Below are 56,900 nucleotides of genomic sequence, written 5' to 3' on the forward strand. Positions count from 1 at the left end.
GAGCGAGGAACGGAATCGTTCGAGACGGCGAAGCCGTCTCGTGATGACGAGCGAACCGGCACGCGGATTTGAATCAGGGAGTGGCGCGAAGCGACCGTGGTTCAAATCCCGTCGCGCCCGCTCGTCCGGTGAAGCGACGCCCTTTTGCACTCTGACTGAATAGTCAGTTATGATGAGTGCGGACACCGACCGCAGCGAGACGGAGGCCGAAATCATGGAGGCGACGTACCGGGCGCTGTGTGAACACGGGTATGCCGACCTCACGATTCAGACGATTGCCGACGAGTTCGACAAGAGCAAATCACTCTTGTACTATCATTACGACACGAAAGACGAAATCCTCATCGCCTTCCTCGACTATCTGCTCGACCAGTTCACCGTCGAGGACGCGGTCGAGGGGGGCGATAGCCCGGACGAGCAGTTGCGCGCGCTCGTCGAACAGTTCCTACCCCTGTCACCGTCCGACGAACAGCGGGAGTTCCAGCTCGCGCTGTTCGAGCTGCGCTCGCGGGCGCTCTCGAAGCCAGCCTACCGCGAGCAGTTCACTCGCGTCGACCGTCTCATCCACGACGCCTTCGTCGACGTGCTCGCGGCCGGTATCGAGGATGGGACCTTCCATGCGGTCGATGTCGACGAGACGGCTGCGCTGCTGGTCTCGACGGTCACTGGTGCGATGTTGCGCCGCGTGACCGCCGACAGGGACGTCACCACCCCCACCCGTGCGGCCGTCGCTACGTTCCTCGATTCGTTGGTGGTCGATACCGAGGAAGACTGACGGGATCTGTCGCTCACTCGGGTGACCGTTCGCAGTGCGGTCGTCCGATACCCTCAAACCACAGCCCCACCGGTGTCCGGTATGGAGTTCCACGAGGCGGCAAACTTCCTCTTCGGGCTGCGTCGGTATCCGCCACGACCGGGACTGGACGCGACGGCGGATCTCCTTTCGTATCTCGACGACCCACACGACGGGGTGACGTTCGTTCAGATCGCCGGCTCGAACGGCAAGGGAAGCACCGCGAGACTGCTCGAATCGGTGCTTCGGGAGGCGGGTCTCGACGTCGGTCTCTACACCTCGCCACATCTCGACTCCGTCCGCGAACGCGTCCGCGTCAACGACCGCATGTTGTCCGAGAGCGCACTCACCGAGTACGTCGAGACCGTCAGACCATACGTCCTCGACCGGGCGGCCGCCGGCGAGTCGCCCACCTTCTTCGAGGTTGTCACCGGGATGGCACTGTGGGAGTTCCAGCGGCAGTCGGTCGACGTCGCCGTGCTCGAAGTCGGTCTCGGCGGGCGCTACGACGCGACCAGCGTCGTCGAGCCGGTGGCGAGTGCCGTCACCAGCGTCGCGCTCGAACACACCGACACCCTCGGCGACACAGTAGCGGAGATCGGGCGCGATATGGCCACCGTCGCACCCCGGCGGAACGAACTCGTGACCGCCGCGACCGGCGACGCGCGCGCGGCAATCACAGAAAGTGTCGACGACGCACTGACAGTCGGCCCGGACGGTGACATAGCAGTGCACTACGACGGACGGGTGGATATCGAGAGCGCCATCGGGCTTTCGGGCAATGACTGGCGTCTCGAAACACGGCTCTCGTTGCTGGGTGCGCATCAGGCGAACAACGCCGGCGTCGCGACGGCACTTGCCCGACAGGTCGCCGACGAGTTCGCCATCGACCTCGATGAGGAGACCCTCGCCGCCGGGCTGCGTGGGGCGTACTGGCCCGGCCGTTTCGAGGTGCTCGAACGCGATCCATTGGTGGTGCTCGACGGTGCACACAACCCCGGCGCGTGCGAGCGCCTCGCCGACACCTTGGGCGAGTTCGACTTCGAGGACCTCCATCTGGTCTTCGGCGCGCTCGCCGACAAGGACCATCGGAGAATGGCCGACGCGCTCCCCACGCCCGAGCACGTCGTCGCCTGCCGGCCGGACGTCCCGCGCGCCGAGGACAACGCGGTTCTCGCGGACGTCTTCGAGGAGAGTCACGTCGAGACCCGCAGCGACGTCACGGATGCGCTCCGAGCCGCGATGAAGGAAGCCAGTTCCGACGACTGCGTGCTCGTCTGTGGCTCGCTCTATACGGTGCGCGAGGCGCGAACGCGCTGGAGCCGCCTCGACGTGCCCAAAGCAATCGACGGACTCGACGATGCGCGCCGCGCGCTCGAAAACACCCACGTCACCGACGCGGGGACCTACCGGATGCGCGGCAAAGCCGTCCATCGGGCGCTGAAGACCCGCGTGCGCCCGCGACAGGCCCAATATCTCAAGGAGGAACTCCTCTCGCTCGGCGGCGAGTGCGCTCTTTCAGGACTCAACGACCAAGACGAGGAGTATCTCGACGTGCTCATGCTGGGGACGCTCGCGCAGTTCAAACGCCTCTCCGAGAAACTCGCCGCCCAGCCCTATGGACTGGAGCCGCTCGCCGACGGGGTTCGGGAGGCGCTCTCGATAGGCGTCGAGTCCGACTCCCGTGGCTACCCGTGGGAGGAGGGGACGGCGGTGATGGGTATCCTCAACGTGACGCCCGACAGCTTCCACGACGGCGGCGAGTTCAACAGTATCGAGACTGCGGTCCGGCGGGCCGAGGCGATGGTCGAGGAAGGGGTGGACATCATCGACGTGGGCGGTGAGAGCACCCGTCCCGGCGCGGAACCGGTCTCGGCCGACGAAGAGCGCGAGCGCGTGGTGCCCGTCATCGAGCGCATCAGCGAGTTCGATGCCCTGATTGCGGTCGACACCCGGAAGGCGGCGGTCGCGCGCGCAGCACTCGACGCCGGTGCAGACATCGTGAACGACGTTTCCGGATTGGCGGACCCCGAGATGCGCTTCGTCGCCGCCGAGTACGACTGCCCGCTGGTCGTGATGCACAGCATCGATACGCCCGTGGACCCCGATTCGACCCCCGAATACGACGACGTGGTCGAGGATACCATCCGCGAGCTACGCGAGCGCGTGCTGCTCGCCGAGAAGGCGGGTCTCGATAGGAGAAAAATCATCGTCGACCCCGGTATCGGCTTCGGAAAGGACAGGAAAGAGAACTTCGCAATCCTCGGTCGGCTGGGCGAGTTCGACGCGCTCGACTGCCCGATTCTGTTCGGCCACTCGCACAAGTCGATGTTCGACCTCGTCGGCAGCGAGGACGAGCGCCTACCAGCGACGGTGGCCGCGAGCGCGCTGGCCGCCGAGCGCGGTGCGGACATCGTGCGCGTTCACGACGTGGCCGAAAACGTCGCCGCCGTGGGCGTCAGCGAGGCGGCAACGGCCCCGAACGAGTTCGACAGCTCGGACGATTAGGTCGCTGTGGTGGTTGTTGACTCCGCCGTCGCAGTCGTCGTCACGGTTTCGGTTGCAGTGTCCGTTGCCGTGGTCGTTGCGGCTGCGATGACGGTCGAGGTATCGGTTGCGGTGGGCGATTGCGTCGCGGTTGCTGTCGGCTCCGGCGTAACCGTTGTCATCGGCTGACGCTCCGTCGATAGCCCCGTTGACGGTTCCGTTTCAGCGGTCGTCGGCGACTCGGTTGGCGTGTCCGTCGCGGTCTCGATGGCTGTTGGCGTCGGCGTCTCCGTGGCCGTCACTGGTGTCGTCGTGGTCGTCGAAGAACTCGTCGCGGTTGTCGTCTCGGATTCCGTCGTCGATTCATCGCTCGGCGGTGCGGTGGTCGTCTCCGTCGTACTCTGTGTGTCCGTCTCCGAGGGTGGCGGCGTATCGGTCGGCGTTGGCGTGGCGGTCGGTGTCGGCGTTTCGGTCTCGGTAGGCGTTCGCGTGGGTGTCTCGGTCGGCGTTTCGGTTTCTTCCGGCGTAGCAGTCGGCGTTGGCGTTGCGGTGTCCGCCGGTTCTGCAGTGTCGGTTTCGGTTGCCGTCGGCGTCGCGGTCGCCGTTTCGGTTGGCGTTTGCGTGTCGGTCTCGGTCGACGTATCGGTTGACGTTTCGGTCGCCGTAGCCGTCGGCATTGCTGTGGCGGTCGGTGTTGCTGTCGCAGTCGGCGTCGGCGTTTCGGTCGCCGTCGAAGTCGACTGGGCGGTCGTCGCGGTGGCGTTTGCGGTGGTCGGGATGGCCGTCGTGTTGTTCGCCGGGGCGGCCCCCACGCCGGAGCGGTCGGCGTCGGCCGGACCGTTCGGGCTGCCCCCGAGATAGTCAGTGACGAGAAACCCCACACCGGCGAGCAAGACGAGCACGACCACGACGCCGACGGCCGGTGCTAGCCACTTCTCGACGTTCGAGAGGCCCTCGCGGTCGAGCAGCCCCGAATCCGATTCCGGCCCCGGTTCGATCACGGTCGCCGTCGATAGGAGCCGTTGCCTTATCTGTCTTGTCCGTTCGTTTACTGGTAATGTGGTGACGCTTTCGCGGTGAGAATAGATCTGGTTATCTCATCCGAAGGGATCTGTCCCCGACAGCGGTGGCGAGGTCGAACAGGTCGTCGCGCGTCGGCGAACAGGTCGTCCCCGTCGAGACCTGAGTTTCGACGGCGAGGGCCACGGCATCGTCAAGCGCGACGACCCCATTGCAGCTACACCGCAATCACCGAATCCCCGACGAACACGTCCGAGTGGGCCGCCAAATCGGGATGAAATCGGGCAAAACGGCGTGAAACGAGTTCACACGAGGCTGAACGAACCTCCGGCTTTATTGTGAGTCGATACCGTGTGGAGATATGGACGACGCCGAACGGTCAGAACAGTGGGTGACGAACCAGCTCGACCGGCTGGAGGACACCTATGGCTCAGCACCGGTCCACCAGCTCGGTTGGACCGTGCCTGCGGGGCGCTACGAGCGGGCGGCCGACGCCGAGGAGACCGAGCGAGCGGCAGCGGGCGTACACGTGACGAACGATGCCGAGGAGGTGTTGCTGGTTCGCGACCGCGGTGGCGAGTGGGCCTGTCCGCGCGGGCCGGTCGAGACCGGCGAATCGCTCGAAGCGGGAGCCAAACGCAACGTGCGCGAGGCGACCGGCATCGCCTGTACCATCGAATCCGTCGAGCGGGTCACCATCGTCGGCATCGGCGACGAGACCGACCGCGAGCGCCCACAGATATACTGTCTCGTCGTGCGCTTCGTCGGCTCGTGCGGTCCCGACGAGCGCGTCGAGTGTACCGAAAGTCCCGTACGGTGGCGCAGTAGCCGCCCGACCGACCGCCTCGATGCGGGCGTGCTGGCCATCTGAATCGAGAGACAGATACATGGCCACCGGGAGCCTATCGGCGGCGAATGGTTCGTTCGCTGCTGCGGGGGGTCGGATGGCTGCTTTCGGTCCTCGTTCGCGTCGCGTTCGTGCTCGCGGTCGTCGCTTTCGCCGCCAGCTTCGCCCTCGGCGGTCTGCCAGCCGATACGGGAGTGGACGAGGTGCTCGGCGACCTCGGTGTCTCCTCCGATGTCGGTGATATCGACGCGCTCGGCGATGCCGGCGGTGGAGGCATTGGTGGTATCTCCGATGTGGGCATACAGAACGATACCGACGCGAGCGACGCGCCGACCGTTCCGGCGTCGAGCACGGCCGAACTCAACGGAACGGAACTCGAATATCTCGTCCATCGGTATGTCAACGCCGAGCGCGCCGAGCGCGGAAAATCCAATTTGACCTTCGACACCGACCTCCGGGCGGTCGCACGCTATCACAGCGCCGACATGGCGAATCGGAGCTACTTCTCGCATGTGGGTCCCGACGGCGAGACGCTCGCTGACCGCTACCGCCGGTTCGACTACCAGTGTCGCGTCAAAACCGGAACCTTCCAGTACGCGACCGGCGGCGAGAACATCCTCTACACCTACTACGACGCGCCGGTTGCGATGGGCAATCGGACAGTCGAGTACGATTCACCCGAGGAACTCGCTCGCGGCATCGTCAACGGCTGGATGAATTCGACGAGCCACCGGAAGAACCTGCTCAAACCCTACTGGGAGCGCGAGGCCATCGGCATCCACATCGAACGGGTCGACGGCCGGACCCGGGTGTACGCAACCCAGAACTTCTGTTGAACCGACCACAAACGGTATGTGGTCCGTCCTCGCAGTCCGCGCATGGTCAGTCGTTCGACGTGGTTGATACTCGTCGGTGTCGTCCTGCTCTTCCTACCCGTCCCACCCATTCTGAGCGCCGTTGCCGGTGTGGGTGTCATCATCGCGGGCGTGGCGCTCCGGTTCGTCGGCGACGACAACTGAGGGTTCAGTCGGGCCGCGCGTGACCGTCCCAGAACCCACTCAACTGGGAATCGAGAAACATCGGCGTCATCGTGCGCCACTCGTCGCGTTCGGCGGGCGGAAGGTACTCGTACACCGACCGGGGTGCGTCGGGCGTGTAGCGCTCGTCGATGAGGGCGCGCACTCCGACCTCTTCGGGACCCCTGATGACCCGTCCGATGGCCTGTCGCGCGCGGCGCACGGCGGGCACCGTGAGCGCGTACTCGAAGGCGCGCTCCTCGCCGAAGGCCGCACCGTAGGCCCGCCGCACCGCTCGAATCCGCGGTGAGGCGACGTTCACGAGTGGGACGCCGACGACCGCACACGCGCTGAGTTTTTCGCCGTCGTAATCGACGCCCTCGGTGAGCGTCCCGCGTGTGGAGGTGACGAGGACCTTCCCGTTGCCGGCGAAAAACTCCCGTTTGAGTTTCTCCGTCTGTTCGTCGCTCGATGGCTCGTCGCGGAGGACGGGTTTCGCCACCGCATCGGCGAGCCGGTCGTGCGCCCACGCGGCCTCGCGGTAGCTCGGCATACAGACCAGTACGTTGCCCGGGCTGCGGACGAGTTCCCGGAGCGCGTAGGCGTAGGTCTCGCGGACCTCGCTCTCGCCGTCGGGCGGTCCGCGATTGCGTGCGGTGAAGGCTGGTGCGTCGACGATCCAACTCGCACGGTTGTCTTCGGGATAGGTGAGGTCATAGGTCCGTGTGGCGATGGGTCGCTCCTCTTCGCCTTCGTCGCCGTTCTCGACGAGGCGGTCGAGACCCACACACTCTCGGAGAACGTCCATCGGTTCGAGCGTGGCGCTCATCAACACGCCCCCGCCGAGGTCGCCGAATCGCTCGCGGAGGTCTTCGGCCGGAAGACAGTCGTAGCAGACCAGTCCTGCGGTGTATTCGCTCTCCCAGCCATCGACGTGCTCGCGGTCGGTCCGCGAGAGGGTGATTTCCCGGAAGTAGCTCGCGTGGTCGCGCGTCCACCATCGGGTCACGAGTCGGCCGACGTCGCCACAGACTGTCGAGCGTTCGGGGCTGAGCGTGTCGAGGGCGTCCGCGACGGCCGCACCCACAGTATGGAGGGATTTACAGAACGCGGGCGAATACTGCTCGTTCGCCCATTCTGAGAATTCGTCACTTTCGTCGGTTTCGGGGTCTCGAAGCGGGATTTCGATGTCGTCGGGCAGTCGCCCCTGTTCGGCTGCACGGTCGAGGTCGCCGTATTCATCCCCGAGATACCGCTCGACGCGGCGGTCGAGCCAGTCGATGGTGTCGTCGAAGAACGCGCTCGCTCGTTGGAGGTCCTCAGTCGAAACCTCGTAGGTGGCGAGCTGTGTGGCGACCTCCTCGCGGTGGTCGCGCGATTGGCCCGCGAGCGTGCGGAGATGGGAAATATCGTTTCGCGCGCGCCGGAGCGACTGGATGCCCATGCGGTCGCTCAGGAGGTCCCGGACGCGCCCTTCGAGTCTGTGGGCCTCGTCGACGATGACGAACGTGCGCTCGTCCACCACGCCGTCGGTGAGCGCGCGCGTTCGGGGGTCGAACAGATGGTTGTAGTTGCCCACCACCACGTCGGCATCGTCGAGCAGCGTCCCCATCGCGCGGTGTGGGCAGGTTCCCGCCGGAACGGCACCGGCGAGCAGTTCGTCGGTGGTGACGACGTGGTGTTCGTCGTCGGCGAAGTCAACAGGTGAAGATTTCTCGCGGGCGTACCAGTCGGCCTCGAACGGACAGTAGGGCTGGTCACCCTCGTTGAGCGAGTCCGGGGCAGTCGGCCGTGCAGTGGGGTAGGGTGCCGTCTGGTCGGCCGTTGCGAGGTTGTCGTCGAGCGTGCGCCACGAGTCGGCATCGGTGCGAGCCTCGGCGACGAGTTCGCCCGCACGGGCGCTGTCCCACCAGACGTCACCACCGCCGTCGTGGGCGACCAGTCCGGCGGTGTTCTCCCGGAGGTCCTCGCAGGCGTCCTGTGTGCCCCGGTCGAACGCGCCGGCGCGCTCGTAGGGACAGAGGTCGGGTTTACCGACGAGAGCGAGTCCGGCAAACGGGTCCTCACGGTCGGCGTTGATGGTCCGCAGGTCCTCGATGAACTGCCGGCGCTGCTGTTTGACCGGCGTCACGACGAGGACGTTGTCGTAGCGGTCGCTCTCCCGCAGCAGCGTCCCGGCGGCGGTGAGCGCGGCCATCGTCTTGCCCGTGCCACAGGCTCCCTCCATGACGAGATAGCCGCCCTCGGCCCCCGTCTCGATGGCCGTCTCGATGGCGTCGGCTTGGCTGTCGTAAGGCTGCTCGTAGCCGAACAGCGTGCGCCAACTCGACTCCCCCCCGTGGGTGGCTGCGGCGGATTCCTTACCGCTCATCGGTCATGGTCGGAGTTGTGCGCCATTCGTTATAGGACTTCGCTCGCGGTAGCGTGGCGGCAGCGGTGCGGCTGCGGCGGCGATGCGGCCGCCGTGCGGGTGCGGTTCCTCGGTGGATGAAGGGCGAGACTGCTTCGCGCGGCTCGCGGGTCGTACCTCCCCGCTCGCCCGTTTCGAGGCGCTTTGCGCCTCGCTGCCGAGGGCTTCGGTGGTGCTGTGCGGTAGTTCGGAAGGTGTCCGCGCGAACGGAGTGAGCGCGGTTCGCCGCGAGTGAGCCGCAGGCGAGTGAGCGGAAGTTTTTGGTCCAGATTTTTCAAGGAGTGGTGGGCGAGCGAGTGAAACGAGCGAGCGCACCCGACGAGTAAAAAGGTGGGTTCCTAGTCGTCGGTCGGCGTCGCCTCCACATCCCTCCCTTCCTCGACGGCGGTGGTGAGCGAGACGTTGAGCACGACCATCGAGGCGAGACCGCCGACGACGGTGACGATGTTCTTCACCGCGTGGTCGACGATGGCCGCGCCGAGGGCGACGGGCGTGGCGACCGACGTCAGGCCGACGACGAGCAGGCTGAACGCGCCTTCGTAGAGACCGAGACCGCCCGGCGAGAGCGGGAGCACCTTGGCGAGGTTGCCGACGCTCACGGCGAAAAAGCCGACGGCGACGAGCGTCGTGAGCGGGAGCGCCACGTCGAAAGCGGCGAAGACGAGGAGTGCGGTGATGACGTCGAGCGTCCAGATGGCGACGCTGCTCGCGCCGATGCGGGCGAACGCGCCGCGGTCGCCCGCAACGGTTTGGACGTCGCCGACGAAGCGCTCGATGACGCCCGCGACGCGGTCGGCGTAGGCGTCGGAACTCACTTTTCGGACCCCGTGACGGACGAGATTGCGTTCGGAGCGCGCGCTGGCGACGATGGCTCCGACGAGCACGATGGCAGCCAATCCGACCGTGCTGGCGACCAGCAGGGCGACGCGACCGCTCCGATTGCCCTCGGTGACGGCTGCACCCAGTCCCGCGAGGCTCGTGATGCCGGTCGCCGCAAGTCCGACGAGGACGACGCCAGCGAGCAGCGTGATGGTGAGCAGGTCGAAGACCCGCTCGACGGCCAGCGAGGCGAATCCAGTGGGATAGGGCACACGCCGGCGCGTCTTGACGACGTAGGCTCGGACGGCGTCGCCCGCCCGCGCTGGGAAGACCAGATTCCCCGTCTGGGAGATGAACACCGCGCCCGTGAGGAAGCCCAGTCCTTCGGTGTATCCCAACTCGTCGAGGATGTCCCGATAGCGCGCGCCGCGAATCGGCCACGAGAGCACGTAGACGAGCGCCGCCGCGAGGACGAGCGCGGGATTGGCGGTTTGGATCTCGGCGAGCATCCGCGAGACATCGATGTACTGTGGCATCAGCGCGATGGCGAACAGCGTGAGTAGCGTGCCGGCCGCGAGCGTGACACGCCGGGTGATTCGCGGCGCGACGGCGAGTTGCCACCACGTGCGCAACACGCCGCTGCCCATGCCGAGCACGTCACGGACGAAATCCACGGTCGTGTCGCCCTTCGGCGTCCACTCGACGGGAAATTCGTGAACGCGATAGCCCGCGCGCTGGGCGCGCACGAGGAGTTCGGTGTCCCAGAACCAGTGGTCGTCCTCGACATCGGCGAGCAGCGATTCCAGCACTGTGCGGTCGAAGGCCTTGAATCCACATTGGTGGTCGCGGACCGACGAGCGCAGGAACAGTCGGACGAGCCCGTTATAGGTGCGACTCGGCACGTCGCGGTTGGCTGGTCGGTCGGCATCGCTCGCCGCGAGCAGGCGCGAGCCGGTGGCGATGTCGCACTCGCCCGAATGCACACTCGTGACGAGTTCTTCGAGGTGGCGCATGTCCGTCGCGAGGTCGGTGTCGAAATACGCGAACGTCTCGCCGCGGGCCGCTCGAAAGGCACGTTCGAGCGCGCCGCCGCGGCCCAGTCGCTCGTCGCTGTGGACATGTCGCACGCGCTCGTCTTCGCGGGCGAGGCGGGCGGCGATATCGGGCGTGTCGTCGGTGCAGCCGTCCTCGGCGACCAGGACCTCAAAGGTTCCCTCAGGAAGGAACGATTCGAGGGTGTCGAGCGTGGTTTCGACGGTCGCGGCCAGCGTCGCCTCCTCATCGTAGGCAGGCAGGACGACACTCACCTCGACCGTACTCATTGGTTCGAGTGAATCAGCCACCGACAAAGCCCTTCTGGCTTCAGCACGGAATCAGTCCGCGCTCTCGGGTGCTCGGGCCGTCGCAAAGCCCGGTAGCTCGACGCCGAGTGCGTCGCTGGCCTCGGCAGTCGAGTCGTAGGGCCGATTCACCACGAGTGTGCCAGCGCGCTGGCTGCCGAGACCGGGCAGCGCCGCGAGTTCGTCCATCGAGGCACGATTGAGGTCGAGCGGCGCGGGCACGCCCGAAACCGACCGATAGCCGTGGTCGGTCACGGCCACGTCGACCGTTCTCCCGAGGTCATGTTCGCCCGGAATCGCCACCAGCAGGGGATAGGTCCCGAGCTGTCGGCCGAAGGTCTTGCCGTCCTGGTGGTATTCGAGATGCACGTCCGGCAGCAGGGTGCCGGCGGGGGCGACCCGTTGCAGCATCGGGTTGTCGATCTCCTCGCGGACTTCCGTTTTGTACTGCTTGAACTGCTTCTTGTGGTCGTCGGCGATTTGGGTGCCGGTCTCGCTCATCTCGGTCCCATCGAAGGCCATCACCTGCCGGATGTTGACGCGGCGGAGCGACAGACCGGCGTCGTAGACCCGGTGGAGGAACTGCTTGTTCAACTCGAAGGTCTTCTCGCGCTCGCCCTGCAATCCGTGCAGGAGGTTGATGCCGGGCAGCAGTTTCGGCAAGCGATTGTCGTCCGGTCGCCAGCCCGCCTCCTCGTTGACGATTTCGATGGCGCGAAAGCACTCGTCGGCGGTCACATTGAGTTCGTTCTGTTCCTGCACGACCGGGTCGGCGCTTTCGAGACCGAAGGCGGCCGTGTCGCCGGGCGTGTTGTGTTCGGCGATGATACTAAGCCCCTCTCTGGACTGTTCGGGCCAGCGCACGATGGTGACGGGGTTGATGTTGTCGAGATGCAGCGTTTCGAGGCCCGGCACAACGTCGCGGATTCCCGCATAGAGTTCCCGCAGCGCGTCGGGGTTCGGGGCCTCGCCATCACCGCCGTAGGCGAGCAGGTCGGCCTGCCGTCCGAGCCGGAAGTGTTTCACGCCCCGGTCGGCAAGCGCATCGACCTCTCCGACAACGGAGTCGGGCGGACGGAAGGCCGGGTTGCCATACAGGGGTTCGGTACAGAACGAACACCGGTAGGCACAGCCCCGCGAGGTTTCGAGTTCGCAGATGAGGTACTCGGGATGGTTCGGGTGCTGTTCGACGACGAACGCGCCCTCTCGTGCCCACCGCGTGACCTCATCGACGTCACGCATCCGGTTGCCGAACTCCTCCAAGCCATTCGTGACGAGGTCGTGGGCGGCAGCCTCGACGTCGCCTTTGGCGACGAACTCGAAATCCAAGTCTTTCCGCTCGGTTTCCTGTCCGCCAGCGTTCTCCTCGCCGACGCCGAATCGGACTGGGCCGCCCATCAGGCTCGTTCCTTCGGCGACCCATGCGAGTTCGCGGACCTCGTCGGGTTCGGCGGGCGTCCCACCCACATACTTGCCCGGAACGGTCATTCCTCCCAGATATATCATCAGGTCGGCGTCGGCCACGTCGCGCCAGTTTTCCCGCTCGTCGCGCAGTTCGTCGATGGTGTGGTAGGTGATGCGCTCTTCGGAAACGCCCGCATCGACGAGCGCGCCGGCGGTGAATCTGGGATACGTCGAGATGTACGGCGGCACACCGAAGTGGGCGGGTTCGTCGACGTATCCATCGATGAGGGTGACGTCGAGCGTGGCTGGGTCGGTCATGGAGGGACAAGAGCGTCGCGACCTAAAACTCCCACTCTCACGACCCGTGGGGTTGATAGGCCGCGCGGGACTACGGGAGGTATGCCCGCAACGCTCGAAGTGGTCTGTGAAAACGACGACTGCGAACTCGACATGTTCGAAATGCACTACACCTACGACATGCCCGACGACGTGGGTGTTAGCGACTTCCAGTGTCCGTACTGCACCGCAACCGACACACTCCGGGAGGTCGAACTGTGACCAGCGTCGGTGAGTCGCTGCGCAACACTGTGCTCGACGGCGTCGGTCGCTTCGCGGGCCGCGCCCAGGAGCGCCGCCCGCTGCCGACGGACCTCCTCGAAAGCGACGACGCCTATCTCGTCGTCTTCGACGCGCCCGACGCGAGTGCCGCCGACGTACAGGTCCGGTTCTCCGACGGTTCGGTCCACGTCCGCATCGACCGCAGCCGCGAACACCGCGAGGGCTTCGAGATGCGCTTTCCTGGGCGCGGCCTCTCGCTCGATGGAAGCGTGCGACTTCCCGCCGAGGCGACAGTGGACCCCGACGCAGCCACCGCGACGCTCACCGCCGAGGGGACGCTCGAAGTCGAACTGCCGAAAGTCGAGGGAACTGAGGACGGACCGATACGGATTTCGGCCGACGAAGGGAGCGAAACAGACGTCATCGACGAGCGGAGCGACGAGGACGCCAGCGGTTCGAAGTGAGACACTCGCGCGACCAGTCTTCGATCACGAACATCCGAAGTCGAGTCGACCCGGTATACCACGGTCGCCGTGTATCCGACCGCAGTCGAACCGTTCGAGCTTCTATACTGTCGGACAGATCCGTCTCGGAAACGCAGCTCGAATATCCAGTTGCTGTCCGGCGTCTTCGGCCGGTCGATATTCACCCACTTCTGTACAATAGTATATATAATCTATGCCAAAGGAAACCGCTATTGCCCTTCGGTCTCGTACGAAAGCGCGACAACGCGACCGTCGCCGTAGATCGTATATAGCTCCGCTGCCCGGTCGTCGTCCGTGTTCGCAATCGTCGGATGGACGTATACCGGCACGTTTCGCTCGTAGGTGGCGCGCACGTTCCCTGTGCCAGGGTCAACCACCGAGACGATGCCGTTGTTCGTTACCGCCACCACCTCGGGGTCGCCATCACCGTCGATATCGCCCATGCTCGGTGGTGGCGTCATCGGCACGTCCTCGGTGGTGAGTTGAGTCGTCCACTCGACGGTACCATCGCTCGCGTTGATACTCCTGAGTTTGCCGTCCTTGGCGGTCGCATAGACCTCGGCAGCTCCGTCTTCATCACCGTCACCAAATGCATGTACCGCCGCCAATTCACCGAGGTCCTTTCGCCACTGCACCGCCCCGCGTTCGCCGTCGAGCGCGACCACCCGTCCGCCGAACGTCGCAGCGACGATCTCGACCGCTTCGTCGCCATCGGCCTGCCCGGTCGTCATCCACGTGATCGACGTCTCGAACGGTGTCGTTCGGTTCCATCTGACCGTTCCGTTCTCGTCCAACAGGACGACTTTCTGGCCGGTCCCGACGGCTATCTCATTGTCGTTGTCGCCAGTGAAATCGGCGACCGCGGGTTGGGCTTCGGTCTGCGAGTCGAGTTTCCGGGTCCAGACCGCGGTTCCATTGGGTCGAAGCACGAAGGCCGTCCCGCGGAAGTCGACGACGACGATTTCGTCGGTAGCGTTGCCGGTCACGTCCGCGACGAGGGGTTGGGTGTAGCCGTAGTCGGTGAGGTTGTACGTGAACTCCTGTCTCCCGGTTTTGGGGTCAAGAGCGGTGACGATGTCTTCGGTCGTAGTGGCGACGACCTCTTTCGTCCCGTCATTGTCGAAATCGGCGAGCGTCGGGTCGGCGACCGAGTGAATCGTACAGTTCGCCGGCGGGACCGTATACCGCCACTGTGGCGTGGCGCTGTCGGCGGTCATCGCCACGAGCCGGCAGCTACTGGTGTCTCCACCCCCGCTGACCGGCGCGAACACCATCCCTTTGCCGTCGACCTTTCCGGCTGCGGGCGCATGATGGTTCCCGAGGATATCAGTGGACGTGTTGCTCACCCATCGTTCGTCAAGCGTGCCGCTGGAACTGCTGAGGCTGCTGTACCCGACGACCGCGGTTCCAGCGAGCACTGAAATGAGGAGCACCACCGCCACGACGGTCCGCGCCTGCATGCGCTCGCGTATCGCCCGGTTGCGAATAAGGTCTCGTGTTGAACCGACCGATTCGAGAACCGTACTACTCACTGGCTGGTTCGGTCGTTGCTATGATTGGTCGATATTGTGAGCTGTGGACGGTGGGCTGGTCGGGGTATTTCGGTTCTACAAGTGCTGTATTCGGCTACGCGGCGTACGAAAGCGCAACGACACGAGCATCGCCGTAGATGACGAAGATTTCCTCCCGACCGTCGTTGTCGAAATCAGCGACTCGGGGGAACGTATTGATCGGGACATCGCGTTTGTACGAATCGACTATCTCGCCGGTTTCCGGGTCGACGACTGCAATGAGACCCGTGCCAGTCACGGCGACGAGTTCGGGGTCACCGTTTCCATCAAGGTCGCCCATGCTCGGCGGTGCCATAACGTACACACCCTCTTCGGTCGTGAGTGTCGTTTTCCATTCGACGCTTCCATTTGATGCGGTGAAGCTTCTGAGCGTCCCGTCTCTTGCGGCAGCATAGACCTCCGGGTCACCATCGCTATCGCCATCACCGAATGCCTTGACGGTCGCCCCTCTGGCGCTGACGTTCCGTTGCCATTCAACTGAGCTATTTTCGCCATCGAGCATCGTCACTTCACCGAAAAAGCTTGCAAACACCAACTCAGTCGCTGCGTCGCTGTCGGCCTGTCCAGTCGTCATCCATTTCGTCGTCGTTGCGTTCGGGAGGTTCCGCTGCCACGCGACGCTGCCGTTACGTTCGAGCACGGTTGCTTTCCCGCTCAACTGGCCAATCGCTATCTCTGGGTCGTTGTCGGCGTCAAAATCAGCAACTGCTGGCTGACGAACCTGTGCGTCGGCAAACTTTTCTCGCCACGCGAGGGTCCCGTTCTGCCGGAAGGCAAACACTCCGCCGAGGAGATCGGCGACGATGGTTTCGTTACCATCTGCCGGGAGGATGTCGGCGATGAGCGGCTTCGAGTAGCCATACGAGGTGAGTCGGTGTCGGAACTCTTCGCGTCCAGTCTGGAGATCGTAGGCAACGAGGTCTTTCGTGCTGGTTGCGGCGATCACCTCGTGGTCGCCGTCGCCGTCGAAGTCGGCGATTGTCGGGTCCGATACCGAATGGATCGTACAGGCTTCCGAGGCGATGGATTGCTGCCAGCGTTGTTCGCCGCTTCCGTTAAGCACCGTGAGCAGACACGTCTCACCTTGTCGGCTGTTGATGGGCACGGCAACGAACGATTCCCCATCGATGGCGGCGACGGCCGGCGTATGGTGATTGGATTCGAGCATCGCCGGCGGGTCACTCACCCATAGTTCGGTAAGCGTTCCATTGTCGACGCTGTTACCCCCAGTGTCACTCGGACCAACCACTCCGAACGCTGCGGCACCGGCTAGTCCTGCGAAAACAACGAGTGCCGCCATCACGGTCCGCAAGCGCATTGGCACTCACGTATGACCCGGGTGGGATAAGACTATCCGTGAGATGAGCGAATTCGAGAATCGAACCAATGGGGCGTATCAACGGTCTCTTTGCTGTTCCAACGCGAGCAAGGGCATGGACAAGCGCCGGACCGTATTCATCGTGCTGGTCGCACTCACGGCGTTTGTCGGCGTCACGAGTGCCCATCAGATTCAGAGTTCACGCTTCACCGCACCGATCCCGCTTTCTTTGCTGTTCGGCGGTGCAGGAGTCACGGTCGCCGCCACGGCGGCATGGCTTGCGATAACGGGTGAGCGCTCGACGGTGGTGCGGACGCAGCCCGTGTTCGTAATTCCGACGAACCTCGCAACGCTCGTACGATACGGGGCACGAGCGGTCTTCTTCGGCGGATTTCTCGTCGTTATCGTTCGCGGCTTCTTCGGTCCGCAGATCGCTGCCGAGAACTTCGCAACGGTGTTCGTCTGGGCAGTGTGGTTCAAAGGCGTCGGCCTGCTTGCGATTCTCGTCGGGAGCCCGTGGCGCGTACTCTCGCCGTGGCGGACGCTCTACGACGGGCTGGTGCGAATCGAGGGAAGCGACATCGCGCTGTTCGATGCGTATCCGTCGTGGCTCGGCTATTGGCCCGCATTCGGGGGATTCGTCGTCGGCATCGGTATCTTCGAGAACCTCACGGTCGTTCCACGTTCACCGGCGGCGACGGCGGTCGTCATCGCCGGGTATGCCGCGGCGATGGTTCTCGGTGCGGTCGCCTTCGGTCGGGAGTGGTTTCGCCATGCCGATGCGCTATCGGTGCTCTATCGACTGTTCGGGCGGGTTGCTCCAGTGGAGTTCGTCGCGGCGGATGACGGCTACCGGGTCGTGTTTCGGCCGCCGTGGACCGGCTGTACGCGTCCCATCGAGCGGTTCGGCCTCGTCGCGTTCGTCGTCGCCACGGTCTACACGGTGAGCTTCGATGGCTTTACGAACACGCCGGAGTTCCAGAGTCTCCTGTTCGGTCTCCGGGACCTGCTCGCGACCGGTCCCGGAACGAGCGTGCTCGTGTACGTCCTCGGATTGGCTGGATTCATCGCGGCGTTCGTCGGCGTCAGCATGGCGATGGAGACCGTCAGTGGGAGTGGTGGATGGCGGGGGACGGCCGTCGCGTTCGCACCGACGATACTACCGATTGCCGCGGCCTACGAGGTCGCCCACAACTATCCGTTCGTCGTCGAGCGGCTCGGGCGGCTCGCGGCCGTCGCGTGGTCGCTCGCCGTCTCTCCGATGGAACCGATCAGTCTGCTCTGGTGGCTGTCTGTCCCGGTGTTCTGGGGGTCACAGGTGCTGCTCATCGTCGCCGGACATATCATCGCCGTCGTGGCCGCTCACTCTGTGGCGGTCGAGCGCTACGAGACGCTCTCCCGAGCCAGACGGGCACACCTCCCGCTCGTGGCACTGATGGTGGGCTATACGGTGCTCTCGCTGTGGATCATCTCGCGGCCGGTCGTCTCGTGACAGCTCGTGATTCGACTCGCACACCAGAATGGTTATTCGCGCGACCACCCAATCGTGGGCAATGGAACGGCGGAGTCGTCACCTTCAGGACGCCCTTGTTGCTGGGTCCGGTACGGGTGCGCTCGCTTGCGTGAAGTGGGAGGTGACGTTCTGAGATGAAACTACTAAACATCGTTCTGCATTTGGGAGTGAACCGAGGCTCCGCACTACTCGGCGAGGTTGCACTGCCGACCGTCCTCGTCATCACGGGAATCGTCTCGTTGGCCGTTCTCGGACTCGGTGTCGTTGCGTTGGCACAGCGACGCTCGCGGTCGTATCTGTTGATCACGATGGCGCTCGGAACGTTGGTGGGACGCACGCTGGTCGGCGGGCTGGCCGTGGATGGAACGGTTGCGATGGAGTTCCACCACCTCATCGAACACGCGCTCGACGGCGTGATGGCCGCCTTGTTGCTCGCCGCAGTGTATTACGCCCGCATGACCGAGCGTCCGAAACTGACTACCAATGAACAAGACTCGTAAGCGAATCGCTCGGCGCATCCACACGGCTCCCGGCATTCACTTCAACGAACTCGTACGGGTGCTCGACCTCGCACCCGGACAGGTCCAATACCATCTGAAGCAGCTGTGTTCGTCGGGAGCGGTAACCGACGAGCAGCGATACGGTCGGACCCACTACTACCCGCCCGAGTGCAACGAGTGGCGACGCGGCGCGCTCTCGCTGTTGCGCCGCGAGACCGCTGGCGATATCGTCGCACTGCTCTGTGACCGCGGACCAACACGGCCACAGACGATAGCCGATGACCTCGATATCGCTCGCAGCACGCTCGAATGGCATGCTGACCATCTCACCGAACAGGACGTCGTCCGCAAAGAGCGCGACGAGCGCAATCACGTCACGCTCGCGCTCGTTCGGCCCGCCGAGACGGCGCGGTTGCTGCGAGAGGTCACCCCGTCGTCGCCGGCGCTGATGGTTGATCGCTTCATCCGCTTGACCGACCGATTGTTAGAGGATGCGACTGACGGGTAGCCGGTCATCTACTATCGGGCCTTCGAAGAACGAGAAATGGCCGAAGAACGTTGTCTGAGTTAGTGATCCGCTATAAACTGTTGAGCAATTGGGAGAAATTGGTCCATCGAGCGAGCAGAATTGAATGCATCGGGTGCGGGTCGCTGAAGATGTAGCAGCTGGAAATAGGTCTGGTGATTGGCTTCCACGCTGTGGATGCTGAGTGCGGCCTCCAAGACCTCCGTATCGTCGATCATGGGCGCAACGCCGGCGTAGGCTGACACACCCACAGCCTCGATGCGGTCGCTGAGCGCAACAAATTCCTCGATGCCATCATACGGGAATTCATACTTGGCCGGTTCGACGGGGTTGCCGCCGAGTTTCTCGATGGTATTGGTGAGTTTCTCGACGTGGGCTTCCTCGTGGTCGCGTACATCCTGAATCTGCTGGTAGGTCGAATACTGGAGCGTCGGCCGCGCGAAGTAGTTCGCGACCTCCGAACGCTCGACTTCGCTTTCGGAGTAGCTGTCGAGGAAATCGTTGTAATACGCCGCTTCTAAGTGTTCGAGCGTGAGTGCGTAGTTCAGGATATCGATATCGCTGACCTCCATATCGTCCGGGAGATGAATGGTATCCGTCCCATGGAACCCGTGATGGTGCGTTTCCGGTCGCTCCCAGTAGAGCGTTCCTCTGGATTCGTCGCCGGTGAACCCTGTTCCATCGAGCGGGAATTGAAGAACGAGGTCGTCCTTGCCGTCGCCGTTAACATCTCTGACCTCGCCGTCATCAATCGGACGGGCACCGCCGCCCTGTCCAAGGAGTTCCTGCGTCCCGAAGCGGTATCGCACCGGACGTTCGGTTGGGTCGAACGTTATCTCCGTTCCGGGTTTTTTGAGAATTCCCTCCTCATCCACGAAGGTGCTCTGGAGTATGGCTACCGAAACCCGGTCGTCCGTCTCGGGATCAATCTCGTTCTCGTTGCTTCCCGGTGCAATATTGATACGGAGTGCGTCAGGAAAGTGTGCGGACGCAATCGTGCTCACTGCTGGAATCGCGGCAGCAGTCGCCGCCGCACCAATGGCAGTCTTGAGGAACGTTCGCCGTTCAGTACTCCCGACCAGTGCGCGTGAGATCTCTGTTGGTTTCATCGTCTTTGTTTGATACCCCTTCCGGGTCAGGGCACCCAAATCAAGAGTTCATCCGGCACTGGATAGTAGCTTCTGGTGCATATCTCGAAATCAATTTTCAAAAAATAGTATTGTACCAACGCTACTTGTCAGTTTGATATGGACTGTAGCTAGCACACCACGCTGTCGGCTGGATATAGCCTTCGACGACACTACATGCGCCAAGTCCGTCACCATTCTTATCGGGGATATAAAACATACAGCCCGAACACTGTCGGCCGTTCTTCGGTTGCGTTTGGTACTGGACAGCGCTTTTCGATTGGAGAGCATCCGAACTCCGTTTCGACCCACCTTGACTCGTCGCTGTCTAATAGACATCTGGAACGGAACCGCTCAACGCGGGCGTGCCGCTGTTGGTAGCTTTCGTATCGGTACCTTCAGTTGCCGTATCGTCACGATCAGTTCCAGCGGCCGCTCCGGGTGTGGTTTCAGGCTCACCTGTCGTGGCGCGGCCGCCACTATCGGAATCTGTTCCGCTCTCGATAGCTTTAGTAGTTGCTGCACCTTGCTCCTCTGCCCCGTTGTTGCTGGCACACCCGGCGAGACCAACAATCGCCGCACTACCGGCCAGTTGGAGGACAGTGCGTCGTGATTTCCGAGTGCTCCGATTCATCCGTTGGCTCCTTACTCTCGTTCGAAAGATGGTCGTTGTGGTCCAATAGTCGAAACCCGTCTGTCGGTCACTAGTTCTAACCCATGCTACCGGATCCACCAAGCGGTTGATAGTAGGGGATATCGGGCAGTGGAAGCATGATACCGAAACGCATGAAACCCATCGCCAGCAGTACGTAGCCGAGACCGATGAACAGTACGCCGAGACCGTAGTGGACGACCTGTCGCTGGCGCGCGCTCACCGACTGGATGACCGTACCATATAGGAAGACGCTCGGAATGGTACCGAGACCGAGCGCGCCGAGCGCGAGAAATCCATGAAGGGGCGATCCCTGTGCGAACGCGTAGAGGAAGGCAGGATAGAGCAGCATGCAGGGGAGGAGACCGTGCAGCGCCCCCAGACCCATGATACCGACGCCGTTGACCCAGCGGTCGATGCGCGTCGAGATGGCCGTATAACTGCGCGCGAACAGCGAGCCGATCCCCGTACCGGCGACGATGCCCTCGACCGTCCCCTGCCGGTAGCCCGCCACCCGAGTAACCCCCATGAGGACGATTCCGCCACCGATGAAGATACCAATCGCGCCCTGCATCGGTCCGAGCACGCCCGCGAGTTCGACAGTTCCATAGAGCGCCGCGCCGACAAGACCGAAGATGCCGCCGATGAGTGCATAGCTAACCGTGCGTCCGAGGTTGAACAGCGCGTGCTGGCGTACCTCGTAGAGCGTGAGCGCGCCCGACCAGCGGTCATCGGTCTCCATGCGCTCGGCGTAGGTCGCCACCAGCGGCCCGCACATCCCGATGCAGTGTGCGCCGCCGAACAGGCCAATCAGAAAGAACACCGCCAGCCCGTAGCCGCCCGTGGCTAGTCCCGATAGTTGACCGAGGATTACTATCCCAACGGGTGCGAGCGAGCTAGCAAGCATCATTGCCGTGTGGTTCCTCTGCCGACCGTGAGCGTTTTCGATGGCATATCGAGAAACGCGGTCTCGTAGCCCTCGTGACGAGCGACCTGTGGCGGCGCATCGACGGCAAGCGTGATGGTATCACCGGCTTCGATGCTCTCCACTGCCGCCCCGTAGTGATAGTTGAGTTTCGGGTCGAGCGTCGCCTGCAACGGCCCGTCGAAGACCGTCTTCGTGCCGCGTTTCACTTGCGCCGACAGCGACATCGCCGGCAGGATGTATCGGTTGTATGGCGTTCGGGCCGACACGGCGAGATATGTCTTCTCAGCCGCACCGAAGCGTGAAGCGTCATCGAGCACCGTCATAACGAATACACCATCGCCGGTTCGTGTCGTCCCGAGCAACTGTCCGGGAAGCGCGCTCTTTTTCGGCGCAAGCGCAAGCGGCATCTTCTTCATTTCCATCGGATCGACCGCTCCACGCGTGCCGGCCCTCTCTTCGAGTTTCTTGAACATGATATTGCTCATCTTCTGCGGGTCATACGTGAGTTCGAATTCGAAGGATTGCTGGCTACTGAATCGTCCCTCGAACGCACCAGTCCGCCGTGCGGACGTCGGCGGAACATCGACCGTGACCGAATAGTCACCAGCGCCGGGGAGCGGGACGTTGTCGCCCGCATGGAAGCCCATGTTCTGAGAGAGCATTGTCCACGGAGAGACCGTCGTCACCGAGTCGCCGTTTTTCGAGACTGTTATCGTCGGGTTCGCATCCATCGGATAGATGCTCGTCTCCGGGTCCCAGACGCTCACCATGAGATGCATCGAGTCGCCGTTCTCGATGGTCACCTTCTTCGTCCGATTGCCGGTGACCGTCCAGAACCGGTGTGGGTAGCTGTACGTGAGCGCACACTTGTACCCTCCACTGTTCGTCCGCTGTCCACTCGTCGAGTTGTTCGTGTGGTTGTTGGCGGGGCGAGTCCGCTCTGTTCTGTCCGAGCTGCCGTTGGCGTTCGTGCTGGCCATCCCGGCCATCTTCATCCCCTCGATGTGGGAGGGATAGTAGACGGCATCGGGGCGGTTTTCCGGCAGCGGTGGCATCCGCTCTTTGATTCCACCGGCTTGGACTGAGAAAAGGTCCGAACAGCCCGCGAGAGCCGCCGCGCCGGCCGCCGTGCCGGCTAGCCCAGTACGAAGAAACGTCCGTCGGTCCATACCCAGTAGTAAGAACGTCCACCCTGAATGGATTCTGGTACATCTCTCGAAAATACGGGTAGCGACCGGGAGACGGCTCCTTAGGTTAGGGAATGGTCGTACAACCACGCACTCACGGTCGTTACCGTCAGAGCAAGCACTATGATGATCGCTGCTCCGAGGTGGGCAGTCACGACTATCGGTTCGAGGAGTGCAGTGACGGTGAACCGGCCAAGTGCAACCTGCACCGGCAACACAGCGAGCGCGAGCGTTGCCGACCACGTGACGATTCGGTGCTCGCGCCGAAACCGCCACGCACCGAGCGTCGTTCCAAGGATGAACACGCCGACGAGCATCGCCAGCCCTCGGTGTGCCCACTCGGCGAAGATCTGTATCGCCGAATACGGCGCGTTCGCAATGACTCTGGGATGGAGAAACGGCACCCACGTCCCATAACAGGTCGGCCAGTCCGGACAGGAGAGACCAGCGCCAATCGCACTCGTGTACGCACCGAGCAACATCAACACGTACGTCAACGCGAGCGTCAGCCCTGCGAAGTGCGTATAGGCAAATCGTGAACCGAGCAACTGACGCGTGCGGTCGGCGGTCGTCGTTTGCGTCTGCGTGTCAGTCATTGCGGGGTAGCAGCAGGAAGCGCCCGCAACCCACGCGGCGGGAGGAGGTAGTTGCCACGGCGTGTGACGGTCATATACTGGAGAATACCGTTGTTGTTCTTTCGACCGAGCGCGGACTCCTCGGCGAGGTCGGTGCCAGTCATCGCCTCGCGCGTTTTCGTGAAGTCCGCTATCCCCTGCTGGAGCGAGAGGAAATGCAGCGTCGCCTCGTCGCCGTCGGTTGAGTCGAAGTCCCGCCGGAGGATGATTGGGCGGTCGTTTTCGCGCGCACGGGCGGTCTTCTGGGAGTGACCGACCAGTCCCGACTCGCGGGCGGTCTCCTCCGGGGGCGCACATCGGTCCATCTTGCTCGAATTGCCCAGATTATCGCCGTCGCCCTCGACGATACCGGACTCGGCGTGGGCTGGACAGAACATCTTGCCGACGCGCTGATAGCGGCTGTCCTGTTCGTACCATTGGTCGAGGTGGAGTTTGATGGTCGAAATCTGTTGGGTGGTCCCTCCCCTGAAGGGTCCCGACTGAATCGTTACGTCATCTTCGGTCGCCTGATTTTTGTCGAAACCGGACTTGAATCCCATGTAGAGCGGGGTGTCGTCGGGGACCGGCTCCGAATCGGGAATTCCCTGCACGTCCTGATTGTCGGCGGGCAGGCCATCGCCAACGAAGCCCGTTCGCCGGTCGATGCGCTCGAAGATTCCGCCAAGTGACGTCTCGATATCAATCCCGTTGAGGGTCTCCTTATTGCCTAGTAGTGCTTCTTCAGCGGCTAAGACGACCTGTCCGTAGTCGCTTGCGAGATGGACGACCGCGTCCGGCCGGTCGAGTTTCGGGTCCTCGAACGGCGTGAGTGCTCTCGGCCGCTGGAGGTCGACCGATTGCGGGAGGGAGCTATCGAAGCGCTCGAAATACGCTTTCGAGTAGCTCACCGTGAACAGCAAGCCGTCGTGGGAGTGAGGATAGGCGCGTTCGAGCGTTCGGAGGGCCTGGTCCATCTGCTGTCGGTGGTCTCGCGTCGGCGCGCCATCGTTCCCGTAGCGGAGAGACAACAACACCCGATGGCGTGGGCCGAGATGGTTGTCGTTCTCACCGAGTGCAAGGAACTCGTTCCACGCGTGCTGGCGCGACGGGAGCGTCGAGGGGTCATCGCGTCCCTGTGGGAGATTTGGGGCATTCTCGCGGGCCATACAGGCCGATAGCGCTGCCGGGCCACCGATTGCGACGGCGGCTTTCACGAACGCGCGCCGGGAAAGACCACGCTCGGTGCCATCTGGCATACCCAGCTATACACGCTGTAGCGGAAAGCCGATTCTGGTACGCACCTCGAAAAATGGCATCGTTCTCGGTCATCGTTGTGTTCACTCGCCGGACTCACACCGGAAAGTCGGCGTCCGAATCGACCACGCGGTCGACTTGCTCGGGGACGCGCCAGTCGGTCGTGAGTTCCAGAAACTGCACGAGGATGCGCCCGGTCGCGCCCCAAACCACGTAGTCGCCGACACGGAAGAAATGGAGTCGAACGTCACCGTAGTGGGGGTGGTCGCGGCGCTCGGAATCGTAGTTGTCGGGGTTCGTGAGCGCCTCGACAGGGAGGACGACCACCTCCGCGACCTCGCGCTCGTCGGGGACGTACTCGCGGTCGGGCACGCGCGCGACGAACGGTCGGACGGCGTAGCTCGTGATGGTTCGAATGTCGTCGAGCCGGCCGACGACCTCCGCACTCGCGGGGTCGAGACCGATCTCCTCCTGTGCCTCTCGCAACGCGGTCGCGGTCAGGTCCGCATCGACTGGTTCGCGCCCGCCGCCGGGAAAGCTCATCTGGCCGGGGTGTTCGCCGAGGTGGTCGGCGCGTTTGGTAAAGAGGAGGTGTGCGCCGTCGTGGCTCTCCGGGTGCTCGCGGGTGATGACCGGCACGAGCACGGCCGCATCGCGCTGCTCGTCGGTGACTCCCGTGGCCGCGTGTTCGGCCACCCGCGCGAGATGCATGCCATCCCGAAGCGCCCACGGGGCTTAATTCGTCCGCTCCCGTCGTCGATGGCAGTCGCTTGCGGGTCGCTTATCCCACTCCCGGTCGTGGCCCCGATGAGATGAACCGACCGCGCCGGGCGCACCGTCGAGGGGTGAGGACCTGACGTGTCGATTGACTCCGCGGACGTGCTCGACCGGCGCTCGATAGCGAAGGCGCTGGTCGGCTTCCTCATCGCCGCCGTCCTCCTGTATCTCCTCGGCAGCGTCGTCGGTTGGGCCGACATTCTCGACGCGCTCGCGCGTGCGGACCTGCGCTGGGTGGCCGTCGCCTGTCTCAGTACCTGTGGCTACCTGCTCGCGTGGACGAAGACGTGGCAGGTCGTCCTCGACGCCGGCGGGATTTCGATACCCTACCGTGAGCTGGTGCCGACCTACCTCGCGGCGACCTTTGCGAACTACACGACGCCGTTCGGACAGGCCGGCGGCGAACCGTTCATCGCCTATGTACTGGCCGCCGACACGGACGCGAGCTACGAGGAGAGCCTCGCGAGCGTCTCGACGGCCGACCTGATGCACCTACTGCCCTTCTTCACCTTCGCCGGGGTCGGGCTCGCGGCGCTCGCCCTCAGTGGCACCGTCCCGCCGGGCGCGCGCTCGATACTCATCGGGCTTGCGGCCATCGCCATCGGCGTGCCGGCGCTGGTCTACGGCGCGTGGCGACGGCGTGACCTCGTCGAGGGGCTGCTCACCACGCTTGCCCGTCCGGTCACCGAACGCACCGACCGGGTATCGATGGAACGGGTCGAGGCGCGCATCGACAGCTTCTACGACCAACTCGCGCGCATCGCCGACGAACCGCGCGACCTGCTCGCCGGGCTGGTCTATTCGTACGTCGGGTGGGTATTTTTCGCCGCGCCGCTGTATTTCGCCGCGCTCGCACTCGGCTTGCCGATTGACCCACTGCTGGTCGCCTTCCTCGCCCCCGCGAGTTCGCTCGCCGGCTTCGTTCCGACGCCGGGCGGACTCGGTGGCGTCTCGGCGGCGATGACCGCGCTGGTGGTCGCACTCACTCCAGTCAGTGGTGGCTCCGCGGCGGCGCTTGCACTCCTCTACCGTGCAACGAGCTACGTCTTCGCGCTGGCCGTCTGTGGCCCGGCCGCACTGTACGTCACTGCACGCGCCTGACTCACTCGCCCGTGGCCGCATCGAGCCGGTCGCGCACCCCATCGAGTTCGACCGGGGCCCACGTTTCGAGGTCGTAGCTCACGTCGAGCAGCCGCTGGATGCGTTCGCGGTCGTCATCGCTGACGGCGCGGGCCGCGTCCGCACGGAATCGCTCCTCGACGACCGCCCCGAGGGCCGCACGGTCGGGCGTACGCATCTCGACGTCGAGGATGTGTGGCAGGTCCTCGGCCCCCTCGGGGAGCGTCGGAAAGGCGGTCGGGCCGGCGGCGAGCAGTCGTTCGTCCACGTCTCGTTCGACGATTGTATCGTGGTCGAACGAAACGAGACGATAGGCCGCGAGCGCCGCGTCGACGTTGTCGTCCTCGAAGTCAGCGCCGCGTTTGAAGGCGAGTTCCTCGCCCGCTTCGACCAGTTCGGTCCGTGAGAGCGCCCCGAAGAGGTCGATGACGCCGGCGAGTTCGTCGTGGGTCAGTTCCATTCGAGCCATCTCCGAGCGCCACGGGTTAGTCCTTTACCGCCGTGAGGTCCTTTTGTACTACGTCCCGCACCTCACGGGGACTGAGCGGTGCGTCCGTCCACGCCGGCAGGCGGTCGTCGGTAGCGGGCGCGGTGATTGCTGCTGCGTACTCGCCGACCTGCTCGCGCTCGCCCGCGGCGTCGTATTCGAACCCGTTGTGGGCGGCGTCGGCGGCGTACTGGCGAACGAACCGCGCCGCCGTCCGCTCGTATCTCGTGGGGAGCGTGTCGTAGTCGGGGACCACACCGTGGTCTTCGACGGCGCGGAGCAGCGCCCGTCCGACCTCGCGGCTCATTGCCGCCAGTCCATCAGCGCCCGACACCGCCCGGTGGTCGTGAACGTCGACGCCGAGGTCGACTTGGGCCGTGTGTGCGAAGCCCGCGCTGTCGAAGGCGGTTTCGAGCGTGTCGATTTCGAGACCCCAGCCCCGGCCGAGGCGGAGTTCGCGCGCGAGGTCGCCAGTGAGCGCGAACTCGCCGGCGAGCGCGTAGCGAAACGCGCCGAGATACGCCAAAACCGGTGCGTCGCGGCGTTCGCGGAGGGTTGCCACGAGCGGCGCGTAGAAGAGGCGAAACAGCCGTCCAAAGAGTTGCTTTCGCTCGATACGGGCGTAATAGCCCTTCACGAACGAGAAGTCATCCGCGAGCGGCGCACACAGCTTCGAAACGTCGGCGGCCGAATACGAGAGCGCGTCGGCGTCGTGGACGACGACGAACTCGTGGTCGCTTGCAAGTCCGAGCGCGAGCCAGACGTCCCGGCCCTTTCCGCCCTCGCCGTCGAGACTGCGTTCGGCGAGCAGCGCTTCGAGCCGCCGGCCGCCACACCAGAGAACCTCCATATCGAGGTCGAACTCCGACAGCCATCCGACGACCGTCCCGACTCGCTCGCGGGGCGCGCGCAGGGCGACGATGACCGTCGCCACGTCGAGCGTGGCGAGCGACGAGAAGACGTTCGCGGCCGCGTCCGTGCGGTACTCGCGGCCGGTCATCGGCACGACGACCGCCGTCCGACGGGTCGGGGCGGCCGGCGGCTCGTCCGAAAAGTCGTGCAGCGTCGTGATTCGCTCTTGAACGTACTCCATGGTCGAACTCGCCGCTCGCCCGTGTCGGTTCGGTCACCACGCCCGCAGACTGTGCTTCGGGCAGAGAGCGTATTCCTCAATAGGACGCGAACCCAATCAAGCCTTCCGAAACGGGCGCGAGAACAGGCACGGGAAAGGTACGCAGTGATGCCAGGGCAGCGGACCGGATTCCCGTGCGACCGGAACCATGCGGTTCCGTTTCCACAGAGACAGGGGAGGGTTCTATACTTACCCCCTGACTGCTGTTTCAGCCTTCGAACGATGTTGCAGGGTGTGAACATCCCCGATGTCGATGGTGTCCGTATCTCCTCGAACGACAAGAGGATACTGGTGTTTTCGCCGACGCCAGTGCCGGTCCGTATCCCAACGTTGACGCTGCCGGCTACCCGATTTCCCGGCAATGAGTACACAGGACGTTTCCCGGGGGCAGGCGTGGCTGATGGCTGCGCGACCACAGACGCTGCCGGCGGCCGCCGCGCCCGTCTTCGTGGGCACCGGTCTCGCCGTCTCGATGGGCGTGTTCGCCCCGCTGCCGGCGCTGGCGGCGCTCGTCGGCGCGCTGCTCATCCAAGTGGGCACGAACTTCGCGAACGACTACTACGACGCCAAATCCGGGGTCGATTCTGAAGAGCGCGAGGGCTTCACCAGAGTCACCCAGTCGGGTCTCATCGGGGCGAGCGAGGTCCGGCGCGCGATGGTCGGGACGTTCGCGCTCGCCATCGTCCTCGGCAGCTATCTGGTCTCCGTGGGTGGGCTGCCAATCGTCGTCATCGGGCTTTCGAGCGTCGCCGCCGGAATCCTCTACACCGGCGGCCCCTACCCGTACGGCTGGTACGGGCTGGGCGACCTCTTCGTGTTCGTCTTCTTCGGGCTGGTCGCCGTCACCGGCACCTACTACGTACAGGCCACCGCCCTCGCTTCGTCCTTCCCGCTCTGGCTTCCGTCCGACACGCTCCCGCTCGCGGCCGTCGTGGCGAGTCTGCCCGCTGCGGGCCTCTCGACGAACATCCTCGTCGTCAACAACCTCCGGGACCGCGAGACCGACATGGCGGCGGGCAAGCGCTCGCTCGCGGTCGTTCTCGGCTACCGCTGGAGTCGCATCGAGTTCCTACTCATGACGGGGATGGCCTACACGGTTCCACTCGTCTTCTGGGTCACGGGCTACGGCCCGCTCGTGCTCGCGCCGCTGCTCACGCTGCCATACGCCGCCTCCATCGCCGCGACCGTCCTCACCAGAACCGACGGTGACGCGCTCAATCCCGCGCTCGAACGGGTCGGAAAGCTGCTCGCAGCCCACTCCCTTCTGTTCGCGCTCGGTCTCGCGCTGCCGGAGGTCATATGAGAATCGAGCCGTTCTCGCTCGCACTTGCCGGTCCGCTCTCGACCGCCCGAGGGACCATCGACACCAGGGATGGCTTTCTCGTCACCATCGAGCACGAGGGGCTGTGGGGCGTCGGCGAGGCGACGCCGTTACCGGGCTGGACGGAATCGCTCGATGACTGCCGGGCAGCACTCGAACGCGCTCGAAGCACCGACGGCTGGGAGAATGCACTCGATGCGCTCGATGGGACGCCGGCCGCCCGTCATGGTCTCGCGCTCGCACTCTGCGACGCACGCTCACGGGCGGCGGGCGTTCCGCTCTATCGGTATCTCGGCGGCGAGCACAGAGAGCGTGTGCCGGTGAACGCGACCATCGGCGATGACACAGTGAACGAAACCGTCGATGCAGCCACCGCGGCCGTCGAACGGGGTTTCGCGGCGCTCAAACTCAAAGTCGGCGTGCAGGCGGTCGAGGACGACATCGAGCGCATCGCCACCGTGCGAGAAGCGGTCGGTCCCGATATCGAACTCCGCGTGGATGCGAACGGCGCGTGGAGCCGGGACGAGGCGCGGGCGGCGCTCGACGGGTTCGCCGATGCGGACCTCGCGTACGTCGAACAACCGCTTTCACGGGCGGACCTCGTCGGTCACGCCGAACTCCGCGGACAGGTGTGGGTCGCGCTCGACGAATCGCTGGCGACCCACTCCGTCGAGTGCGTTCTCGACACTGGTGCCGCCGACGTGCTCACTCTGAAACCGATGGTTCTCGGCGGCCCGGACCGCGCGCGAGCGGTTGCACTCGCCGCCCGCGAGGCCGGCTGCGAGGCGGTGCTCACGACGACGATTGACGGCGCACTCGCACGAGCGGGTGCGGTCCACGTCGCCGCGAGCCTCCCCGACCCGCTGCCGGCCGGTCTCGCGACCGCCGACCGGCTCGCAACGGACCTCCTCGCGGACCCGGCTCCAATCGAGGATGGACACGCGCACGTACCACAGGAGCCGGGCAACACACCGCTGGAGGACGGATGACCGACGTGCTCGCCCGGCGGGTCCGGGCCTCCCCGGAGGCGACCGCGCTCATCGCAACCGACGGACGGGAATGGAGCTATCGGGACCTCGACGAGCGCGTCGAGCGAACCGCCGGCCGGCTCGCGGCGCTCGGTCTGTCGGGGGCGCATCTCGGCTGTCTGCTGGAGACCCGGCCCGCGACGGTCGCCCTCGTCCACGCGGCGGCACGCCTCGGTTGCGTGCTCGCCCCATTGAACACGCGGCTCACGCCCGCCGAACTCGATGGACACATCGAACGCGCGGACCTCGCAGCGTTGGTCTGTGGGGTGGACACCGCCGCGACTGCCGTCGAACTCTCGACGGAGATTCCGGTTGCCTCCGTCGATGACGCCGACCGCCCGGGCGTCACGGGTCTCGACGATGTCTCGCCGGCGGAGTTCACACCCGCTCGACGCGACGCCGACGAACCGGCGCTGATGCTCTCGACATCGGGCACCACCGGCGAGCCGAAACTCGTCGTGCTCACGATGCAAAACGTGCTTTCGAGCGCCGTCGCTTCGGCGTTCCGGCTCGGCGTCACGCCCGATGACCGCTGGCTCGACCCGCTCGCGGTCTATCACATGGGCGGGTTCGCCCCACCCGTTCGCTCGGCGCTCTACGGCACGGCCGTCGTCGTCACAGGTGGGTTCGACGCCGAGACGACCCTCGACGCGCTCGACCGCTTCGATTGTACCGGTATCTCGCTCGTGCCGACGATGCTCCGACGGTTGCTCGATGCCGGCTCCCTGTCGGACTCGCTGCGGTTCGTGTTGCTTGGCGGCGCGCCCGCCTCGGAAGAACTCATCGAGCGTTGTGGCGAGCGCGGCGTTCCCGTCCATCCGACCTATGGGATGACCGAGACGGCCTCACAGGTCGCCACCGCCCGCCCCAAGGAGGCGTTCGCCCACACCGGCACCGTCGGCCGCCCCCTCTTTGGGACTGACCTCACGATTCTCGGCGGCGATGGAACGACCGTCGAAACCGGCGAGGCGGGCGAACTCGTCGTCGCCGGACCGACGGTCTTCTCAAACTACTACGGGGACAGCGAGGCGACCGCGCGGGCCTTCTCCGAGCACGGTTTTCATACCGGCGACGTCGGCCACCGCGACGAGGACGGGCGACTCTGGGTCACGGGCCGGCGCGACGAGATGGTTTCGAGCGGTGGCGAACTCGTTTCACCGAGGGAAGTCGCCAGCGCACTCCGCGAGCATCCAGCCGTCCGCGAGGCCAGCGTGGTCGGTCTCGCCGACCCCGAGTGGGGCGAGCGCGTCGGCGCGCTCGTCGTCGGAGACGTTTCCGACGCCGAAGCGGTCAGGTCCCACTGCCGCGAACGTCTCGCCGGCTTCAAACTCCCACGAACCATCGGATTTGCCGACGAACTTCCCCGCACCGCGTCGGGGACCGTCGAGCGCGAGGCAGTCCGAGAGCGCCTGTTAGAGACCGGCGAGTGATTCGCCCCGTGTGACGGCTCAGTCCGCGCCCCCCTCGGCGACCTGTCCTTCGAAATCGGCCGCAGCGGGCGGCTGGGTCCGCACGTCCGCGCCCTCGCGCTCGTCGATGACGTCGGCGTAGGCATCTGGCATCACCTTCACGAACTCACTCACCTGTGCTTCCCAGTTGTCGAGGACGTACTGGCCCCGGTCGGAGTCGGTGTAGGCGACGTGGTTCTCGACCAGTCGCCGGAGCATCCGCTCGTCCTTGTCGTCGAGCTCCGTTGTCGTGCTCACCATCCCGTGGTTGACGCGCGATTCGAAGTCGTCGTCCCTGTCGAGGACGTACGCGACGCCGCCGGACATGCCGGCGGCGAAGTTCTTCCCCGTGTCGCCGAGCACCGCGATGGCTCCTCCTGTCATGTACTCACAGCCGTGGTCGCCGACCGACTCGACGACGCCTTTGACACCCGAGTTACGCACCGCGAAGCGCTCGCCGGCCTGCCCGTTGATATACGCCTCGCCCTCGGTCGCGCCGTAGAGCGCGACGTTCCCGATGAGACTGTTCTCCTCGGGTTCGTAGGGGACGGTCGGCGGCGTGTTCACGACGAGCTTCCCACCGGAGAGTCCCTTGCCCACGTAGTCGTTCGCGGTTCCGGTCAGCGTCATCGTCACGCCGGAGGCGAGGAAGGCACCGAAACTCTGGCCCGCCGTGCCGTCGAAGTCCACGGTGATGGTGTCCTCGGCGAGACCCGCGCCGCCGTGTTCGCGGGAGACGTGATGGGAAAGCAGCGCCCCGACCGCGCGGTCGGCGTTCGTGATGTTCGTGCTGAGCGAGATGGGTGTACCGTCCTCGATGGCTGCCTCGGCGTCCTCGACCAGTTCGTGGTCCAACTGGTCGTCGATTTCGTGGGTCTGTTCGCGGGTTTTCGTCCGCTCGGTACCCGCTTCGCCGTCGCTGCGCGGTTCGGCCAGCACCGACGAGAGGTCGATTTTCCTCGCCTTCTCGTGGGTGACGTCCTCGCGTTGGGCGAGGAACGCGGGGCGGCCGACCATCTCCTCGACCGTCTCGAAGCCGAGGTCGGCCATGATTTCACGGAGTTCCTGCGCGATGAACGTCATGTAGTTGATGACGTGTTCGGGTTCACCGGGGAATCGCTCCCTGAGTTCCTCGCGCTGGGTCGCCACGCCGACTGGACAGGTGTTCTCGTGGCACTGCCGGGCCATCACGCAGCCCGAGGTGACCAAGGAGGCGGTTCCGAAGACGTACTCCTCGGCCCCCAGGAGCGCGGCCACAGCCACGTCACGGCCGGTCTTCATCCCACCGTCGGCCGAGACCCGGATGCGCGAGCGGAGCCGCGTGTCCCGAAGCAGCTGGTTCGCCTCGGCGAGTCCCAACTCCCACGGCAGTCCGGCGTTCTTGATGGACGTTCGTGGACTCGCGCCAGTTCCTCCGGAGTGGCCCGAGATGTGGACCACGTCGGCGTTGGCCTTCGCGACCCCGGCGGCGATGGTGCCGATACCCGCCTCCGAGACGAGTTTGACGTTGATGTCGGCTGCGGGATTGGCGGCTTTGAGGTCGTGAATCAGCTGCTTCAGGTCCTCGATGGAGTAGATGTCGTGCAGCGGCGGCGGCGAGATGAGACCCACGCCGGGCGTTGCGTACCGCACGTGGGCAATCATCTCGTTGACCTTCTTGCCGGGGAGATGGCCGCCCTCGCCGGGTTTCGAGCCTTGAGCCATCTTGATTTGTATCTCCTCTGCCGACGTGAGATATTCCGACGTGACGCCGAAGCGGCCCGACGCGACCTGCTTGACCGGACATTCCTTTGCAGTATGGAAGCGCTCCGGTGGCTCGCCACCCTCGCCGGTGTTGGACTTCGCGCCCAGCCGATTCATCGCCACGGCGTTCGTCTCGTGCATCTCCGGCGAGAGACTGCCCAGACTCATCGCCGCCGTCGAGAACCGCGTCACGATTTCCGTGACGGGTTCGACTTCCTCCACTGGAATCGACTCGCGCTCGCTGTCGAATTCGAGCAGGCCGCGAAGCGTCTGTAACTGTTCGTTCTGTTCGTTCATCATGCGGGCGAACTCCTCGTACTGTTCGTAATCACCCTGCCGGACGGCCTGTTGGAGCGCGCCGACAGTCTGAGGGTTCCACTCGTGGAAGATGCCATCCGAGCGGTGTTCGTACTCGCCCTGTCGTTCGATGTCCGGGTCGTCGTCGAAGGCGACCGCGTGGCGGCTTTCGAGGTCGCCCTCGATCTCCTCGATACCGATGCCCTCGGTGCGGGCGGTCGTCCCCTCGAAATACTCGGCGACGAACCGGGAATCCAATCCGACTGCCTCGAAGATCTGAGCACCCTGATAGCTTTGGACTGTGGAGATGCCCATCTTCGACATCGTCTTCAAGAGTCCGTCTTCGAGCGCTCTCCGGTAGGCCCCGATGGCTGCATCGCGATCCGCACCATCCGCGCCCCGCGTGAGGTCCGCGATGGTCCGGTAGGCGAGATAGGGGTTCACCGCGCCGGCACCGTAGCCGACGAGTGCCGCGACGTGATGCACGGTACGAGGATCGGCCGATTCGACGACGAGACCGACGCGGTTGCGGCGACCGTTGCGCACGAGGTGATGGTGGACGGCCCCGGTCGCCAGCAGCGACGGAATCGGCACCCGCTCGTCGCTCGCCGCCCGGTCCGAAAGCACGAGGACGTCGCTCCCGTCGGCGGCCGCGGTCGCCTCGCGGCGCACGCGCTCGACGGCCGTTTCGAGGTCGCCGTCGGCGTCGTAGGTGATATCGACGACCTGACTCTCCATCCCGTTCGCGTCCTCACCATCCATCCCTCTGATGCCTGTCACCTCGTCGTCGGCGAGGACCGGGGACTCGGCGACGAGCTGGCGGGCGTGTGCCGGTGATTCGGCGAGCAGGTTTCGCTGGGTGCCGAGTCGGGTTTCGAGCGAGGTGACGAGTTCCTCGCGGATGTAATCGAGCGGCGGGTTCGTCACCTGCGCGAACAGCTGCTTGAAGTAGCTGAACAGCGGGCGGTTGAACTGCGAGAGAACTGATAGAGGAGTGTCGTCGCCCATCGAGCCGACCGGGTCCTTGCCCTTGTTCGCCATCGGTTCGAGCAGGTTGTCGAGTTCGTCGTGGGTGTAGCCGTACAACGCCTGCCGAGTGCGGAGGTCGGCGTCGCTCTCGCGCTCCGGGCGGTCGTCCGCTGCATCGACGAGGTCCGCGAGACTGACCTGCTCCTCGTCGACCCATTCGGCGTACTTCTCGTCGGTTAGCTCCGCGAACACCTCCTCGTCGGGGAGGACGCGACCCTCCTCGGGATCGGCGAGGAACAACTGGCCGGGTTCGAGCCGGCCGCGCTCGGCGACGTTCGCCGGGTCGAGGTCGAGCGCCCCGGTCTCGGAGGCCATCACGAGCCGTCCGTCCGTGGTCACGTCGTAGCGACAGGGCCGAAATCCGTTGCGGTCCAATACTGCGCCGACACGCTTGCCATCGGTGGCCGCCACCAGCGCCGGGCCGTCCCACGGCTCCGACAGTGATGCATGAAAATCGTAGAAGGCGCGGCGCTCGTCGCTCATTGCGTGTTCGTCTCCGCGGAAGGCCTCGGGAATCAGCAGTCTGAGCGCGTGCGGAAGCTCGCGACCCGATTCCAGGAGGAGTTCGAGCGCGTTGTCGACGCTCGCGGTGTCGGACTGCTCGGCGTCGGCGATCACTGGCTTTACTGCATCGACGTCGAACTCCTCGGTGCCGATATCGGTCTCGCGGGCGCGCATCCAGTTGACGTTGCCCTGGATGGTGTTGATCTCGCCGTTGTGGATAACTCTCCGATAGGGATGGGCGAGATGCCACGCGCCGAGCGTGTTGGTCGAAAAGCGCGCGTGGACCATGACGAACGTCGAGGCGACCCGCGAATCGTGGAGGTCGGGATAGTAGCCGCCGAGCTGGTCGCCCTTCAGCAGTCCTTTGTAGACGAGGGTCTGGCGGTCGAGCGAGCAGACGTAAAAGCGCTCGTGACCCGTCGGCGCGCGCTCGGCGACGCGCTTTTCGACCGCTCGACGGCCGACGTAGAGCCGACTGTCGAATTCTTCAGTATCGAGGCTCTCCTCGGGTGCGACGAACGCCTGATAGACCGCGGGCTCGGAGTCGAGCGCCGTTTGCCCCAAATCGCCGTTGTCCGTCGGGACCGCCCGCCAGTGGACGACCGAGAGACCGTGTTCTGCGAGGGCGTCCGTGACGAGTTCCTGCAACCGTTCGCGCGCGGCGTCGGCTTGCGGGAAGAACAGCGACCCGACGGCGTAGGTTTCCGGTAGCGAGATGTCGAGTTCGTCGGCGAAAAACGTGTGAGGCGTCCGGAGCATGATGCCCGCGCCGTCACCGGTCGACTCCTCCGCGCCGGTCGTCCCCCGATGTTCGAGGTTCGAGAGGACTTCGAGACCGTCGGCCACGATTGAATGGTCTCCCTTCCCGTTGAGGTCCATGACGACCCCGACGCCGCAGTTCGCGCGCTGCTCGGACGGGTCTGCCAACCCCGTGGCCGTCGAGTGCCCTCCAGAGGGATGCGTGTCAACCATATGCACTCGGTTCCCCCTGTCACGGATAAGAGTCTGACCCTGAAAGGCTAAGTGTGTGCTAATACCAAATAAGGGTGTGGGTACGTCACGCCTTCCGGTCGTCAGTCTGGGAGGGTTCTCAGTACGACTTGGCGAAGTACGCCGTCTCCGTCGCGCTCTCGCCACAAATCGCACACGTGTCGTCGATGGGGTCCTCTTCTTCATCGAGAGGAACCATCACGATCTCGGCGGCGATCTCGTCTTTGATCTCGGTCTCACAGCTCTCCTCGCCACACCACGCGGCCTTGACGTAGCCGCCGTGCTGACCGATGGTTCCCAGCAGCTCGTTGCGACTCTCGGCCTCACGGACGTTTTCGTCTAGCTGCTCCTCGGCGGTGGCGTACAGCTTCGCATAGACGGTATCGAGATGGTCGTCGGCCGTTTCAGCGATACTCTCGCGACTCTCGACGACCGATTCGCCGTCCGGCCGATGGACGAGCGTCGCTTCCTCACTTTCGACTTCGTTCGGTCCGACCTCGATGCGCAGAGGAACCCCTTTGAGTTCCCACTCGTTGAACTTGAAGCCGGGATTGCGCCCGTCGCGGTCGTCGAGTTCGACCCGCAGACCGGCCTCGTCGAGGTCCGCCGCGAGGCCGGCGGCGTACTCAAGCACTTCCTCTTGGGTTTCCTCCTGCCAGATGGGCACGACGACGACCTGCTCGGGCGCGAGTGCCGGGGGCAAGACGAGTCCCTGGTCGTCCGAATGGGTCATGACCATCCCGCCGAGTGCACGCCACGACAGTCCCCACGAGGCGGTGTGGGCGACGTGTTCCTGTTCGTCCTCGTCGACGTACGTGACGTCGAACGCCTCGGCGAAGCCATCGCCCAGATAGTGACTCGTCGCCGCCTGCAATGACTTGCCGTCGGGCATCAGCGCCTGTACCGCGGTCGTCGTATCGGCCCCGGGGAACTTGTCGTGTTCGGGCTTGCGCCCCTCCAGAACGGGGACGGCGAGCACCTCCTCGTGGAGGCGGCGGTACTGCTCCAGTCGGAGCATCGTCTCCTCCCACGCGCCCTCCCCGTCGCGGTGGGCGGTGTGGCCCTCCTGCCAGAGGAACTCCTTGGTGCGGAAGAACGGTTTCGTGTCCGTTGCCTCCCACCGGACCACGGAACACCACTGGTTCAGCCGGAGCGGGAGGTCCCGATGGCTCCGAATCCATTGGCTCATGAAGGGCGTGATGATCGACTCGCTCGTGGGTCGGACCGCGAGGCGTTCGTCGAGTTCGTCGTTACCCGCCTGCGTCACCCACGCCACCTCGGGATCGAACCCCTCGACGATGTCCTTTTCGCGTTCGAGGTAGCTCTCGGGGATGAACAGCGGGAAGTAGGCGTTCTGCACTCCGGTCTCTTTGAACCACCCATCCAGATGGTCCTGAATCCCCTCCCAGAGGGCATAGCCCCGGGGGCGGGTGACGATGAACCCGCCCATCGGCGCGTAGTCCGCGAGACCGGCTTTCTGGACGACTTCGGCGTACCACTCGCCGGGGCTGTGCTCCTTCGACTCGGTGATGCCGAGTTCCTGTTGTCGGTCGCTCATAGATAGTGCTGTCAGCGGTGGGTTAAACACGGTGCGATTCGGGCGAACGTCACGGCCGTTCGAGCCGGCGCTTGGTCTCGCGGTGGCGATAGCGAAACATCGGCTCGAAACCGACGTCACCGAACGGTTCGGCGAGGCGACCGAACTCACCACAGGGAAGGCGATACTCCACGCGGTCGCGGAGTATCGTGCCGCCGGCGTCGGCGTAGAAACTGTGGGTGTGGACCCAGCGCTCGAACGGGCCGTCGCGCATCTCGTCGCGGAACAACCCTGCATCGCCGTCGCGCCGGCGCTCGACGATGCGGGAGGTCCAACTCTGTCGTGGGCCGACGCCGAACGGCCGCATCGAGAGGTCGACTTCCGCCCCTTCTTCGAGGACGTCGGGATCGGTCTCGCCGTTCGGACCGCGGGCGGCCTCCACGCGGAGGTTCATGAACCGCGGCGTGACCGCCGTCAGGCCCGTGATTGCCGAATGGAACTCCCAGACGTCCTCGAAGGGCGCGCGCAGGTACGTCTCGCGCTCGTAGGTGGCCATACCTCCATCTGGCTCCGGGCGGGCAAAACTCCCGCGGACCGGGGCGAAAAAGCGGCACGCATATATCCCACGGCTGAGAATCGGCAAGTATGGCCCGGACCTGCAGGAACTGCAAACGAACCTTCGGGAGCGACCTCGAACTCGAACTCCACCGCGACGTCTGCTCGGACGCACAGTTGGTCTGTGAGGTATGCGGCGAGCGCTTCGCCGAGCGGTATGCGACCACCGACGGCTGGCGATATACCTGTGCGAACGACGACTGCGACGGCACAGGGTTGAAAGGGGACCTCCGGCCCGTCAGCGACGTACTCCTCACCCAGTAGCGTCGCGGACGATGCGCCCGATGGCGACGAGCGCCCGCCGACAGACGGGTGCGTACGCCGCCGCAGGCAGCGGGATTTCGAACGCCACCCGACAGTTTTCTCCCCGAGACTCGACCCGGTGACCGGTCGCCGGGACGCCGGCGACGCGCCACGTCCACCGGTAGTCGGCACAGGTGGTGATACGAAAGGGAACCCGCAATCCACTCCGGTCGGGACCGAGAAACGTGCCGGGACCCACGGTTTCGATGTATCCACGCGACCCCGATTGGATGAACCGCTCGGGACAGTCGACGGCCGCTACCGAGGGACCCCACTCCGGCCAGCGAGCGGTGTCGGTCAGTATCGACCAGACGGTCTCGGCGGGGGCGTCGACGGTGCGGGCAACCACGAGTCGGCGGCCGTCGGGCGTGCGTTCGATAGCGACTGTCATGGTCCATTTCGGAGTTCGAGGCGAATATACTGTCGGCGTCGTTCGGCGAGGACGGTTCCGGGCCGAATCCTGCCGATAGCGCCGTCCTCGATGGCAAGGGTGTGACTTTTCCCGGCGGCCGGCGAGTGGCAGACATGGAGTATACGACCCTCGGTGACACGGGGATGGAGGTCAGTCGCATCTGTCTCGGCTGTATGAGTTTCGGCAGTTCGGAGTGGCGTGACTGGGTACTCGAAGAGGAGGCGAGCCACGAAATCATCGAGCGCGCAATCGACCTCGGCATCAACTTCTTCGATACGGCGAACATGTACTCGCTCGGCGAGTCCGAACGCGTGCTCGGCAACGCCTTGGCGGGCTACGACCGCGATTGGCCCGTCGTCGCCACGAAGGTCTATCACCCGATGGACGACGAGAACCCCAACGCCGGCGGTCTCTCTCGAAAGGCCATCGAGCAGGAACTCGATAACAGCCTCGACAGGCTGGGCATGGACACCATCGACCTCTATCAGACCCATCGCTGGGACGACGACACGCCAATCGACGAGACTCTCGGCGCGCTCGACGACGCGGTGCGCCGCGGCAAGGTCCGCTACATCGGCGGCTCGTCGATGTGGGCACACCAGTTCGCCGACGCGCTACACACGAGCCGGATGGAGAGCCTCGAACGGTTCGTAACGATGCAGAACCACTACAATCTCGTCTACCGCGAGGAGGAACGTGAGATGCTGCCGTTCTGTGGGAACGAGGGCATCGGCGTTATGCCGTGGAGTCCGCTCGCGCGCGGCTATCTCACCCGTCCACACGAGGACATCGACGCGACCGACCGCGGTGCGAGCGAGGAACACCTCTACGAGCATCCCTACCGCGCGGACGGCGGCCGGGAAATCAACGAGCGTGTCCAGGAGCTTGCCGACGAGAAGGACGTCACGATGGCCCAAATCTCGCTGTCGTGGCTGCTGCACAAGGAGTGGGTCGATGCGCCCATCGTCGGCACGACGAGCGTCGAGCACCTCGAACAGGCCGTCGCGGCGCTCGACATCTCGCTATCCGACAGCGACATGGAATATCTCGAAGAACCCTACGGGCCAGTGCCCGTCTCCGGTCACGAGTAGGCACGGCCGACCGTCCACGCGATGGGTTCCAGTCGCTTTATCCACCTGTCGACCGTACGAACCGCCGTGAATACCGACCGTGCCACGCTCGCGGCGATGATCTTCGCCGTGCTGTTCGGACAGGTGGCGCTCTATCCGGGCGTCCCGGAACTCGTGGCGGCCCTCGGTGCGGACACGACCCTCGACGCGAGCACGTGGTTTCTCGCGGCCGAATATGCGGGATTCGTGCTCTTCGCGGGCGTCTGGGGTGCGCTGAGCGATGCCGCCGGCCGCCGCGTCCCCTTCATCGTCGTGGGCGCGCTCGGCGGCGTGGCGAGCTACGCGCTCCTGGTCGCGCTCGCGTGGTTCACCGACATCGGTTTCACGGCGATGCTCGCGCTCAGATTCATCGAGGGGAGCTTCACCATCGGGGCGTTTTCACTTTCGATAACGATGCTGATGGATTTGGGGGGCGGACACGGCCGGAACATGGGCGCGGCGGGCATCGCCATCGGCTCGGGGACGGCACTGGGCGCGCCGCTCGGCGGCCAGCTCTCGTCGGTGGGTCCGCTCGTCCCGCTGGTGGTCGCCGCCGGCCTGCTCTGTCTCGTCGCGCTGCTCGCGGCCCGACTGCAAGACCGCGCCGTGGAGAGCCGACGGGGCGGCATCGGGGCGGCGCTCTCGGGACTCGCCGACCGACCGGCGCTCGGGCTTCCCTACCTGTTCGGCTTCGCCGACCGGTTCACGGCGGGCTTTTTCGCGCTCGTCGGCACGCTCTACTTCAGGGAGACGTTCGACCTCGATGCGGGCATGGCGGGTCTCGTGCTCGGACTCTTTTTCGCGCCGTTCGCGCTCGGCCAGTACCCGATGGGGCGGCTGTCGGACCGCATCGGCCGGCTCGTGCCCGTGGTCGCCGGGTCGGTGCTCTACGGCGGCGCGGTGCTCGCGGTCTATCTCGCCCCCACAATCGAGATCGCTGGCGCGACGATGGTTCTGTTGGGCATCGCGGGCGCGCTCGTCGCCCCCGCGACGATGGCGCTCGTGACCGACCTCGCAACCGACCGGGGCACGGCGATGGGTGGGTTCAACGTCTTCGGCAGTCTCGGCTTTCTCGTCGGGACCGTTGGCGGCGGCGCGATTGCCGACAGCCTCGGCTTCGGCGCGGCCTTTCTCGCCGCAGCGCTGCTCGAAGCCGGCGTCGTGGTCGTGACGCTGCCGCTGCTCGTCCGTCTCGATATTCCCCGGACAACGCTCTTCGGCGACCGCGAGTCGGCCTGAATCGGCGTCGCCCCGAGAAGGTTTTCCGTTGGAGACGGTAGTCCTCTCCATGGACGACCCCGAATCGGTGGTGCGGCGGTACTACGACCTCGTCGATGCCGAACGGTACGATGACCTCGTGGCGCTGTTCGCCGAGGACGTGAGCTACGAGCGCCCCGGGCAGGACCCAATCGACGGCCGCGACGCGCTCCGAACCTTCTACGAGGAGGGCCGCCCGCTCGACGAGGGGTCCCACGAGGTACATGACGTCGTTGTCGACGGTGAGACGATAGCGGTCCGGGGCACGTTCAGCGGCCGGCAGGGCGGCGAGCGGGTCGGGTTCGGGTTCGCCGACATCCACGAGTTCGAGGACGGGGCGATTGTGCGGCGCTATTCCTTCACCGACCGCGACGAGGTCTGAGAACGACCGCGCCGACGGGAACCACGATGCCGAGGCCCGGGATCATGGGAGCGTCGCGACAGTACCCACGACTCGGCGGTCGAACGCGAGCGAGGCCGTTGCGAACCTGCGCCGCGACGTGGGTATCGCCGACGGTCTCGCCGAGTTCGGCGTGACCGAGGACCGCATCGACGAACTGGCCGAGCGGACGCTGGGCATGGAGCGGTTGCTCTCGCGAAACGCCCGGCGTATGACTCGCGACGACGTCGAACAGCTCCTCCAGCGGGCGCTCTGAGCGGCGCGAATCGGCGTTCCGGCCCCATACGACGCACGACCCACCAGTCATCCGCCGCCCCGACCGACTGGAATATCCGAGCCGCGACGAATCAACTCTCGACGCAAACAACCCCACTATATCCAATCTGGAGCATTTTATTGTAGATTCTTCCGATAGATTTCCAAAATCCAGAAGTTATAAGTCATTTCGAGATATGGCTGCAAGTGGGTCGAACGCAATGTCACGACAGCAAGAACCACCCGTACCCGAGAACGCACCGCTGCACGAGGGAGAGACGATGACGCCGAGCGAGGCGCTGCTCGAACAGTTCGTCGCCGAGGACGCCGACGTGATGTTCGGCATCGTCGGCTCGGCGTTCATGGACTTCCTCGACATCATGCCGCAGGCGGGCATCCGCTACCTGCCCGTGCGCCACGAACAGAACGCCGCCCACATGGCCGACGGTTACGCCGAAGCGCTCTGTGGCCGCGAACCCGGCATTTGCGTCGCCCAGAACGGTCCCGGCGTCACCAACATGGTCACGGGCATCAAGGCCGCCCAGCTCAACCATTCCCCTGTCATCATGCTCTCGCCGGCAGCCACCACCGGCTCGATTGGCACCGACGGGTTCCAGGAGGCGGACACCATGTCGATCTTCGACGAGTGCGTCGACTGGCAGGGTCGCCTCGAAGACAACAGCCGCATCGCCGAGTACGTTCGGACGGCCTACCGCGAGTCGCTGACCGAGATGGGTCCCACCCAGATCGACTTCGCCCGCGACCAGTTGTATGGGGAGATCGAGACCGATGTCCTTCAGCCGAACCAGTACCGCCAGGAGAGCATCGGCGCGGCCGACGACGACAAGGTGAGCGACGCCGCGGCCATGCTCTCGGAAGCCGACAGCCCGGCCATCATCTCGGGTCTCGGCACCATCTATTCGGACGCCATCGACGAGATCGCCGACCTCGCCGAGGCGTTGAACGCCCCGGTAGCGAATTCGTACCTGCACAACGATAGCTTCCCCATCAGCCATCCGCTTGCCGTGGGCGCGCTCGGCTACGGCGGCTCGAAGGCCGCGATGGAGTCGCTCTCCGAAGCGGACTGCGTGCTCGCCGTGGGCAGCCGCCTCAGTGGCTTCGGTCTCCTGCCCCAGTACGGGATGGACTGGTTCCCCGAGGATGCGGACGTCATCCAGATCGACGCCGACGCCTCCCAGATCGGCCGCACCACCCGCGTCGAACTCGGTCTCGTTGGCGATGCCGCCGAAACCGTTCGCGGTCTCGCCAGTGGTCTCGATGCCTCTGCGGGCGCGGACGAGGGCCGCGTCGAGGAGATCGAACAGGCCTACGCCGACTGGAAGGGCGAACTCGAAGAGATGTCCCAGTCCGACCAAACCCCGATTCACCCCCGGCGCGCGCTCTGGGACGTCGCACAGGCCCTGCCCGAGAACACGATGGTGGCAACGGACATCGGCAACACCTGTTCGATGGCCAACGCCTACCTCGAGTTCGACAACCCAGGTAACTTCCTCGCCGCCGGCACCTACGGCAACTGCGGGTTCGCCTACCCCGCGGCCATCGGCGCGAAGGTCGCCCGGCCCGACGATCCCGCGGTCGCGCTCGTCGGCGACGGCGCGTGGGGCATGCAGTCGCTCAACGAGGTCATGACCGCCGTCCGCGAGGACATTCCGGCCGTCGCGGTCGTGTTCAACAACATGGAGTGGGGTGCCGAAAAGCAGAACCAGTACTGGTTCTACAACGACCGCTTCGTCGGCACCGACCTGCCCGAAAACCCCGACTTCGCCGAAATCGCCCGCGACATGGGTGCACACGGCACGCGCGTCGAACAGCCCGAGAACGTCCGGTCGGCGATGACCGACGCGCTCCAGTCGGGCGAGCCCGCCGTCATCGAGATCATGACCGACGGGACAGAGTTGCTCGAACCGTTCCGCCGCGACGCGCTCGACGACCCCGAGCGTGTCCTCGAAAAGTACCGCCAGCCCGGCGACGCCAACTACGAGGGCTGAACCACACCGGCGGTCACCGACCGTTGCTGATACCAGACACCACCGATGAGCCTCCTTTCACGACTCCGCGAGCAAGCCCGGACGGCGACGCCGCGCATCGTCCTCCCCGAAGCCCACGACGCTCGGGTCCTCGAAGCGGCCGTCAGGGCCGCACGCGACGGCATCGCCGAGCCAGTCTTGCTGGGTCCCGACGCCGAAACCGAGCGACTGTGTGCCGAGCACGGACTGTCGATGGAGCCGCTCACGTTCGTCGAGCGCCCGAACGAGACGGAAATCGAGAAGTACGCTGCCGAATATGCCACGCTACGAGACGTTTCTATATCGGCTGCGAAACGGGTTCTCGATGATGACCTGGTATTTGGGGCGTGGCTCGCGCGCACCGGCGAGGCCGAGGGGTTGGTCGCGGGCGCGACCCATCCGACAGCCGAGGTGGTCGCGACGGCGAACGGTATCGTCGGATTGGACCCGCTGGTCGATACCGCGTCGAGTTACTTCCTGATGGCGTTCGAGGACAGTACTGTCGGCGAGAACGGAGCCCTGCTGTATGCTGACTGCGGGGTAAACATCGACCCTGACGACGAGCAGTTGGCGGACATCGCGCTCGCGACCGCCGCGACCGCCGAGGAGCTCCTCGGCTGGGAGCCGCGAGTCGCCATGCTCTCGTTTTCGACGAAGGGAAGCGCGAGCCACGAGACCGTCGACAAAGTTAGGCGGGCGACCGAAATCGCCCGCGAGCGGATGGACGGGCTCTGCATCGACGGCGAGTTACAGACCGACGCGGCACTCATGCCGAGCGTCGCCAAGCGCAAGAGCGCCGATGGGCTTGTCGAGGGCGATGCGAACGTGCTTATCTTTCCGGATTTGAATGCCGGCAACATCGCCTACAAGCTCACCGAGCGGCTCGCCGGCGCGACGGCACTCGGCCCGGTCTTACAGGGCTACGCCCGGCCGCTGAGCGACCTCTCACGTGGGGCAAGTGCCGACGATATATACGACATCGTCACGATTACCGCCGCCCGCGCCGCAGTGAGCGACCCCTCGGCGAAGGGGACGGTCCTCACACGCGGGCTGTTGGCCCGGCGTGAACAGGAACCGCTACACCCTGAATGAATCTCCGAAATCCATGACAGAGACATCGACACATGTGGACGGCGAGACGTGCACGAACGACCGAGGGCTGCGGGCGACGCTACTCAGCCGCTGGACGGCGCTCGACCGTGGCTGGAAGGCCGCGCTGTTCGGGGTGCTTCTGGTGGCCGTTCAGTTCATACCGGTGGTCCCGCTCTGAGATGGCCATTCGAAGCCACCTCAGCGACACCGTCCCCGGCATCGAGTACGTGCCGGGACTGCTCGCTCTCGGCGCGGTTGCGATTGCCGCCACGGGCGTCGCAGCAGTAGTGGGCATCAACGCACTCATCGTTGCCATCGCCTGTGGCGTACTGCTCGGCAACACGCTCGGAACGCCGGCGGTCGTCGCACCGGGCATCCGTCTGCACAAGCTGCTGCTCGAAACGGGCATCGTCCTGTTGGGTGCGGAGCTGACGTTCGCACAGGTGGTCCGAGCCGGACCGACGATCATCCTCTTGGTGACGTGCACGGTCGCGTTCGGACTGGTCTATCTCGAAACGCTTGCGCGGGTCGTGTTCGGCCTGCGCGAGAAGACGGGGTCGCTGCTCGCGGCGGGGTCGAGCATTTGTGGCGTCTCGGCGGCGGTCGCCGTCGCCGGTACCATCGACGCCGACGAGGAACAGATCGCCTACGCCGCCGCGACGATTTTGCTGTTCGATGCGGTGACCATCGCCGTCTTCCCGGTCGTCGGTGACCTGCTGGGAATGGGGAGCAAGGCCTTCGGCGTCTGGGCCGGACTGAGCATGTTCAGCACGGGACCGGTGGCCGCGGCCGGCTTCGCCCACTCGGCGGTCGCTGGCCAGTGGGCGACCATCACGAAACTCGTTCGCAACGCCTTCATCGGCGTCGTGGCGCTGGCCTATTCGGTCTGGTACGCACGGCGTCGGAGCGACACGGGAGAGTTCGCGGCGACCTCGCGGGTCGGGTATCTCTGGGCGGAGTTCCCGAAGTTCCTCGTTGGCTTTCTCCTCGTGGTGGCAATCGCCAACGTCGGCGTGCTCTCGGGCGCACAGTTGGACTCCATCGGCCGCTTTTCGGACTGGCTGTTTCTACTGGCGTTCGCCGGTCTCGGCTTCGATATCCGGTTGGCCGAGATGCGCGCTACGGGTGTCCGCCCGATTCTGGTCGTTCTCGTCCATCTCGTGACTGTGAGTGCGGTGATGTTCACCCTCGTCTCCGTCGTGTTTTGAGGGCGGTCGATTCGGTCGAACCGCAATCGGCAGCCACGCATTCGGGAGCGACCATCCGAGAGTCGAGGGACTCCGCGGTCCACTTCCGGTCGATTACGCGTTACGTCCGCACTTCGCAGAACAGGTATCGATGCTATCGGTCCGAAGAGGGCTGTCCCGCCTCCTCGATGGTGGTCTCAGTCGTCGTCCGTCTGGAGAGACCGAACAGCACCGCCCCGAGGACGACCCACGCGAGGACGATCATCCACTCGCGCGGCCAGAGCAGCGCCGAGGGCGCGCCGGGCATGTAGAGCGCGATGAAAAACAGCGTCACGGCCATCGCGGCGATGCCGAACGCGTAGCCGCCGGGGAGTTTGAACGGCCGCTCCAGCTCCGGTTCGTTGTACCGAAGCGCCACGAACGACAGCGCGACGGTGAACCACGCGAGCACGATGCCGAACATCACGTCGGCGTTGATTATCGAACTGACGAAGTTCGCGCCGAACCACGGGGCCGCCATCGAGAGCACGCCGATGAGGACGATTGCCCGCGAGGGCGTGTTGTACTCGGGATGGACCGTCGCGAGCGATTCCGGCAGGAGTCCCGAGTCGGCCATCGCGAAGACGACGCGGCTCGCGCCGATGACGAACGCGCTCCAACTGGTGAGCAGCGCGCCGATGCCGACGAGCGTCATCAGCTTGCCCGCGACGGTGCTGCTGAACACCGCGCTCATCGCGGTCGCCGCCGGCACGAGACTGTCGCCGAGTGCGCCCGCCGGCACGGCCTGGCCGGCCGCCCAGATGCTCACGATGTAGAACAACCCAACAGTAGCGACGACGGCGAGCAACACCAGCGCGAGCGAGCGCGAGGACATGTCGGCCTCCTCGGCGGCCTGTGGTATCACGTCGAAACCGACGAACAGCATCGGGACCTGGATGGCGACGGTCGTGATACCGAGGACCGGTGCGCCGCCGAAGGCCGCGTTCGACACCGACGGTCCGACCGTGAGCGCACCCGTCACGAGCGCGATGCCCGAGATACCGACGACCGTGGCGAGGATGAGCTGTACCTGGGCGGTAATCTCCACGCCACGATAGTTCATATAGGTGATGGCGATGATGCCGACGAACCCGACCGCGACCCACGAGCCATAGACCGTCTGGCCTGCGAACGTCCAGAGTTTCAGGACATCGAAGCCCGGGATGAGATACGAGAAACCGATGCCGATGGCGATGGATTGGAAACCGACGACGCCCATGTAGCCGAGCAACAGCGACCAGCTACAGATGAAGGAGACGACCGGCCCGAACGCCCGATGCGTGTAGACGTGTTCGCCGCCCGCGAAGGGCATCGCCGAGACGAGTTCGCCGTAGATGAGCGCGACGAGCAATACCAAGACTCCGCCGATGGCGAAGGCGACCATCGCCCCGTAGGGACCCGCCTCGTCTATCCAGTACCCCATCTGGATGATCCAGCCCCAGCCGACGATTGCGCCGAACCCGATGGCGAACAGCTGCCATCGCGAGAGGACCCGTTCCAGGGACCCATCCGTGGTACTTCTCGACATGCTACCGAAGAACATTCGCAACTACTTCAAAGCTTCGGGAGAGAATTGAAATAAATTTCAACACCAAGGGTTGTCATTGGATATGTACGAACTCCATCGCAATCGACCGATGCGGCCGCCGTGGGTCGTCGCCGAACGTTCATGAACCGTGTGCTTGCGGGATGAATCGACCAGCGTGTTTCACAGTCGACAAGCCTCCGAGGGGCACGAGACAGGACCGCCGACGAATATGCAATAATATGAGGATATATCGATTTGAGTTTCGATAGAGATTTTTTATAGATAGAAAGATTTAAGATACACTCGAAGAGTTAGATAAATGCGCATGAGCATACTCACGACCGAGGAGGACGTGACCGAGCGGGGAACGCTGATGATAGACCGCGACGAACTCGACGAGTGCGTCGAGATGGATGGCGTCATCGACGCCATCGAGGACGCCTTCGTCGCCTACGAATCCGGCGATGCGGTGATGCCGCCGAAAACGTACGTCGACCTCCCCGAGACGAATGGCGACTTCCGGGCGATGCCGGCGTACGTCGACGACGCGGCCGGTATCAAGTGGGTGAACGTCCACCCGGACAACCCCGAGAAACACGACCTGCCGACGGTGATGGGCGTCGTCATCTACTCCGACCCGGAGACGGCCTACCCGCTGGCCATCATGGACGGCACGAAACTCACCCGCTATCGGACCGGCGCGGTCGGCGGCGTCGCCAGCCGCCATCTCGCCCCGTCGGACGCGAGCACGCTGGGACTACTCGGGGCGGGCGAACAGGCGCGCGCACAATTAGAAGCGATTGCGAGCATCGTCGACCTTGACCGCGTTGTCGTCACCGACCTCGATGAACAGGCGGTCACGGACCTCTGTGAGCAGGAGGCCGACCGCGCCGACGAGGTGGTCGGGGGGACACCCGAAGAGGTCGCTGGCTGTGACGTGATCTCGACCACCACTCCCTCGACTGAACCGATCCTGCAACGCGAATGGCTCGACGACGGGACGCACATCAACGCGATGGGGGCCGATGCGGAAGGTAAACAGGAACTCGACCCGCGCATCGTCGAGGACGCCGCCGTCGTCGTCGACGACTGGGAGCAATGTTCTCACAGTGGCGAGATAAACGTCGCCGTCGCCGAGGGCCGCCTCGCTCGCGAGGATGTCCACGCCGACCTGAGCGAAGTCGTCAGCAGGACGTGCGACGCGCCGACCGACGGACTCACCGTCTTCGATTCCACAGGCCTGGCGATTCAGGACGTCGCGACCGCCCGCCTGATCTACGAGACCGCCGAGGAGCAGGGAGCCGGCTACGCCTTCGACCTCGTCGGCACGTAGCGAACGCACAGCCCCCGCGACTTTTCGAAGCGATGTCAGCGAGCGGTTCGACGAAGCGAGGGAGTGCCCGTTTCGATACGTAATGGGGGAGATTAAGTACATGTGTCGAGTATCTCCCAACCGCATTCAAGTATGGACGAACGTGACATCAAAATCCTCTCGGCGATTGCGAACCTCGGCACGGGCAGCCCGGACCGCCTTCACGAGGAGACGGACATTCCGAAATCCACGATTTACTACCGCCTGAACAACCTCCGCGAGGAGGGCGTCATCGAGAACGACCTCTACGACATCGACTACGAAAAAGTTGGACTCGGCGTCACCATCATCGCCGAGGTCATCGCCGAATACGACGAGGAGTATCACGAGCGCGTCGGCGAGAAACTCTCGGCCATCGAGGGTGCGGATCAGGTCTACTTCACGATGGGCGAGACGGATTTCGTCGTCATCGCCAGACTGGGCAATCAGGGGATGGTCGAGGACCTCATCGCGCAGTTCGAGGCAATCGACGAGGTGATGCGCACCCGCTCGATGTTCGTCATCTCGACCATCAAAAACGAGCCGCGATTGCTCAAGAACTTCGAGTTCGACACGCTCAAATCGATTGCCGAAACCGAGGAGTGATTACTCGAAGACCTCCTCGATTGACTCTTCGAGCGCCCCGACGGCCTTCTCGATGTCGTTCTCGTCGATGCAAAACGGCGGCGAGAGCATGACCTGAATCAGCGGGCGACCGCCGCCGATGAGGACGCCCTTCTCGCGCGTGCGGGTGAGGACGTCCGCGACGGGGTTGTAGCCGTCCTCGACGCGCGGGTCGACCACCGGCTCACCAGTTTCCGGGTCGGCGAACTCGACGGCCCAGTGGAAGCCGCGGCCGCGCACGTCACAGACGACATCGTGCTCGGCGAGGCTCTCGACGCGCTCTTCGAGCGCGGGCGAGAGTTCTCGCACGTTGTCGATGAGGTGGTCGTCGTACTCTTCGAGGGCGGCGCTGCCGGCCGCACACGCGACGGGGTTGCCGGCGAAGGTCTGGCCGATGTCCATCGCGTCCTCGCGGAGGGAATCGCCGAGTGTCGAGCGCATCAGCACGCCCGCCAGCGGCGCGTACGCGCTCGTCACGCCCTTGGCGAACGTTATCATGTCCGGTTCGAGGTCCTCGGTATGGCTGCCGAACCACTCGCCACACCGGCCGAAGCCGGTGATGACCTCGTCGGCAATCAGGAGAATATCGTATTCATCACAGAGGTCGCGCACGCCCTCGAAGTAGCCCGGTGGCGCGGTGAACGCCCCGCTGGACCCGCCGACGATTTCGGTGACGAGCGCGGCTATCGAGTCCGGTCCCTGATTGCGGATGACGTATTCGAGGTGGTCGAGCGATTGCTCGGTGAGGTCCTCGGGCGAATCGGCGTCGAAGGCGGCGTCGGCACCCCCGAAGGGAGGCAGGAACTTCACATTGCCGCTGGTCGAGGCGTGCGATTCGACCGGGAGGCGAATCGCGGGGTCGCCCGTGACGCCGGCGGTCGCGTACGTGCCACCGTGATACGAGCGCCAGCGGGTCAGTACTGTGGAGGCGTCCTGATACTCACGGGCGATCTGCATCGCCGCTTCGTTCGCCTCGCTGCCCGAAATCGAGAAGAACACGTCCGTGAGCGGCTGTGGGGCGACCTCGGTCAAATCGTCGGCGAGCTGGGTGCGTGCGTCGTTGTTCTTCGCCGAGGACACGTACTGTACGCGGTCGAGTTGCTCGGCCATCGCCTCGGTGATGGCGTCGTTGCTGTGGCCCGCGTTCACACAGTACAGCTGTGAGGTGAAATCGAGGTACTCCTCGCCCTGCTGGTCACGGACGTACGCGCCGTCGCCGTCGGTTATCGTCATCGGTTCCTCGTCCATATGCCCGAAGTGGGCGAGCACGCCACTTTCGCCCGTGCTGATCTGTTCGTGTTGGGCCATACTCATTCATTGGCCGCTAGGTATTTATAGATACTGGTTTATTTGAACTTCGATTCGATTTTCGGGATTTAATAGGATAGAAAGACAACCTAAACGAGAATAGCGGTATAGAACGACAATATAATGAAGCGACGCGAACACCGTCGGGACGGCGCGGGCGGGAGCGTGATGCTCCATCGCTCGCAGTTGGACCACCGACCGGGTACACGTGGGACGTCGAGATGGTCGAGCCGGGCGTTCCACGGCTGTGAGGCGGGCCAGCGCTGCGACGACGGCGCGACGCTTTGGCACACAGCACAGCATCTCACGACAGTTCGACAGACGAATATCACGAGATTCGAAATTTATAACCGTCTCGGCCAGCAACCCCGCCGACAATGATCGTCGCTGCAGTGGGCGAATCCGAACAGAGCGAACGGGTCGTCCGGGAAGCGCAGTCGCTCGCGGACGCCTTCGACGGGGAGGTCCACGTCGTTCACGTGCTCAGTCGCATGGAAGCGAAGAAGGTCAGACAGGACGCCGTCGCCGAAACGGCTACCGCACGGGAGGCCGACGACGGCGAGGAGGCCGCACGGGGGGTCGCGGCGACGGCCGCCGCCGGAACCGACGCGACGGCCATCGGTCTCATCGGCAAGGCGAGCGAGGCGATTATCCGGTACGCGAACGAACACGACGCTCGCTACATCGTCGTCGGCAAGCGCAAACGCTCGCCGACCGGGAAGGCGGTCTTCGGCAGCGTCACGCAATCGGTGTTGCTGAACGCCGACCAGCCCGTCGTAAGTATCATGTAATCATCACCGTCTGCCGCCGAGTCAGTGCTAGCGGGAGGGCTTTCGAACCCCATCGGTGCTATCGAGCGCGATGATGAGCGGCCGCCGCTTGCGTCAGGACTTCCACAAACCGTTTGGTCACGCCCGTCGATGGCGAACACATGGAGTACGTCACCGTCGACGGTGTGGACGTCCCCGCGCTCGGGTTCGGAACTGCCGGCATGGACTCCGAGGAGGAACGGCGGCGGGCCATCACGGCCGCGCTCGCGGCCGGCTATCGACACATCGATACCGCACAGATGTACGACAGCGAGTCCGCGGTCGGGGATGCAGTCGACGACGCCGACGTCGCGCGCGAGGAGCTGTTCGTGACGACGAAGCTATCGCGGAACAATCGTCACGAGACGGCGGTCGTCGAGTCCACCCACGACAGCCTCGACCGACTCGGCATGGAGTACGTCGACCTGTTGCTCATCCATTCGCCCGAGCAGGACGTTCCCCACGAGGAGACCCTCGACGCCATGAACGACCTCGTCGATGACGGGACAGTCCGTCACATCGGCGTCTCGAACTTCTCGGTCGAGCAGACACGGAACGCCATCGAACACTCGCCGGCACCGATTCTCACCAATCAAGTCGAGTACAGCCTCGCCACCCACCAGCCCGACCTCCTCCCCGTGTGCATCGAGGAGGACGTGCTGCTCACCGCCTACAGCCCGCTCAAACTCGGCGCGGCCCTCGACGACGACTCCCTCGAAGCCATCGCCGACACTCACGGAAAGACGGCTCGACAGGTCGCGATTCGATGGCTGCTCCAGCAGCCGATGGTCGCGACGATTCCCCGGTCGTCGAACCCCGACCACATCGAGCGAAACGCCGACGTCTTCGATTTCGAACTCTCCGACGAGGAGATGACTCGCCTCTTCGAAATCGGCGGTGGCATCGATGAGGACCTCGCGGCGCGAATCGGCCTCTGAGCTGCGTTTCGGACGCATGTCAACAGCGCGCTCGCTGCACGCTTCGGGCAACGCTGTTCGAGTGTGAGCGGACGGTGATTTCAGTCCTCGATTTGTTCCACGATGGCCGAACAGAGGCGGCTGTCCGCGTCGAGGAACCCCTCGATGGCCGTGTAGTGGTTGGCTCCCGGCTGTGGGAGTCGAGCGCCGTTGAGACCGTGCTCCTGCCACGCGGTCAGGAAATCCTCCGACTGGCGGCACAGTTCGGCTGGCTCGTCCGCGCCGTAGCTGACCAGCAGTGGCGGCGCGTCGTCGGGCAGGTGGCGAATCGGGCTGTTGCGCCGGACCTCGTCCCACGTCAGCTGGAGTTTCGGCTGGAGCCACGTGTACGGAAACGGTTCGAGGTCGAATAGACCACTTATCGTGCAGGCCCCCTCGATGACGTCGGCCGACCGTCCATATTTCCCCGCCCAGTCGGTCGTCAGCAGCATCCCCGTCAGGTGGCCGCCCGCCGAGTGGCCGGCGACGTGGATGCGGTCGCCGTCGGCACCGAACTCGCTGGCGTGGTCGGCGAGCCAGACGACGGCGGCGCGGGTCTGGCGGACGATTTCGTCGATTGAGACCTCTGGACAGAGCGCGTAGTTCATGACGACGGTCGTCACGCCAGCCGAGACGGGACCGCGGGCGACGAAGTCGAACTCCTCGGCGCTGCGGCTGTGCCAGTAGCCGCCGTGGACGAACAGGAGGATGGGAGCGTTCGGCCGGTCGGCGGGGAAGACGTCGAGACGCTCGGCCACCGTCGGACCGAAGGACACGTCGAGACGGCAGTCGAGGTCCCCACGAGCTTCGCGGCTCTTCTCGGTGTAGAACTCGGCGTACTCCGTCGCGTCCGCGACGCTCTCGCTGACGTCGTACTGGGCGTCCAACTCCTCTTGGGTTGCGAACTCCCGGTAGAGCACGGCGAGAGGTTCCGGCGGTCGGTATTTATCGGTTGGCACCGCGCGGCGGTCTGCCGAGGGCTACGTGACGGTTCCATCGGGGTCGAAACCCTCGTGCGCGCCCGATTCGGCGATGTCGGAAAGCGTCGCCACGAACTCCCAGACGTCGCCGTAGCTCGTGTACAGCGGTGCCGGACAGACGCGGACGACGTTCGGCGGGCGGAAGTCGACCACGGCACCGTGGGCGGCGAGTGCCGCGACGATTCGCTCCGCCGCGGGATGTTCGATGGCGACGTGGCCGCCCCGCCGGGACTGTTCGCGCGGCGTGCCGACGGCGAACGCCTCGCCGAGGCGCTCGTCGACGAGTGCAATCAGGTACTCGGTGAGGGCGAGCGATTTCTCGCGAATGGCGTCGATGCCGGCCTCGGTCGTGACGTCGAGTGCGCCCTCCAGTGGGGCGGCGCTCAGCATCGGAACCGTCCCGATTTGCCACGCGCCCGCGGTCCCAGCCGGCGTATATGTCGAACGCATCTCGAACTGAGTGTCCTTCTCGTGGCCCCACCAGCCGGCGAGTGCGGGCTGGGTGCCGAAGTGGCGTTCGTTCACGTAGCAACCGGCGATGGCTCCGGGACCCGCATTCAGGTACTTGTAGCTACACCAGACGGCGAAATCGATGTTCGAGAGGTCGTGCGGGACGACGCCGATTGAGTGCGCGAGGTCGAACCCACAGAGCGTTTCGTACTCATTGGCAGCCGCCGCGATACGCTCGATATCGAGCAGCTGGCCGCTGCGATAGAGCACCGACGGGAGCAGGAGGAGGTCCACATCGCTCTCCTCCAGTGTCGCAACGACGTCGCCTTCGCCAATCGTCCGTCCGTCGTCGCTTTCGACGACGACGAGTCGGTCGTCGGGGTCGAACCCACGCTGGCGGAGCTGGGCGCGGACGGCGTAGCCGTCGGTCGGGAAGTTGAGTTCGTCGATTAAAACTGTCGGCCGGCCATCGAGTGTATCGAGGAAGGTGCCGACGAGCGTGTGGATGTTCACCGTCGTAGAGTTTGCAGCGACGACTTCGTCGCCATCGACGCCGAGCAACGGCGCGAGGCGGTCGCCGAGGTACTCGCCGTATCGAAACCACGGCGGCTCGCCGTCGGTCCAGCCGTGGATCCCATACTCGCGCCACTCCTCGATGACGCGGTCGAGCGTCCGCTCGGCGTCCGTCGAGAGCGGTCCGAGCGAGTTACCGTCGAGATACAGCCCGTCGGCGGTGTGAAACCGCTCGGCGAACTCGGCAAGCGGGTCCCGCTCGTCGCGCGCGAGGGCTCCCTCGCGCGTCGCGTCGAAGGTCATATTGGTGGGACTCGTCGGATGTACAGTATTCTTTCGCTCACTCGCCTTCGAGGAACGCGAACGGCAGCCGTGTGGGGAGTTCGCCGTCGGTCGAGAGTCGGTAGCCCGCATAGACCACGAGACCGACGGCGAGCCAGATACCCAACAGAAGGAGGCTGCTCGAAAGCAGCGCCTCACCGACGTTTCCGGCGAGCAACTGTCCGAGAGCCGGTCCGAACGTCTCCGGCGAGAGCGTCTGCGAGAGGAAGACGAGCATCGAACCGGCGCTCACCAGCCCGATGACGGCGAGCGTCGCCGGGGTGAACTGCAGCCCGCTCTCCTCGTACAGTTCGGGGTTCACGTGAGGCAGGGAGACGAGCGAGAGCGCGTGGGCCGTGTACATGAACAGGAGTGCGGCCAGCGAGATGTTCAGTGCATAGGAGAACGTCGAGGTGAGCACGAACGCGACGGCAATCGCCCACGTGAGGGCGAGACCGATGTCGGGCGTGCCGAAGCGGTCGTTGACGTGCGTGAGCGTATCGGGGAGCAGCTGGTCACGCCCGAGCGCGTAGAGAACCCGACTCGGGGCCATGTAGCCGGCGTTGGCGGTCGTCGCGTACGCGAGCAGGCTGCCAACGGCGACGACTCCTGCTGTTCCGACCGGGAAGTACGTCGCGGCGGCGTCGGTGAGCGGCGTCTCACTTTGCGCGACCGCCTCCCACGGGAGGATGCCGAGGACGACGACACTCACGAGCAGGTAGAGCAAGCCGATGAAGAGGACGCTGCCCGCGAACACGCGCGGCAGGGTCTCGCGGGGATTTTCGGTCTCGCCGGCGGTCTGGGCGAGCGATTCGAAGCCGATGTACGAGAAGAAGAGTGCGCTCGTGCCGGCGACGAACGGGCCGACGATGCCGTCGGCGTACAACTGAGCGGGAAACAGCGGCGAGAAGTTCCCGGGGTCGATGTGGAGCAGACCGGGCAGACCGAGCAACAGGAGGACCGCGACGAGGAGACCAGTCATCAGCGCCTGCACACGCCCGAAGACGTCGACGCCGACGAGATGGAGGACGAAGAGGACTGTGAGAAAGGCGATTGCCCACCATTCGGCCGAGAGGAATCGAAGCGCGGGCCAGTAGCGGACCGCGTTGCCGAAACCGATGGCGAAGACCGCCTGTGCGCCGATGAACGCGACGACCTTCAGCCAGATGAAGACGTAGCCGGCGAGCGTCGAGTTCCACGTCCGCGAGATGTGCATGTAGGCTCCGCCGGGATGCTCGCCGAGCGGCCCGCTCATGTAGACCGCGTAGACGAGCGCGGTCGCGAAGACGACGGGAAGTCCCGCGAGAAAGCCGAGCGGGACTGCGGGACCCATGAGTTCGGCCGCCGTGCCGGTGACGACGAAGATGCCCGCGCCGACCATCGTGCCGACGATGACCGCGACGCTGTGTATCCACGAGAGGTTGCGACTGAGACGTCCTGCTGTACTCATCGATGTGCAGACAACGAAGCCGCCGCCCATCACCCTTGCTTTCCGGAGGCGCGGAGGTACCCGTCGCGCGAGTTACTGGACACGGTCGTATCGAGCGACCCGACGCGGGACGGTGAACTGACCGACACAACCG

50 protein-coding genes and 1 pseudogene are annotated in these 56,900 nt (G+C 64.8%); 27 read left to right on the forward strand and 24 right to left on the reverse strand.

The window, feature by feature from the left end; genetic code table 11:
- Nucleotides 1-172 precede the first annotated feature (172 nt).
- The gene (locus ACQUQO_RS06865; RefSeq protein WP_435077223.1) at nt 173-775 is read left to right on the forward strand and encodes a TetR/AcrR family transcriptional regulator; all 603 of its coding nucleotides are present in this window, start codon (nt 173-175) and stop codon (nt 773-775) included.
- A gap of 81 nt (nt 776-856) precedes the next feature.
- A complete protein-coding gene (gene folP, locus ACQUQO_RS06870; RefSeq protein WP_435077224.1) occupies nt 857-3,301 on the forward strand; it encodes a dihydropteroate synthase in 2,445 nt (814 codons plus the stop codon).
- Here folP and ACQUQO_RS06875 read toward each other — a convergent pair.
- The gene (locus ACQUQO_RS06875) at nt 3,298-4,281 is read right to left on the reverse strand and encodes an AAA family ATPase (RefSeq protein WP_435077225.1); all 984 of its coding nucleotides are present in this window, start codon (nt 4,279-4,281) and stop codon (nt 3,298-3,300) included. The two genes, folP and ACQUQO_RS06875, sit on opposite strands and share 4 nt — an antisense overlap.
- 380 nt (nt 4,282-4,661) lie before the next feature.
- Here ACQUQO_RS06875 and ACQUQO_RS06880 point away from each other — a divergent pair, with 380 nt between their 5' ends.
- The 3 genes from ACQUQO_RS06880 to ACQUQO_RS06890 are packed head-to-tail and all read left to right on the forward strand — an operon-like array spanning nt 4,662 to nt 6,166.
- Nucleotides 4,662-5,171 carry an NUDIX domain-containing protein gene (locus ACQUQO_RS06880; protein ID WP_435077226.1) on the forward strand — a complete coding sequence of 170 codons (510 nt, stop codon included), beginning with the start codon at nt 4,662-4,664 and terminating at the stop codon, nt 5,169-5,171.
- Nucleotides 5,172-5,215: 44 nt separating this feature from the next.
- Nucleotides 5,216-5,983, forward strand: a complete 768-nt coding sequence (locus tag ACQUQO_RS06885; RefSeq protein WP_435077227.1) for a CAP domain-containing protein — start codon at nt 5,216-5,218, stop codon at nt 5,981-5,983.
- A gap of 42 nt (nt 5,984-6,025) precedes the next feature.
- Nucleotides 6,026-6,166, forward strand: a complete 141-nt coding sequence (locus ACQUQO_RS06890) for a transporter (protein ID WP_435077228.1) — start codon at nt 6,026-6,028, stop codon at nt 6,164-6,166.
- A gap of 4 nt (nt 6,167-6,170) precedes the next feature.
- Here ACQUQO_RS06890 and ACQUQO_RS06895 read toward each other — a convergent pair whose 3' ends face one another.
- From ACQUQO_RS06895 to ACQUQO_RS06905, 3 genes are all read right to left on the reverse strand, one after another.
- Nucleotides 6,171-8,534, reverse strand: coding sequence for an ATP-dependent DNA helicase (locus ACQUQO_RS06895; protein ID WP_435077229.1), 2,364 nt, complete (start codon nt 8,532-8,534; stop codon nt 6,171-6,173).
- A gap of 377 nt (nt 8,535-8,911) precedes the next feature.
- Nucleotides 8,912-10,714, reverse strand: a complete 1,803-nt coding sequence (locus ACQUQO_RS06900) for a flippase-like domain-containing protein (protein ID WP_435077230.1) — start codon at nt 10,712-10,714, stop codon at nt 8,912-8,914.
- A gap of 51 nt (nt 10,715-10,765) precedes the next feature.
- Entirely contained in the window at nt 10,766-12,454 is a 1,689-nt protein-coding gene (locus tag ACQUQO_RS06905; protein WP_435077231.1) for a radical SAM protein, read from the reverse strand.
- A gap of 81 nt (nt 12,455-12,535) precedes the next feature.
- Between ACQUQO_RS06905 and ACQUQO_RS06910 the strand changes: the two genes are divergently transcribed.
- Entirely contained in the window at nt 12,536-12,694 is a 159-nt protein-coding gene (locus ACQUQO_RS06910) for a DUF7559 family protein (RefSeq protein ID WP_435077232.1), read from the forward strand.
- Entirely contained in the window at nt 12,691-13,158 is a 468-nt protein-coding gene (locus ACQUQO_RS06915; protein WP_435077233.1) for an Hsp20/alpha crystallin family protein, read from the forward strand. Before ACQUQO_RS06910 ends, ACQUQO_RS06915 begins: the two co-directional genes overlap by 4 nt.
- A gap of 230 nt (nt 13,159-13,388) precedes the next feature.
- Here the strand turns inward: ACQUQO_RS06915 and ACQUQO_RS06920 are convergent, their stop codons facing one another.
- Nucleotides 13,389-14,639, reverse strand: coding sequence for a PQQ-binding-like beta-propeller repeat protein (locus tag ACQUQO_RS06920; RefSeq protein ID WP_435077234.1), 1,251 nt, complete (start codon nt 14,637-14,639; stop codon nt 13,389-13,391).
- 166 nt (nt 14,640-14,805) lie between these two features.
- Complete coding sequence (locus ACQUQO_RS06925; protein WP_435077235.1) at nt 14,806-16,068, reverse strand: PQQ-binding-like beta-propeller repeat protein; 1,263 nt, start codon at nt 16,066-16,068, stop codon at nt 14,806-14,808.
- Between the two features lie 115 nt (nt 16,069-16,183).
- On the opposite strand from ACQUQO_RS06925, the gene ACQUQO_RS06930 reads away from it, so the two are divergent.
- From ACQUQO_RS06930 to ACQUQO_RS06940, 3 genes are all read left to right on the forward strand, one after another.
- Nucleotides 16,184-17,560, forward strand: coding sequence for a hypothetical protein (locus ACQUQO_RS06930; protein WP_435077236.1), 1,377 nt, complete (start codon nt 16,184-16,186; stop codon nt 17,558-17,560).
- 188 nt (nt 17,561-17,748) lie between these two features.
- Nucleotides 17,749-18,081, forward strand: a complete 333-nt coding sequence (locus ACQUQO_RS06935; RefSeq protein ID WP_435077237.1) for a DUF7471 family protein — start codon at nt 17,749-17,751, stop codon at nt 18,079-18,081.
- Nucleotides 18,065-18,589, forward strand: a complete 525-nt coding sequence (locus ACQUQO_RS06940) for a winged helix-turn-helix transcriptional regulator (RefSeq protein ID WP_435077238.1) — start codon at nt 18,065-18,067, stop codon at nt 18,587-18,589. Before ACQUQO_RS06935 ends, ACQUQO_RS06940 begins: the two co-directional genes overlap by 17 nt.
- A 59-nt stretch (nt 18,590-18,648) precedes the next feature.
- Here the strand turns inward: ACQUQO_RS06940 and ACQUQO_RS06945 are convergent, their stop codons facing one another.
- The 7 genes and pseudogenes from ACQUQO_RS06945 to ACQUQO_RS06975 all read right to left on the reverse strand — a co-directional run bounded on the left by ACQUQO_RS06945 (nt 18,649) and on the right by ACQUQO_RS06975 (nt 25,080).
- The gene (locus tag ACQUQO_RS06945) at nt 18,649-19,716 is read right to left on the reverse strand and encodes a ferritin-like domain-containing protein (protein WP_435077240.1); all 1,068 of its coding nucleotides are present in this window, start codon (nt 19,714-19,716) and stop codon (nt 18,649-18,651) included.
- A gap of 121 nt (nt 19,717-19,837) precedes the next feature.
- A pseudogene (locus tag ACQUQO_RS06950) lies at nt 19,838-19,996 on the reverse strand (high-potential iron-sulfur protein); the annotation flags it as partial.
- Nucleotides 19,997-20,444: 448 nt separating this feature from the next.
- Nucleotides 20,445-21,293: a sulfite exporter TauE/SafE family protein gene (locus ACQUQO_RS06955; protein ID WP_435077293.1), complete on the reverse strand. Its 849-nt coding sequence runs from the start codon at nt 21,291-21,293 to the stop codon at nt 20,445-20,447.
- On the reverse strand, nt 21,293-22,483 hold the full coding sequence (locus tag ACQUQO_RS06960) for a DUF7350 domain-containing protein (protein WP_435077241.1): 1,191 nt from the start codon (nt 22,481-22,483) through the stop codon (nt 21,293-21,295). The genes ACQUQO_RS06955 and ACQUQO_RS06960 overlap by 1 nt, the downstream gene beginning before the upstream one ends.
- Nucleotides 22,484-22,563: 80 nt before the next feature.
- Nucleotides 22,564-23,097, reverse strand: a complete 534-nt coding sequence (locus tag ACQUQO_RS06965) for a COX15/CtaA family protein (RefSeq protein ID WP_435077242.1) — start codon at nt 23,095-23,097, stop codon at nt 22,564-22,566.
- Nucleotides 23,094-24,371 carry a DUF7405 family protein gene (locus ACQUQO_RS06970; RefSeq protein WP_435077243.1) on the reverse strand — a complete coding sequence of 426 codons (1,278 nt, stop codon included), beginning with the start codon at nt 24,369-24,371 and terminating at the stop codon, nt 23,094-23,096. Before ACQUQO_RS06970 ends, ACQUQO_RS06965 begins: the two co-directional genes overlap by 4 nt.
- Before the next feature lie 94 nt (nt 24,372-24,465).
- Nucleotides 24,466-25,080 (reverse strand): NUDIX hydrolase, encoded by a 615-nt coding sequence (locus tag ACQUQO_RS06975; RefSeq protein ID WP_435077244.1) that lies wholly within the window; start codon nt 25,078-25,080, stop codon nt 24,466-24,468.
- A 147-nt stretch (nt 25,081-25,227) separates the two neighbouring features.
- Here ACQUQO_RS06975 and ACQUQO_RS06980 point away from each other — a divergent pair, with 147 nt between their 5' ends.
- Entirely contained in the window at nt 25,228-26,247 is a 1,020-nt protein-coding gene (locus tag ACQUQO_RS06980) for a lysylphosphatidylglycerol synthase transmembrane domain-containing protein (protein WP_435077245.1), read from the forward strand.
- A gap of 1 nt (nt 26,248) precedes the next feature.
- On the opposite strand, the gene ACQUQO_RS06985 is transcribed toward ACQUQO_RS06980, so the two are convergent.
- Together ACQUQO_RS06985 and ACQUQO_RS06990 are read right to left on the reverse strand one after the other, a co-directional pair.
- Nucleotides 26,249-26,725 carry a DUF7109 family protein gene (locus ACQUQO_RS06985; protein ID WP_435077246.1) on the reverse strand — a complete coding sequence of 159 codons (477 nt, stop codon included), beginning with the start codon at nt 26,723-26,725 and terminating at the stop codon, nt 26,249-26,251.
- A gap of 25 nt (nt 26,726-26,750) precedes the next feature.
- A complete protein-coding gene (locus ACQUQO_RS06990) occupies nt 26,751-27,845 on the reverse strand; it encodes a glycosyl transferase family 2 (protein WP_435077248.1) in 1,095 nt (364 codons plus the stop codon).
- Between the two features lie 400 nt (nt 27,846-28,245).
- Here ACQUQO_RS06990 and ACQUQO_RS06995 point away from each other — a divergent pair, with 400 nt between their 5' ends.
- The 3 genes from ACQUQO_RS06995 to ACQUQO_RS07005 are packed head-to-tail and all read left to right on the forward strand — an operon-like array spanning nt 28,246 to nt 31,663.
- The gene (locus tag ACQUQO_RS06995; RefSeq protein WP_435077249.1) at nt 28,246-29,187 is read left to right on the forward strand and encodes a 1,4-dihydroxy-2-naphthoate polyprenyltransferase; all 942 of its coding nucleotides are present in this window, start codon (nt 28,246-28,248) and stop codon (nt 29,185-29,187) included.
- Nucleotides 29,184-30,194 (forward strand): mandelate racemase/muconate lactonizing enzyme family protein, encoded by a 1,011-nt coding sequence (locus tag ACQUQO_RS07000; protein ID WP_435077250.1) that lies wholly within the window; start codon nt 29,184-29,186, stop codon nt 30,192-30,194. The genes ACQUQO_RS06995 and ACQUQO_RS07000 overlap by 4 nt, the downstream gene beginning before the upstream one ends.
- Complete coding sequence (locus ACQUQO_RS07005) at nt 30,191-31,663, forward strand: class I adenylate-forming enzyme family protein (RefSeq protein ID WP_435077251.1); 1,473 nt, start codon at nt 30,191-30,193, stop codon at nt 31,661-31,663. Before ACQUQO_RS07000 ends, ACQUQO_RS07005 begins: the two co-directional genes overlap by 4 nt.
- 18 nt (nt 31,664-31,681) lie before the next feature.
- Here the strand turns inward: ACQUQO_RS07005 and gltB are convergent, their stop codons facing one another.
- From gltB to ACQUQO_RS07020, 3 genes are all read right to left on the reverse strand, one after another.
- Nucleotides 31,682-36,226: a glutamate synthase large subunit gene (gene gltB, locus ACQUQO_RS07010; protein WP_435077252.1), complete on the reverse strand. Its 4,545-nt coding sequence runs from the start codon at nt 36,224-36,226 to the stop codon at nt 31,682-31,684.
- Nucleotides 36,227-36,344: 118 nt separating this feature from the next.
- On the reverse strand, nt 36,345-37,802 hold the full coding sequence (gene proS / locus ACQUQO_RS07015; RefSeq protein ID WP_435077253.1) for a proline--tRNA ligase: 1,458 nt from the start codon (nt 37,800-37,802) through the stop codon (nt 36,345-36,347).
- Between the two features lie 49 nt (nt 37,803-37,851).
- Nucleotides 37,852-38,337 carry an SRPBCC family protein gene (locus tag ACQUQO_RS07020; RefSeq protein ID WP_435077254.1) on the reverse strand — a complete coding sequence of 162 codons (486 nt, stop codon included), beginning with the start codon at nt 38,335-38,337 and terminating at the stop codon, nt 37,852-37,854.
- A gap of 89 nt (nt 38,338-38,426) precedes the next feature.
- Here ACQUQO_RS07020 and ACQUQO_RS07025 point away from each other — a divergent pair, with 89 nt between their 5' ends.
- Complete coding sequence (locus ACQUQO_RS07025; protein ID WP_435077255.1) at nt 38,427-38,660, forward strand: transcriptional regulator; 234 nt, start codon at nt 38,427-38,429, stop codon at nt 38,658-38,660.
- Here ACQUQO_RS07025 and ACQUQO_RS07030 read toward each other — a convergent pair.
- Nucleotides 38,650-39,090, reverse strand: coding sequence for an SRPBCC family protein (locus ACQUQO_RS07030; protein ID WP_435077256.1), 441 nt, complete (start codon nt 39,088-39,090; stop codon nt 38,650-38,652). The genes ACQUQO_RS07025 and ACQUQO_RS07030 overlap by 11 nt on opposite strands.
- Nucleotides 39,091-39,224: 134 nt before the next feature.
- On the opposite strand from ACQUQO_RS07030, the gene ACQUQO_RS07035 reads away from it, so the two are divergent.
- The 8 genes from ACQUQO_RS07035 to ACQUQO_RS07070 all read left to right on the forward strand — a co-directional run bounded on the left by ACQUQO_RS07035 (nt 39,225) and on the right by ACQUQO_RS07070 (nt 46,459).
- Nucleotides 39,225-40,202, forward strand: a complete 978-nt coding sequence (locus ACQUQO_RS07035) for an aldo/keto reductase (RefSeq protein WP_435077257.1) — start codon at nt 39,225-39,227, stop codon at nt 40,200-40,202.
- Nucleotides 40,203-40,268: 66 nt separating this feature from the next.
- Nucleotides 40,269-41,459 carry an MFS transporter gene (locus ACQUQO_RS07040; RefSeq protein ID WP_435077258.1) on the forward strand — a complete coding sequence of 397 codons (1,191 nt, stop codon included), beginning with the start codon at nt 40,269-40,271 and terminating at the stop codon, nt 41,457-41,459.
- Nucleotides 41,460-41,508: 49 nt separating this feature from the next.
- On the forward strand, nt 41,509-41,859 hold the full coding sequence (locus ACQUQO_RS07045; protein WP_435077259.1) for a nuclear transport factor 2 family protein: 351 nt from the start codon (nt 41,509-41,511) through the stop codon (nt 41,857-41,859).
- Nucleotides 41,819-42,133 carry a hypothetical protein gene (locus tag ACQUQO_RS07050; RefSeq protein WP_435077260.1) on the forward strand — a complete coding sequence of 105 codons (315 nt, stop codon included), beginning with the start codon at nt 41,819-41,821 and terminating at the stop codon, nt 42,131-42,133. The genes ACQUQO_RS07045 and ACQUQO_RS07050 overlap by 41 nt, the downstream gene beginning before the upstream one ends.
- Nucleotides 42,134-42,353: 220 nt before the next feature.
- On the forward strand, nt 42,354-44,141 hold the full coding sequence (xsc, locus tag ACQUQO_RS07055) for a sulfoacetaldehyde acetyltransferase (RefSeq protein WP_435077261.1): 1,788 nt from the start codon (nt 42,354-42,356) through the stop codon (nt 44,139-44,141).
- Nucleotides 44,142-44,186: 45 nt separating this feature from the next.
- Nucleotides 44,187-45,251: a phosphate acetyltransferase gene (pta, locus tag ACQUQO_RS07060; RefSeq protein ID WP_435077262.1), complete on the forward strand. Its 1,065-nt coding sequence runs from the start codon at nt 44,187-44,189 to the stop codon at nt 45,249-45,251.
- Nucleotides 45,252-45,264: 13 nt separating this feature from the next.
- Entirely contained in the window at nt 45,265-45,429 is a 165-nt protein-coding gene (locus ACQUQO_RS07065) for a hypothetical protein (protein ID WP_435077263.1), read from the forward strand.
- A 1-nt stretch (nt 45,430) separates the two neighbouring features.
- Complete coding sequence (locus ACQUQO_RS07070; protein ID WP_435077264.1) at nt 45,431-46,459, forward strand: YeiH family protein; 1,029 nt, start codon at nt 45,431-45,433, stop codon at nt 46,457-46,459.
- 133 nt (nt 46,460-46,592) lie between these two features.
- Here the strand turns inward: ACQUQO_RS07070 and ACQUQO_RS07075 are convergent, their stop codons facing one another.
- The gene (locus tag ACQUQO_RS07075) at nt 46,593-48,005 is read right to left on the reverse strand and encodes an APC family permease (RefSeq protein WP_435077265.1); all 1,413 of its coding nucleotides are present in this window, start codon (nt 48,003-48,005) and stop codon (nt 46,593-46,595) included.
- A 325-nt stretch (nt 48,006-48,330) separates the two neighbouring features.
- Here ACQUQO_RS07075 and ACQUQO_RS07080 point away from each other — a divergent pair, with 325 nt between their 5' ends.
- Complete coding sequence (locus tag ACQUQO_RS07080; protein WP_435077266.1) at nt 48,331-49,338, forward strand: ornithine cyclodeaminase family protein; 1,008 nt, start codon at nt 48,331-48,333, stop codon at nt 49,336-49,338.
- Nucleotides 49,339-49,470: 132 nt separating this feature from the next.
- On the forward strand, nt 49,471-49,962 hold the full coding sequence (locus ACQUQO_RS07085; RefSeq protein WP_435077267.1) for an Lrp/AsnC family transcriptional regulator: 492 nt from the start codon (nt 49,471-49,473) through the stop codon (nt 49,960-49,962).
- On the opposite strand, the gene ACQUQO_RS07090 is transcribed toward ACQUQO_RS07085, so the two are convergent.
- Complete coding sequence (locus tag ACQUQO_RS07090; protein ID WP_435077268.1) at nt 49,963-51,288, reverse strand: aspartate aminotransferase family protein; 1,326 nt, start codon at nt 51,286-51,288, stop codon at nt 49,963-49,965.
- A 377-nt stretch (nt 51,289-51,665) separates the two neighbouring features.
- Here ACQUQO_RS07090 and ACQUQO_RS07095 point away from each other — a divergent pair, with 377 nt between their 5' ends.
- A complete protein-coding gene (locus ACQUQO_RS07095) occupies nt 51,666-52,079 on the forward strand; it encodes a universal stress protein (protein ID WP_435077269.1) in 414 nt (137 codons plus the stop codon).
- Nucleotides 52,080-52,219: 140 nt separating this feature from the next.
- Complete coding sequence (locus tag ACQUQO_RS07100; protein ID WP_435077270.1) at nt 52,220-53,035, forward strand: aldo/keto reductase; 816 nt, start codon at nt 52,220-52,222, stop codon at nt 53,033-53,035.
- An 80-nt stretch (nt 53,036-53,115) separates the two neighbouring features.
- Here the strand turns inward: ACQUQO_RS07100 and ACQUQO_RS07105 are convergent, their stop codons facing one another.
- From ACQUQO_RS07105 to ACQUQO_RS07115, 3 genes are read right to left on the reverse strand one after another with little or no spacing between them, the layout of a single operon-like run.
- A complete protein-coding gene (locus tag ACQUQO_RS07105; RefSeq protein WP_435077271.1) occupies nt 53,116-54,012 on the reverse strand; it encodes an alpha/beta hydrolase in 897 nt (298 codons plus the stop codon).
- 21 nt (nt 54,013-54,033) lie between these two features.
- Nucleotides 54,034-55,299, reverse strand: a complete 1,266-nt coding sequence (gene kynU / locus ACQUQO_RS07110; RefSeq protein WP_435077272.1) for a kynureninase — start codon at nt 55,297-55,299, stop codon at nt 54,034-54,036.
- 37 nt (nt 55,300-55,336) lie between these two features.
- The gene (locus ACQUQO_RS07115) at nt 55,337-56,767 is read right to left on the reverse strand and encodes an APC family permease (protein ID WP_435077273.1); all 1,431 of its coding nucleotides are present in this window, start codon (nt 56,765-56,767) and stop codon (nt 55,337-55,339) included.
- Between the last annotated feature and the right edge of the window lie 133 nt (nt 56,768-56,900).

This window comes from Halococcus sp. AFM35 (assembly GCF_051195015.1).
Lineage (GTDB): Archaea > Halobacteriota > Halobacteria > Halobacteriales > Halococcaceae > Halococcus.

Bases quoted from the DNA above. Each gene is read 5' to 3' on its own strand.
- ACQUQO_RS06865 (WP_435077223.1), top strand. From the start codon at position 173: ATGAGTGCGGACACCGACCGCAGCGAGACGGAGGCCGAAATCATGGAG.
- folP (WP_435077224.1), top strand. From the start codon at position 857: ATGGAGTTCCACGAGGCGGCAAACTTCCTCTTCGGGCTGCGTCGGTAT.
- ACQUQO_RS06880 (WP_435077226.1), top strand. From the start codon at position 4,662: ATGGACGACGCCGAACGGTCAGAACAGTGGGTGACGAACCAGCTCGAC.
- ACQUQO_RS06885 (WP_435077227.1), top strand. From the start codon at position 5,216: ATGGTTCGTTCGCTGCTGCGGGGGGTCGGATGGCTGCTTTCGGTCCTC.
- ACQUQO_RS06890 (WP_435077228.1), top strand. From the start codon at position 6,026: ATGGTCAGTCGTTCGACGTGGTTGATACTCGTCGGTGTCGTCCTGCTC.
- ACQUQO_RS06895 (WP_435077229.1), bottom strand. From the start codon at position 8,534: ATGAGCGGTAAGGAATCCGCCGCAGCCACCCACGGGGGGGAGTCGAGT.
- ACQUQO_RS06900 (WP_435077230.1), bottom strand. From the start codon at position 10,714: ATGAGTACGGTCGAGGTGAGTGTCGTCCTGCCTGCCTACGATGAGGAG.
- ACQUQO_RS06905 (WP_435077231.1), bottom strand. From the start codon at position 12,454: ATGACCGACCCAGCCACGCTCGACGTCACCCTCATCGATGGATACGTC.
- ACQUQO_RS06910 (WP_435077232.1), top strand. From the start codon at position 12,536: ATGCCCGCAACGCTCGAAGTGGTCTGTGAAAACGACGACTGCGAACTC.
- ACQUQO_RS06920 (WP_435077234.1), bottom strand. From the start codon at position 14,639: ATGCAGGCGCGGACCGTCGTGGCGGTGGTGCTCCTCATTTCAGTGCTC.
- ACQUQO_RS06925 (WP_435077235.1), bottom strand. From the start codon at position 16,068: ATGCGCTTGCGGACCGTGATGGCGGCACTCGTTGTTTTCGCAGGACTA.
- ACQUQO_RS06930 (WP_435077236.1), top strand. From the start codon at position 16,184: ATGGACAAGCGCCGGACCGTATTCATCGTGCTGGTCGCACTCACGGCG.
- ACQUQO_RS06940 (WP_435077238.1), top strand. From the start codon at position 18,065: ATGAACAAGACTCGTAAGCGAATCGCTCGGCGCATCCACACGGCTCCC.
- ACQUQO_RS06945 (WP_435077240.1), bottom strand. From the start codon at position 19,716: ATGAAACCAACAGAGATCTCACGCGCACTGGTCGGGAGTACTGAACGG.
- ACQUQO_RS06955 (WP_435077293.1), bottom strand. From the start codon at position 21,293: ATGCTTGCTAGCTCGCTCGCACCCGTTGGGATAGTAATCCTCGGTCAA.
- ACQUQO_RS06960 (WP_435077241.1), bottom strand. From the start codon at position 22,483: ATGGACCGACGGACGTTTCTTCGTACTGGGCTAGCCGGCACGGCGGCC.
- ACQUQO_RS06965 (WP_435077242.1), bottom strand. From the start codon at position 23,097: ATGACTGACACGCAGACGCAAACGACGACCGCCGACCGCACGCGTCAG.
- ACQUQO_RS06970 (WP_435077243.1), bottom strand. From the start codon at position 24,371: ATGCCAGATGGCACCGAGCGTGGTCTTTCCCGGCGCGCGTTCGTGAAA.
- ACQUQO_RS06975 (WP_435077244.1), bottom strand. From the start codon at position 25,080: ATGCATCTCGCGCGGGTGGCCGAACACGCGGCCACGGGAGTCACCGAC.
- ACQUQO_RS06985 (WP_435077246.1), bottom strand. From the start codon at position 26,725: ATGGAACTGACCCACGACGAACTCGCCGGCGTCATCGACCTCTTCGGG.
- ACQUQO_RS06990 (WP_435077248.1), bottom strand. From the start codon at position 27,845: ATGGAGTACGTTCAAGAGCGAATCACGACGCTGCACGACTTTTCGGAC.
- ACQUQO_RS06995 (WP_435077249.1), top strand. From the start codon at position 28,246: ATGAGTACACAGGACGTTTCCCGGGGGCAGGCGTGGCTGATGGCTGCG.
- ACQUQO_RS07000 (WP_435077250.1), top strand. From the start codon at position 29,184: ATGAGAATCGAGCCGTTCTCGCTCGCACTTGCCGGTCCGCTCTCGACC.
- ACQUQO_RS07005 (WP_435077251.1), top strand. From the start codon at position 30,191: ATGACCGACGTGCTCGCCCGGCGGGTCCGGGCCTCCCCGGAGGCGACC.
- gltB (WP_435077252.1), bottom strand. From the start codon at position 36,226: ATGGTTGACACGCATCCCTCTGGAGGGCACTCGACGGCCACGGGGTTG.
- proS (WP_435077253.1), bottom strand. From the start codon at position 37,802: ATGAGCGACCGACAACAGGAACTCGGCATCACCGAGTCGAAGGAGCAC.
- ACQUQO_RS07020 (WP_435077254.1), bottom strand. From the start codon at position 38,337: ATGGCCACCTACGAGCGCGAGACGTACCTGCGCGCGCCCTTCGAGGAC.
- ACQUQO_RS07025 (WP_435077255.1), top strand. From the start codon at position 38,427: ATGGCCCGGACCTGCAGGAACTGCAAACGAACCTTCGGGAGCGACCTC.
- ACQUQO_RS07030 (WP_435077256.1), bottom strand. From the start codon at position 39,090: ATGACAGTCGCTATCGAACGCACGCCCGACGGCCGCCGACTCGTGGTT.
- ACQUQO_RS07035 (WP_435077257.1), top strand. From the start codon at position 39,225: ATGGAGTATACGACCCTCGGTGACACGGGGATGGAGGTCAGTCGCATC.
- ACQUQO_RS07045 (WP_435077259.1), top strand. From the start codon at position 41,509: ATGGACGACCCCGAATCGGTGGTGCGGCGGTACTACGACCTCGTCGAT.
- xsc (WP_435077261.1), top strand. From the start codon at position 42,354: ATGTCACGACAGCAAGAACCACCCGTACCCGAGAACGCACCGCTGCAC.
- pta (WP_435077262.1), top strand. From the start codon at position 44,187: ATGAGCCTCCTTTCACGACTCCGCGAGCAAGCCCGGACGGCGACGCCG.
- ACQUQO_RS07065 (WP_435077263.1), top strand. From the start codon at position 45,265: ATGACAGAGACATCGACACATGTGGACGGCGAGACGTGCACGAACGAC.
- ACQUQO_RS07070 (WP_435077264.1), top strand. From the start codon at position 45,431: ATGGCCATTCGAAGCCACCTCAGCGACACCGTCCCCGGCATCGAGTAC.
- ACQUQO_RS07075 (WP_435077265.1), bottom strand. From the start codon at position 48,005: ATGTCGAGAAGTACCACGGATGGGTCCCTGGAACGGGTCCTCTCGCGA.
- ACQUQO_RS07080 (WP_435077266.1), top strand. From the start codon at position 48,331: ATGAGCATACTCACGACCGAGGAGGACGTGACCGAGCGGGGAACGCTG.
- ACQUQO_RS07085 (WP_435077267.1), top strand. From the start codon at position 49,471: ATGGACGAACGTGACATCAAAATCCTCTCGGCGATTGCGAACCTCGGC.
- ACQUQO_RS07090 (WP_435077268.1), bottom strand. From the start codon at position 51,288: ATGGCCCAACACGAACAGATCAGCACGGGCGAAAGTGGCGTGCTCGCC.
- ACQUQO_RS07095 (WP_435077269.1), top strand. From the start codon at position 51,666: ATGATCGTCGCTGCAGTGGGCGAATCCGAACAGAGCGAACGGGTCGTC.
- ACQUQO_RS07100 (WP_435077270.1), top strand. From the start codon at position 52,220: ATGGAGTACGTCACCGTCGACGGTGTGGACGTCCCCGCGCTCGGGTTC.
- kynU (WP_435077272.1), bottom strand. From the start codon at position 55,299: ATGACCTTCGACGCGACGCGCGAGGGAGCCCTCGCGCGCGACGAGCGG.
- ACQUQO_RS07115 (WP_435077273.1), bottom strand. From the start codon at position 56,767: ATGAGTACAGCAGGACGTCTCAGTCGCAACCTCTCGTGGATACACAGC.